44 protein-coding genes, 1 other RNA gene and 1 pseudogene are annotated in these 42,904 nt (G+C 41.1%); 20 read left to right on the top strand and 26 right to left on the bottom strand.

Translation table 11 applies throughout. The features are described 5' to 3' along the window. Positions 1-218: 218 nt before the first annotated feature. The 5 genes from I8748_RS08140 to pstB all read left to right on the top strand — a co-directional run bounded on the left by I8748_RS08140 (position 219) and on the right by pstB (position 5,339). Positions 219-1,361 (top strand): sulfate ABC transporter substrate-binding protein, encoded by a 1,143-nt coding sequence (locus I8748_RS08140; protein WP_198124125.1) that lies wholly within the window; start codon positions 219-221, stop codon positions 1,359-1,361. Positions 1,362-1,502: 141 nt separating this feature from the next. Beyond that, on the top strand, positions 1,503-2,504 hold the full coding sequence (locus I8748_RS08145) for a PstS family phosphate ABC transporter substrate-binding protein (RefSeq protein WP_198124126.1): 1,002 nt from the start codon (positions 1,503-1,505) through the stop codon (positions 2,502-2,504). Positions 2,505-2,553: 49 nt separating this feature from the next. Further along, the gene (pstC, locus tag I8748_RS08150; protein ID WP_198124127.1) at positions 2,554-3,495 is read left to right on the top strand and encodes a phosphate ABC transporter permease subunit PstC; all 942 of its coding nucleotides are present in this window, start codon (positions 2,554-2,556) and stop codon (positions 3,493-3,495) included. Between the two features lie 5 nt (positions 3,496-3,500). Then, complete coding sequence (gene pstA, locus I8748_RS08155) at positions 3,501-4,400, top strand: phosphate ABC transporter permease PstA (RefSeq protein WP_198124128.1); 900 nt, start codon at positions 3,501-3,503, stop codon at positions 4,398-4,400. Positions 4,401-4,508: 108 nt separating this feature from the next. Beyond that, on the top strand, positions 4,509-5,339 hold the full coding sequence (gene pstB / locus I8748_RS08160; protein WP_198124129.1) for a phosphate ABC transporter ATP-binding protein PstB: 831 nt from the start codon (positions 4,509-4,511) through the stop codon (positions 5,337-5,339). Positions 5,340-5,516: 177 nt separating this feature from the next. On the opposite strand, the gene I8748_RS08165 is transcribed toward pstB, so the two are convergent. The 6 genes from I8748_RS08165 to I8748_RS08190 all read right to left on the bottom strand — a co-directional run bounded on the left by I8748_RS08165 (position 5,517) and on the right by I8748_RS08190 (position 10,708). After that, positions 5,517-5,771 (bottom strand): hypothetical protein, encoded by a 255-nt coding sequence (locus I8748_RS08165; RefSeq protein WP_198124130.1) that lies wholly within the window; start codon positions 5,769-5,771, stop codon positions 5,517-5,519. A 3-nt stretch (positions 5,772-5,774) separates the two neighbouring features. Further along, positions 5,775-6,518, bottom strand: a complete 744-nt coding sequence (locus tag I8748_RS08170) for a M50 family metallopeptidase (protein ID WP_198124131.1) — start codon at positions 6,516-6,518, stop codon at positions 5,775-5,777. A gap of 330 nt (positions 6,519-6,848) precedes the next feature. Continuing rightward, positions 6,849-7,748 carry an FHA domain-containing protein gene (locus tag I8748_RS08175; RefSeq protein WP_198124132.1) on the bottom strand — a complete coding sequence of 300 codons (900 nt, stop codon included), beginning with the start codon at positions 7,746-7,748 and terminating at the stop codon, positions 6,849-6,851. Between the two features lie 166 nt (positions 7,749-7,914). Continuing rightward, on the bottom strand, positions 7,915-8,637 hold the full coding sequence (gene pgl / locus I8748_RS08180) for a 6-phosphogluconolactonase (RefSeq protein WP_198124133.1): 723 nt from the start codon (positions 8,635-8,637) through the stop codon (positions 7,915-7,917). Between the two features lie 421 nt (positions 8,638-9,058). Further along, positions 9,059-9,799, bottom strand: coding sequence for a ribonuclease PH (rph, locus tag I8748_RS08185; protein WP_198124134.1), 741 nt, complete (start codon positions 9,797-9,799; stop codon positions 9,059-9,061). 324 nt (positions 9,800-10,123) lie between these two features. Continuing rightward, the gene (locus I8748_RS08190) at positions 10,124-10,708 is read right to left on the bottom strand and encodes a nucleoside monophosphate kinase (protein ID WP_198124135.1); all 585 of its coding nucleotides are present in this window, start codon (positions 10,706-10,708) and stop codon (positions 10,124-10,126) included. A gap of 352 nt (positions 10,709-11,060) precedes the next feature. Between I8748_RS08190 and I8748_RS08195 the strand changes: the two genes are divergently transcribed. Together I8748_RS08195 and dcd are read left to right on the top strand one after the other, a co-directional pair. Continuing rightward, complete coding sequence (locus I8748_RS08195; protein WP_198124136.1) at positions 11,061-11,597, top strand: P-loop NTPase family protein; 537 nt, start codon at positions 11,061-11,063, stop codon at positions 11,595-11,597. Positions 11,598-11,653: 56 nt separating this feature from the next. Then, a complete protein-coding gene (dcd, locus tag I8748_RS08200) occupies positions 11,654-12,253 on the top strand; it encodes a dCTP deaminase (RefSeq protein WP_198124137.1) in 600 nt (199 codons plus the stop codon). A gap of 230 nt (positions 12,254-12,483) precedes the next feature. On the opposite strand, the gene I8748_RS36250 is transcribed toward dcd, so the two are convergent. Both I8748_RS36250 and thyX read right to left on the bottom strand, forming a co-directional pair. Continuing rightward, positions 12,484-12,540, bottom strand: coding sequence for a hypothetical protein (locus tag I8748_RS36250; RefSeq protein ID WP_404800286.1), 57 nt, complete (start codon positions 12,538-12,540; stop codon positions 12,484-12,486). Positions 12,541-12,557: 17 nt separating this feature from the next. Further along, a complete protein-coding gene (gene thyX, locus I8748_RS08210) occupies positions 12,558-13,280 on the bottom strand; it encodes an FAD-dependent thymidylate synthase (protein ID WP_198124138.1) in 723 nt (240 codons plus the stop codon). 180 nt (positions 13,281-13,460) lie between these two features. Between thyX and I8748_RS08215 the strand changes: the two genes are divergently transcribed. Further along, positions 13,461-13,676 carry a chlorophyll a/b-binding protein gene (locus I8748_RS08215; protein ID WP_198124139.1) on the top strand — a complete coding sequence of 72 codons (216 nt, stop codon included), beginning with the start codon at positions 13,461-13,463 and terminating at the stop codon, positions 13,674-13,676. A 139-nt stretch (positions 13,677-13,815) separates the two neighbouring features. Further along, positions 13,816-14,397 (top strand): thioredoxin family protein, encoded by a 582-nt coding sequence (locus I8748_RS08220; RefSeq protein ID WP_198124140.1) that lies wholly within the window; start codon positions 13,816-13,818, stop codon positions 14,395-14,397. Positions 14,398-14,569: 172 nt separating this feature from the next. Here I8748_RS08220 and I8748_RS08225 read toward each other — a convergent pair whose 3' ends face one another. Next, on the bottom strand, positions 14,570-15,082 hold the full coding sequence (locus tag I8748_RS08225; protein ID WP_198124141.1) for a hypothetical protein: 513 nt from the start codon (positions 15,080-15,082) through the stop codon (positions 14,570-14,572). Between the two features lie 607 nt (positions 15,083-15,689). On the opposite strand from I8748_RS08225, the gene aroA reads away from it, so the two are divergent. Further along, positions 15,690-17,042, top strand: a complete 1,353-nt coding sequence (gene aroA, locus I8748_RS08230; protein ID WP_198124142.1) for a 3-phosphoshikimate 1-carboxyvinyltransferase — start codon at positions 15,690-15,692, stop codon at positions 17,040-17,042. A gap of 121 nt (positions 17,043-17,163) precedes the next feature. Here aroA and I8748_RS08235 read toward each other — a convergent pair whose 3' ends face one another. The 4 genes from I8748_RS08235 to I8748_RS08250 all read right to left on the bottom strand — a co-directional run bounded on the left by I8748_RS08235 (position 17,164) and on the right by I8748_RS08250 (position 19,972). Continuing rightward, positions 17,164-18,126: a glutathione S-transferase family protein gene (locus I8748_RS08235; RefSeq protein ID WP_198124143.1), complete on the bottom strand. Its 963-nt coding sequence runs from the start codon at positions 18,124-18,126 to the stop codon at positions 17,164-17,166. A gap of 84 nt (positions 18,127-18,210) precedes the next feature. Next, positions 18,211-18,501, bottom strand: a complete 291-nt coding sequence (gene gatC / locus I8748_RS08240) for an Asp-tRNA(Asn)/Glu-tRNA(Gln) amidotransferase subunit GatC (RefSeq protein ID WP_198124144.1) — start codon at positions 18,499-18,501, stop codon at positions 18,211-18,213. An 89-nt stretch (positions 18,502-18,590) separates the two neighbouring features. Further along, positions 18,591-19,112 (bottom strand): photosystem I assembly protein Ycf3, encoded by a 522-nt coding sequence (locus I8748_RS08245; RefSeq protein ID WP_198124145.1) that lies wholly within the window; start codon positions 19,110-19,112, stop codon positions 18,591-18,593. A 164-nt stretch (positions 19,113-19,276) separates the two neighbouring features. Further along, a complete protein-coding gene (locus I8748_RS08250; RefSeq protein ID WP_198124146.1) occupies positions 19,277-19,972 on the bottom strand; it encodes an SOS response-associated peptidase in 696 nt (231 codons plus the stop codon). 204 nt (positions 19,973-20,176) lie between these two features. Between I8748_RS08250 and I8748_RS08255 the strand changes: the two genes are divergently transcribed. Continuing rightward, the gene (locus I8748_RS08255; RefSeq protein ID WP_198124147.1) at positions 20,177-20,818 is read left to right on the top strand and encodes a glutathione S-transferase family protein; all 642 of its coding nucleotides are present in this window, start codon (positions 20,177-20,179) and stop codon (positions 20,816-20,818) included. A 67-nt stretch (positions 20,819-20,885) separates the two neighbouring features. Here the strand turns inward: I8748_RS08255 and I8748_RS08260 are convergent, their stop codons facing one another. The 4 genes from I8748_RS08260 to I8748_RS08275 all read right to left on the bottom strand — a co-directional run bounded on the left by I8748_RS08260 (position 20,886) and on the right by I8748_RS08275 (position 22,962). Beyond that, on the bottom strand, positions 20,886-21,095 hold the full coding sequence (locus I8748_RS08260; RefSeq protein ID WP_198124148.1) for a DUF167 domain-containing protein: 210 nt from the start codon (positions 21,093-21,095) through the stop codon (positions 20,886-20,888). After that, positions 21,079-21,489, bottom strand: a complete 411-nt coding sequence (locus I8748_RS08265) for a ribosomal maturation YjgA family protein (RefSeq protein WP_198124149.1) — start codon at positions 21,487-21,489, stop codon at positions 21,079-21,081. The genes I8748_RS08260 and I8748_RS08265 overlap by 17 nt, the downstream gene beginning before the upstream one ends. 166 nt (positions 21,490-21,655) lie before the next feature. Further along, positions 21,656-22,204 carry a DUF2231 domain-containing protein gene (locus I8748_RS08270; RefSeq protein ID WP_198124150.1) on the bottom strand — a complete coding sequence of 183 codons (549 nt, stop codon included), beginning with the start codon at positions 22,202-22,204 and terminating at the stop codon, positions 21,656-21,658. A 17-nt stretch (positions 22,205-22,221) separates the two neighbouring features. After that, a complete protein-coding gene (locus tag I8748_RS08275) occupies positions 22,222-22,962 on the bottom strand; it encodes an LmeA family phospholipid-binding protein (protein ID WP_198124151.1) in 741 nt (246 codons plus the stop codon). 256 nt (positions 22,963-23,218) lie between these two features. On the opposite strand from I8748_RS08275, the gene I8748_RS08280 reads away from it, so the two are divergent. Then, positions 23,219-24,280, top strand: coding sequence for a hemerythrin domain-containing protein (locus I8748_RS08280; RefSeq protein WP_198124152.1), 1,062 nt, complete (start codon positions 23,219-23,221; stop codon positions 24,278-24,280). A gap of 181 nt (positions 24,281-24,461) precedes the next feature. On the opposite strand, the gene metK is transcribed toward I8748_RS08280, so the two are convergent. Next, on the bottom strand, positions 24,462-25,646 hold the full coding sequence (metK, locus tag I8748_RS08285) for a methionine adenosyltransferase (RefSeq protein ID WP_198124153.1): 1,185 nt from the start codon (positions 25,644-25,646) through the stop codon (positions 24,462-24,464). Between the two features lie 63 nt (positions 25,647-25,709). Next, positions 25,710-28,775 (bottom strand): cation-translocating P-type ATPase, encoded by a 3,066-nt coding sequence (locus I8748_RS08290; protein ID WP_198124217.1) that lies wholly within the window; start codon positions 28,773-28,775, stop codon positions 25,710-25,712. Positions 28,776-29,210: 435 nt separating this feature from the next. Here I8748_RS08290 and I8748_RS08295 point away from each other — a divergent pair, with 435 nt between their 5' ends. From I8748_RS08295 to I8748_RS08305, 3 genes are all read left to right on the top strand, one after another. Next, positions 29,211-29,672 carry a pyridoxamine 5'-phosphate oxidase family protein gene (locus I8748_RS08295; RefSeq protein WP_198124154.1) on the top strand — a complete coding sequence of 154 codons (462 nt, stop codon included), beginning with the start codon at positions 29,211-29,213 and terminating at the stop codon, positions 29,670-29,672. Between the two features lie 86 nt (positions 29,673-29,758). Continuing rightward, the gene (locus tag I8748_RS08300; protein WP_198124155.1) at positions 29,759-30,889 is read left to right on the top strand and encodes an aldo/keto reductase; all 1,131 of its coding nucleotides are present in this window, start codon (positions 29,759-29,761) and stop codon (positions 30,887-30,889) included. Between the two features lie 185 nt (positions 30,890-31,074). After that, positions 31,075-31,704 (top strand): ribonuclease H-like domain-containing protein, encoded by a 630-nt coding sequence (locus I8748_RS08305; RefSeq protein WP_198124156.1) that lies wholly within the window; start codon positions 31,075-31,077, stop codon positions 31,702-31,704. 453 nt (positions 31,705-32,157) lie between these two features. Here I8748_RS08305 and I8748_RS08310 read toward each other — a convergent pair. Further along, positions 32,158-32,610: pseudogene (locus I8748_RS08310) on the bottom strand (rhodanese-like domain-containing protein); the annotation flags it as partial. A 237-nt stretch (positions 32,611-32,847) separates the two neighbouring features. Continuing rightward, positions 32,848-35,178, bottom strand: a complete 2,331-nt coding sequence (locus I8748_RS08315; RefSeq protein ID WP_198124158.1) for an NACHT domain-containing protein — start codon at positions 35,176-35,178, stop codon at positions 32,848-32,850. 794 nt (positions 35,179-35,972) lie between these two features. Between I8748_RS08315 and I8748_RS08320 the strand changes: the two genes are divergently transcribed. The 4 genes from I8748_RS08320 to pstS all read left to right on the top strand — a co-directional run bounded on the left by I8748_RS08320 (position 35,973) and on the right by pstS (position 40,354). After that, complete coding sequence (locus I8748_RS08320) at positions 35,973-36,689, top strand: response regulator transcription factor (protein ID WP_198124159.1); 717 nt, start codon at positions 35,973-35,975, stop codon at positions 36,687-36,689. Between the two features lie 274 nt (positions 36,690-36,963). Next, positions 36,964-37,704 (top strand): cytochrome c biogenesis protein CcdA, encoded by a 741-nt coding sequence (locus I8748_RS08325; RefSeq protein WP_096560456.1) that lies wholly within the window; start codon positions 36,964-36,966, stop codon positions 37,702-37,704. A 3-nt stretch (positions 37,705-37,707) separates the two neighbouring features. Further along, entirely contained in the window at positions 37,708-39,117 is a 1,410-nt protein-coding gene (locus I8748_RS08330; RefSeq protein WP_198124160.1) for a cytochrome c biogenesis protein, read from the top strand. A gap of 187 nt (positions 39,118-39,304) precedes the next feature. Then, complete coding sequence (gene pstS / locus I8748_RS08335) at positions 39,305-40,354, top strand: phosphate ABC transporter substrate-binding protein PstS (protein ID WP_198124161.1); 1,050 nt, start codon at positions 39,305-39,307, stop codon at positions 40,352-40,354. Positions 40,355-40,442: 88 nt separating this feature from the next. Here the strand turns inward: pstS and queF are convergent, their stop codons facing one another. From queF to I8748_RS08360, 5 genes are all read right to left on the bottom strand, one after another. After that, positions 40,443-40,841 carry a preQ(1) synthase gene (queF, locus tag I8748_RS08340; protein ID WP_198124162.1) on the bottom strand — a complete coding sequence of 133 codons (399 nt, stop codon included), beginning with the start codon at positions 40,839-40,841 and terminating at the stop codon, positions 40,443-40,445. 85 nt (positions 40,842-40,926) lie between these two features. After that, positions 40,927-41,322: a hypothetical protein gene (locus tag I8748_RS08345; RefSeq protein ID WP_096560461.1), complete on the bottom strand. Its 396-nt coding sequence runs from the start codon at positions 41,320-41,322 to the stop codon at positions 40,927-40,929. Between the two features lie 156 nt (positions 41,323-41,478). Continuing rightward, positions 41,479-41,862: a phasin family protein gene (locus tag I8748_RS08350; RefSeq protein ID WP_198124163.1), complete on the bottom strand. Its 384-nt coding sequence runs from the start codon at positions 41,860-41,862 to the stop codon at positions 41,479-41,481. Positions 41,863-41,887: 25 nt separating this feature from the next. Continuing rightward, positions 41,888-41,984, bottom strand: an RNA gene (gene ffs / locus I8748_RS08355) — signal recognition particle sRNA small type. A gap of 35 nt (positions 41,985-42,019) precedes the next feature. Continuing rightward, the gene (locus tag I8748_RS08360; RefSeq protein ID WP_096560463.1) at positions 42,020-42,286 is read right to left on the bottom strand and encodes a YciI family protein; all 267 of its coding nucleotides are present in this window, start codon (positions 42,284-42,286) and stop codon (positions 42,020-42,022) included. Positions 42,287-42,420: 134 nt separating this feature from the next. On the opposite strand from I8748_RS08360, the gene I8748_RS08365 reads away from it, so the two are divergent. Then, positions 42,421-42,904 (top strand): 2'-5' RNA ligase family protein (locus tag I8748_RS08365; RefSeq protein WP_198124164.1); only part of this gene is annotated, 484 nt, incomplete at its 3' end.

A 42,904-nucleotide genomic window follows, 5' to 3' on the forward strand; every position in this document is an offset into this window, starting at 1 on the left:
CCCCAGCTATACTTACGTATTTTAATTATTGGACAAATGCTTCAAACTATCTTCCCTACTTGTGAAAATAGATTTTAGTAATAGTGATATCCATGACAAATCACTCACATAGTAACAAAAATTGAAGCCATATGAGAACTTTTGTTCTATGTGCTATATAATCTTAAACAATTACGGTATTACGCTCAAGATACCGTGGATTTTAGGAGTAAATGCTGATGAGCAAGCCGCAACATGCGACACAGTTAGGAATTTACCTAATTGAGGGAATGCAGATTTATGTCGTGAAAACTTTGCAAACTATGCAGGTTTGGTATCAAAGAATAACTAGAAACTCTATACGAAGCTTTGTGTGTCTGTTTTTAGTAGGTATTTTTTTGAGTATGGCTGTCGCCGCCTGTTCTGGAAGCAGTTCAGCGACAAAAGCTGATGTCAAGCTCAAACTAGTTTCTTTCTCCGTTACTAAAGCAGCACATGACAAAATAATTCCCTTATTTGTGCAAAAGTGGAAGCAAGAACACAACCAAAATGTGACTTTTGAGCAAAGTTATGGAGGTTCTGTAGCTCAAGCGGCTGCTGTCATTGCTGGTAAGCAAGAAGCAGACATAGTACACCTGGCACTTCCTTTTGATGTTAACAAAATTCAGCAAGCAGGGTTAATTAAATCAGGTTGGGAAATCAAATCTCCTAGAAATGGTGTTGTGAGTAGATCCGTAGCTGCTATTGTCACCCGTGAAGGCAATCCTAAAGGTATTAATACTTGGCAAGACTTGGCAAAAGATGGAGTGACATTGATTGCAGCTAACCCGAAAACCTCTGGTATTGCTATTTGGGAATACCTAGCTTTGTGGGGTTCGGTAACTCAAGCAGGCGGTGACGAGACAGCAGCATTAGATTTTGTCACCAAAGTTTATAAAAATGTCCCTGTGTTGGCAAAAGATGCTCGTGAGGCTAGCGATTTATTTTTCCAAAAAGGTCAAGGAGATGTCTTAATTAACTATGAAAATGAAGTATTTTTAGCAGCCCAAAATGGTAAAAAACTACCTTATATCGTACCAAAAATCAATATCTCCATTGATAATCCTGTAACCGTAGTCGATAAAAATGTTGATAAGCACGGTACAAGAAAAGTTGCAGAAGCATTTGTTGATTTTCTTTACTCAACAGAAGCTCAACGAGAATTTGCTAAATTGCAATATCGGCCTGTAAACCCCACCGTTAGCCAAGAAGTATTATCTCAGTATCCCAAAATCGATACTTTATTTACATCTCAAGATTTAGGTGGGTGGGACAATATCCAGAAAAAGTTTTTTGTGAATGGAGCGATCTTTGATCAAGTTCAGGCTGCTAAAAAAGCATGAAGCTTTATATGAATTAGAGAAAGCATAGATAAAACTAACTGCTATCGAATCAGACAATTGCACCGTAAAAGTAATTCATAGCAATTAGCCTGTACTTTAGTTAGATGTCAACTACTATAATTTTTAGTCAATTTTGAGCTTATGAGCTTTCATAGACTATTTAAAGATAAATTATTCCTTGCATTTTTGATGTTTGTCACCTCAGGTGTGACTGGTTGTAGCAGCGCCGAAGAAAAGAAAAGTCAGGTGAGTATTGATGGTGCAGCAGTAGGTTTCCCTATTTCTCTAGCAGTTGCAGAAGAATATGGCAAGCTGAAATCTGATGCTAAAGTTAGTGTTGCTTCAAGTGGTACTGGTGGTGGTTTTAGTAAATTTTGTAATGGCGATATTGATATTGCTGGTGCTTCTCGTACAATTAAAGACGAAGAAATCAAAAAATGTAAAAGCAAGAATGTTGAATTTGTCGAGTTGCCTATTGCTTTAGATGGCATCGCTGTTATTGCTAACCGTAAAAATAACTTTGTCAAATGTCTCACTATTAAGGAATTAGCCACAATTTGGAGCGCTAAATCAGACGGTAAAATCTTGACATGGAATCAAGTTAATCCGAAATTTCCTAAGGAAAAACTCAAGCTGTACGCTCCTGCTTCTGATACTGGGACGTTTGATTACATGACTCAAGCTGTTACTGGCAAAGCCAAGAATGGCCGCACAGACTACACACCTAGCCACAATCAAAACTTACTCGTGCAAGGAGTTTCAGGTGAACCATCAGCTTTAGGTTATGTAGGCATATCTTACTATATTCAAAATCAAGACAAACTCAATTTAGTTGCAGTAGAAGACCCCACAGGCAAATGTGAAAAACCAGTTCCTATAGATAATGTTGTCAAAAATATCTACACACCATTATCTCGCCCCTTATTCATCTATGTCAGTAAAAAATCCTTAGATACCAAGCCAGCAGTTAAAGAATTTGTAGATTTCTATCTAGAAAACTCCTGGAAGTGGGTAGATAGTGTAGGTTATGTAGCATTACCTGATGAAGCTTACGTCAAGGTAAAACAAAAATTGGCTACTGGTGAAACTGGTACTAAATTTAAAAAAGCTAAACCAGGTGAGCCAATCACAAACTTTATTTAAATAAAGTCCTAGTTATTGGAGTTTTATTGTATTCATAACAAAACTGTTTATGCAAAATCCCAATTTTTCAGACGAATCCAATCAAAGATCTAGACAGTTACTAGAAAAAAATGCATTTGAAGATATTTCAGAAAAGATTATTGCAGTCATTTTATTTGCTTGTGCTTTAGTTTCTGTTTTAACTACCTTTGGTATTGTCATAATTATCTTTCAGGAAACATTCGGCTTTTTCCAAGAAGTTTCCTTTGCCCAATTTTTTCTTGATACTAAGTGGACGCCTCTATTTGCAGAGAGACATTTTGGCGTTTGGCCCTTGATGGCTGGCACTTTCTTGACTACAGCGATTGCTATGGCGGTTGCAATTCCTTTGGGTTTATCTTCTGCTATTTATTTAAGTGAATATGCTCAACCTAAAGTAGCAGCAATTTTACGCCCAGCAGTAGAACTTTTAGCAGGAATACCAACAGTAGTCTATGGATATTTTGCACTATTGTTTGTTACGCCATTGCTACGGAATATTGTACCTCTAGAAATATTCAATGCTTTGAGTGCTGGATTGATGATGGGAGTAATGATAACTCCAACAGTTGGTTCCATCAGCTTAGATGCTATTCGAGCAGTTCCACAATCTCTACGAGAGGGTGCTTACGCTTTAGGTATCACTAAACTAGAATCTATTTTTAGAATAGTTCTTCCAGCAGCGCTTTCTGGAATTATAGCCTCAATTATTCTCGGAATTTCTCGTGCTGTGGGTGAAACAATGACTGTTCTCATCGCTGCTGGACAACAGCCAAAATTGACTATTAACTTCGCAGAATCAGTAGAAACCATGACAGCTTACATGGCACAAATTTCTGGTGGAGATAGTCCGCGTGGAAGTCTCAATTTCAAGACTTTATATGCTGTAGGTGCTGTTTTGTTTCTACTTACGCTAGCTTTAAATATTGTGAGTCACTGGATTGCTAATCGTTTTAAGGAAAAGTACGAGTAAGAGACATGACTACAAGTTATCAACCAGAGAGTTCTTGGGATTCGTCAACAGAATTTACTGATAATATTGAGAAGAGGGAGACGTTAGGAAAAGTATTTGAAATAATTTTTTTGTTAGGATTGCTAATTGGTATATTTATTTTAGCATTGCTACTTTTTGATATTTTTCGAGACGGAATAGGCAGATTTTTGACACCTGGCTTTCTGACAGAAACTCCTTCTCGTTTTCCTGATCAAGGTGGTATTCGTCCAGCCATTGTGAGTAGCATTCTTTTAGGAATTGTTGTTATTCTAGTTACTGTACCAATAGGTGTAGGAGCAGCTTTATATCTCGAAGAATATGCACCTAAAACCTGGTGGACAGCAATTGTTGAGATTAATATTAGCAATTTGGCGGGAGTTCCTTCTATTGTCTATGGATTACTAGGTTTAGGAGTTTTCAATTATCTGCTGGGATTTGGCCCCGCTTTAATTTCGGGAGCATTGACTTTATCTTTATTGTCATTACCAGTAATTATTGTGACAGCTAGAGAAGCAATTCGCGCCGTTCCAGATTCCCTAAGACTTGCTTCGTACGGCTTAGGTATGACAAAATGGCGAACTATTAGCAGTCATGTCTTACCTTACGCTATTCCTGGTATTCTAACAGGGGTAATTATTTCTATATCTCGTGCCATTGGTGATGCAGCATCTTTAATTGTTGTAGGTGCTGTGGGTTTTCTCACATTCAACCCTGGTTTATTCCAGAGATTCATGGCGTTACCCATTCAAATTTACAGCTACATCACTCGTCCAGAACCAGGTTTTGCAAATGCAGCAGCAGCGACAATTATTGCATTGTTAGTCTTGATTCTAGTTTTAAATGGCGTAGCAATTTATATTAGGCAACGCTTCTCGATAAATTAGGTAAGGGGAAGGGGAAAGTTGCTTTTTGTAAGGTTTGATTTTTCAGTCTTTAGGAAAGCAAATTCAACTGTATTATTTGGTGTTAATGGTTATCAGGAGTTCAGCGAAATGTCATATAGCAACAGTAGAAGTCAATTAGATAGTGCCACACTTAACCAACAAGATAACTCAGTGTTTAATGTTGAGGGTGTGAAGGTATTCTATAGTGGATTTCTGGCACTTCTTGATGTCTACTTAAAGATTCCAGAAAAACAAATCGTTGCTTTTATTGGCCCCTCAGGATGTGGCAAAAGTACTTTATTGCGTTGCTTCAACCGGATGAATGATTTAATTCCTGGTGCAAAGGTAGAGGGAAGATTAAATTATCGCGATCGCAATATTTATGACCCTAAAATTAATTCTGTTAAATTACGCCGCCAAGTAGGCATGGTTTTTCAAAGACCAAATCCTTTTCCGAAGTCAATATACGAAAATATTGCCTTTGGGCCGCGTTCTAATGGTTATAAAGGTAATATTGATGAATTGGTAGAAGATTCACTAAGACGTGCTGCAATTTGGGATGAAGTCAAAGACAAATTAAAAGCAAAAGGAACTGCTTTATCTGGCGGACAACAGCAACGGCTTTGTATTGCACGGGCGATCGCTATGAAGCCAGATGTACTATTAATGGATGAACCATGCTCTGCTCTTGACCCAATTTCTACGCGTCAAGTAGAAGAACTTTGCTTAGAACTTAAACAGCAGTATACCATTATTATGGTGACTCATAATATGCAGCAAGCTTCTAGAGTTGCAGATTGGACAGCGTTTTTCAACACAGAAATTGACCAGCATGGCAAACGTCGTGGAAAATTAGTTGAGTTCAGTACTACAGAAAAAATGTTTAGTTCTCCGGAAACCAGAGAAGCCGAAGAATATATTAGTGGACGTTTCGGTTAAGCATAATTCCGATTTTATACCAAATCAAATAATCTTTGCGACACATGAATTAACAGTAGGGGCGTACAGCTGTACGCCCCTACAAGTTATTGATTGCATTCTTTTTTAAATTAATATTCGTTGAAATAATTTAGTATCAATACTAAAAAATACAAAGAATGCAATTACTCTTTGTCATTAGTACTCATCATCAGGCAACTTTTCTAATTCATTAGCAATTAGCGTCTGAAAATCCTCATCACAGTGAGTGTGGAGATGAACCACAGCAGCTAGTAGTTCTACTAAAATTTCAGCTTGTTGATTACTAGTTAAACTAGGTAACTGAAGCTGGTTAATTAAGGCTTGTACTTTACCGCATTCTATACCTAGTTCAGCAATCAAAGTACTGAGAGTTGAATTAGTAATGGGAACAGAGCGATCGCTAATCTGCATAAATTATGGCGAGCGATAGGCGACGCGGAGACTTTGGACTAAAATCACTAGAGATGCGATCGCCATCAATCCACCCCAAAACCAGTAAGGTAATAATAAATATCGCTGCATTTGCGCTGTATCAGACAGTCCCAAGCCGCCAGCACTGTAGCTGAATAGATAATTTAGTTGATGGTAAGTACTCACACAAGCTTGTACCCCCAGAAATTGAATCGCAAACCCTTGCACCCATCGCGGTGCTTTGAGAGCAACACCAAGGATAATTAAACCTAGTAGGGGAATAGCCACTAATCCAAACCACGAACGTACCCAAACTAATGTTGAAAGCAGTAAAAAACTGCCTAAAATTTTTAAACTTAAAGAAGCTGCTTTAAAACTACGAGAAGCCAAAATCAAAACTGCACCCGCAATCGGTGGGCCCATCGGCCCAGCGGCTGCAACTAAACCCGGCCCAATTGGCCCTAATGACCTAGAAATACTATAAGTTGCTACACCAGAACCACTGCTAAAAATCTCTAATTTCTGAAACTGTCCTCCTAATAGCAATGCCATTAAGCCGTGACCCATTTCATGAAACCAAGTTGCCAGAATAGTAAACGGATATAAAATGTAATCTCCGGCTGGGACTTGCCACAGTAAAATAGTAGCGATCGCTGCAACCGTCAGCCAAGTTAGCCCCATGCGTTCGACTTCAGGCGGCGCTTCTTTTGTCAGCAAAGGTTCAAAGTCTTTTCCTGGTTTACTCATAGGTAATTCGTAATTCGTAATTCGTAATTCGTAATATCATGTCCGCGCTTATTACTTATTAAACCCACGCTCACCCCACCCCGCCAAAGCTACGCTTTTGCTCCCCTCCCCTTACCAAGGGGAGGGGCTGGGGGTGGGGTGCAATGACTGTGGGAATCATAACTAATTACCCGGACATGATATAGTTCGTAATTCGTAATTTATAACTACTAGTTTCTAATTACGAATTACGAAAGTTAAGAATTAGAGTGAGGAGTTAAGAGTTAGGAGTTGGGAGTGAAGAATTATGATGTCCCTCATCACCCCATCTCCCTATCTCCTCTAGCTCACCTATGCTAACTGAAAGAGAAATGTTACCAAGTCTCCCTTACCTAGGCTAATGCGATCGCCTGGTCGCAAGCGGTGTCGATTTCCTGGTAATAGCGGCAAATTGTTAATATAAGTGCCATTAGAACTGCCCACATCTTCAATATAGTGAGCATCTCCTTCTACACGAATATCTGCATGTATCCGTGAAACAATTTCCGAATTAGGAAAACCTGAAACGTCTATATCCGGGGGAATGCGATCGTTGGGTTTACCGATATGAATTACAGACAAAGTTTGCGGTAATTCAATCTCGCGATCGCTTTGGACGTGGAATAACCGTGCAGTTACCTGTTGCAATTGCGTTCTGGCAACTGCGGGGGCTGGTGGTGGTGCAGGTTGTGGTGCAGGTTGCGGTGCTGGTGGTTCAGGAGGTGCCACTGCTTGCGGCGGCTCTGGAGGTGGCGCTGGTTGTGGGGGTGGAGTAGAAATTTCCTGCTCAGCAACTACAGGTGCAGCAGCTACAGTTGGTGAGGGTGCTACAGGTTGCGGTGCTACAGGTTGCGGTGTTACTGGTTGCGGTGCTGCTTCAGGAGTTACAGCCACCGCCGTCGGTGGTAAGGGTGAAGGAGCAGAATTCATTCCCAAAGGATTTGGTTGTAACAGTTCCAAAAGTGGGTCAGGGGTCACTAATGGCGGTACTTCCAGTGGGATATCAGGAGCAACAGTTGCCACAGCAGTAGCCGCAGCAGGTGCAGCAGTTGAGTGTAGATTAAAACCACATTGACCGCAGAAAGCTGCATCTGCCTGCACAGTTGCCCCACAATTGGGACAGTTACTAGTCGCTGGTAACGGCGTATAACAAGCTTCACACTGGACAGCCCCATTGGGATTGGGGTGATTGCAATTAGGGCAGACGATCATCGATTTAAGCCTTTGTTCAAGATCATCGTAAAATGGTACTGGCAAGCAGAGAGAACTATACAGACCCTTCCGCGGATTTCCGCAGGGTGCGGTGGCTCCCATCGAACAGAATTGCCAAAATGGCGACTCTAGCTTTCGATTTTAACAATTACTTTCGATGAGAAACTTAATGTTGGAGTTCCGAACCTGCCGCCGCATCCAATAGCCACCAAAGTTCTTCTTGGGGTTGAATTAAGCGAGATGGGTAAGTTGAGTCATCTGCTACGGGTGCGAAGACTTGAGCCAAAGCTCCCCGTTTGTTAGCACCAGCAACTAGAAAAATAACGCTGCGAGCAGAGTTGATCAATGGGTAAGTGAAGGTTATGCGGGGGTTCCCGTCTTTATTACCCACAGTAATCAGCCGATCGCGCACTTTCAAGGCTTCAGTATGGGGAAACAGTGATGCAGTATGTGCATCATCACCCATTCCTAGCAATACTACATCCAAAGAAGGAAACTCTCCAGGTGCAGAGTTAAAAAATTCTTGCAGATGCTGTTCATATTTGGCAGCTGATGCCGCTGGATCACCTGACAAAGTAGGTACAGCATGAACATTAGCTGCTGGGATATCAACGTGATTTAGCCACGCCTGACGCGCCATCCGTTCATTGCTATCGGGATGATCTGGTGGGACATAACGTTCATCACCCCAGAATACATGAATTTTATCCCAAGGCAGTTTTTGAGTAGCGATCGCTTCGTACAACGGCTTCGGAGTGCTGCCGCCAGCTAAAGCAATGGTAAATCGCCCCTGCTGCTCAATCGCAGTTTCCAACTTGGACAGGATCAATTCTAGCGATCGCGCAACCAGCGCTGACTGATCCGGTAGAACTTCAACCGTTTTATTCATGACTTCATTATCATTGCTGACTTCCAGCAATACAATACCTAAATTATGGCAACCTCCCTTTTTAACTTTTGAAACTTTTAACATCACCAGATGAGGTTAGTTGTTAGTTGTCAGTTGTCAGTGGTCAGTGGTTAGTTGTTTGGAATGTGTATCATGTACTTTTCAAATCTTGGCAAATATTTACAAAAATAACTAATTACTTGATTTTTAACTGGGTAATAAGTAACAATTTGTCGCAATGATACTTTTTTAACCACAAAATTGATTTCCTAAGTGCAATTGCAGAGAAAATATTCCTGTGCTGTGGTTCCCAAACTTGAGGTGACTTGCGTTGCCGAGTAGGGAATAGCAAAAATGACAGCACAGACAGTTCAAGAAAATAACAACTGACAACTGACCACTGACCACTGACTACTGACTCCTAACCTACAAACAATTCTTCCCAATTAGCGATCGCTTCTCGTTGGGCAATTAATAAATGCTGAATACCTTTTTCTGCAAAATCTAGTAGCTGGTTTAACTGAGTACGGCTAAAGCTGCCTTCTTCACCTGTGCCTTGGATTTCAATGATCCCCAAGTGGTGATTCATCACCACGTTTAAATCTACTGTTGCAGCCACATCTTCAACATAATTCAAGTCCAAATATGGCTCTCCCTGTAATAAACCTACGGAAACTGCTGCTATTTGTCCACACAGGGGCGATCGCTCTAGTACTCCCCGCTGCAACAATTGCGAAATCGCATTAGCCAAAGCTACAAACCCACCTGTAATTGCTGCGGTTCTTGTACCAGCGTCAGCTTGCAATACATCAGCATCTACAGTCAGGGTACGTTCTCCCAAAGCCTCGAAATCGATTGCCGCCCGTAAACTGCGTCCAATTAAACGCTGAATTTCTTGCGTCCGTCCTGATAACTTCAGCAATTCTCTTTCTTGCCGTTGTTGAGTAGCAGAAGGTAGCATTCGGTACTCAGCAGTCAACCAACCTTTACCTGTTCCTGTTAAAAATTTAGGCACTCCTTCAGTAACGCTGACAGTACAAAGTACTTGAGTCTCGCCACATTTTGTCAGAACAGAACCAGGAGCAAAGCGAGTAAAGCCTGTGTGAAAGCTTACGGGACGAAGTTCGTAGGGTTGCCGCTCGTCGGGACGCTGCCAAACCATTGGAGTAGCCTCAAAATTTTCATAGAGTATGAATACTGCCTTAAGATTACCTTAGTGTTGCAACTCTTCTAAGTGCTGTACTGTCGTGTCAGCATCCAACTTCAGGATCAACGATGAAGTATGAAATTTCAATGTAGGCCACTACTAAAGGATTTACTGTGAGTATACAGCAACCCCTCAAAACCAATGTTAAGAGAACTAAACACTCTTCTACATCAAATCCGAGTAGGTCGGCAAAAATCAAGTTAACTAGTTAGGGTAGTCAATAGTCAATAGTCAATAGTCAATAGTTATTCCCCCCTGCTCCCCTGCTCCCCATCCCCATCACTCGACAGACAGCAGAGTCAAAATCTTGTGTTCCACCATCTCAGGCTTCTGGTCTCCGTTAATGGTCAGCAGGCGGCGGCGACGGTCGTAGTATTCTAAGATGGGAATAGTGCGATCGTAAAAAATTTCTACCCGATGATGGACGATTTCGGGTTGGTCATCTGGAAGCGATCGCCCCAAAGACCGACTAACCATCACTGCTTCTGGTACTTGTAAATAAATCGCCCAGTCTAACTTCTGCCCCAATTCCTCCAACAAAAAATCCAATTCCTCCGCTTGAAAAGCAGTACGGGGATAACCCTCTAATATCCAACCACAATCAACATCAGTATTTTTCAGCCGCAATCGAATCAAATCGATTATCATTTCATCGGGGACTAACTCCCGTTTGATTAAGTATGGCTGTGCATGGCAGCCTAGAGTCCTAAGTTGAGCGTAGACGCTGCCAAGCGGCTTGTCGTCAGACATCGCCTGCTGCAACATCTCGCCTGTGGAAATCTGAGGAATATCAAAGTATCTACAAAGCCTCTGTGCTTGAGTGCTTTTCCCCGATCCAGAACCTCCCAGAATCACCAATCTCACAACAGCTCACTCCTCAATTGGTAAAAATAATCACATTCTAAATATGTTTTGCCCAAAGTAACCAGACATTTAACAACTTGATATCGACTATTGATTTGAGTTTTCCACCCCCAGATTTATAAATTTTTTGGAATCGCCAATTACGTAGTTTTATTGTTATGACTAGTTTCATGCAAAAAACGAAAATGTCAATATCCATAACTCTTGACTTGTGGACAAATGTAGTGTTTGACTAAGAATGCAAATTTCTAGATAAACTGAATTTGTCCAAAATAGAATGAGTGCATAAGTACATTTGTATCTACTTAGCACAAAAATTCTTATGTATTTGTAACTTTTTTAACTTTTTTCTATGGTTGCCCAGTTAGAAACCCCAAGTGTAAATTCGGTGCTTAGCCTGCCACACCCAGTTGAAGGACTAATACAAGTTTTCACTAGCGCACACCGTAACTTTTTTACGTTAGTTATGGCGCAAGCACTGAGAATTGCTGGTCAAGGCACTCCAGTATTAATAGTGCAATTTCTCAAAGGCGGCATTAACCAAGGACAAGACCGACCGATTCAGCTAGGGCAAAATTTAGATTGGATTCGCTGTGATTTGCCTCGCTGCATCGATACACCACACCTAGACGATGCAGAAAACGAAGCTTTACAAAAGTTATGGCAGCATACACAACAGATAGTGTGTGAGGGTAAGTATTCTTTGGTTGTTTTAGATGAGTTAAGTTTGGCGATTAACTTTGGTTTAATTCCCGAAGCTGAAGTTTTAGCATTTCTAGCAAAACGCCCTCCCCAAGTTGATATCATTCTCACAGGGCCAGAGATGCCGAAATCTCTTTTAGACGTGGCAGACCAAATTACAGAGATTCGTCGCAGTCATCGCCCCTAAACAAAATACTCAGTTCACGCTATTCTAGTAATTCTGTTTAAATTACCTGTGAACTTGTGATTAAGAACGATATCTGGATCACTGAAATGGCTCAAAAAGGTATGATTTCACCCTTTGAGCCAAGTTTAATCCGAAAAATCCAAAAAGATGCTTCTGTAGGCGTTCAACCTGTAATTAGCTATGGACTGTCTTCCTATGGCTACGATATTAGGCTTTCATCGGCTGAGTTCCGTATTTTCCGCCACATTCCTGGAACTGTAGTTGATCCTAAAAACTTTAATCCTCATAATTTAGAACCAACGCCACTCCACACAGATACTAATGGTAGTTACTTTATCCTGCCTGCTCATTCCTATGGTCTAGGTGTCGCACTAGAAAGACTAGAGGTTCCAAATAATATTACAGTAATTTGTATAGGTAAAAGTACTTATGCGCGTTGTGGTATAATAGCCAACTTAACGCCCGCTGAGGCTGCATGGCGGGGTCATTTAACTCTAGAATTTTCTAATTCTTCGAGCGCAGACTGTCGCATATATGCTAACGAAGGCGTGGTGCAACTGCTATTTTTAGAAGGCGAACCATGCGCTATCAGTTACGAAGCGCGTCAGGGTAAATATCAAGATCAGTTAGAGATTGTGACACTGGCTCGCATATAGTTTAAAGTTGTAAATCCAAAAAAAGCTTTATATTTCAACTTTGGTTAATCCAATAGTGGTTAAAGTACTACTCCTTTTCCGTTGTTAGATTACCTATCCAAATTTCTTTCTCCTGCTGTCTAAACGTAATCTTCAGGTGGAAAAGGAGTAATCTTGCTTTGAAAAAAGGATGCTTTTTATACTTTGTATGATCGCTCTAAATCAAACCTCAAAATCAAAGTGCGATCGCTTTATCCCACTGCAAATTCTGTAAATTGGCGCATGTAAGGAGGTTGATATGCCAGCACAATATCTTGCTTAGCTATTAAGGTGCTAACCTTGCCTTACCTAAACGCTGCTTTTCATACCATTGTGCGATCGCAGGTGCCCAATCTGCAAAATGAGGCCACATCAGTTCACACAACTTTTGAATTTCCAATTGAGCATCTTTCTTATTTCTCAAGTCGCAAAAATGCAGGAAAGACCTTAAATTAAAACTAACTACAAAATGCTGACGATAATCAAAAGGTACTTTACCTCTGGCATGTTCTTCAGACATTCCCGCTGCAAAATCTGCTTGATAGTGCTTAGCTGCTTCTAAGCACCACTGTAAATCTGACGCTCGTTGCTCTGGTGAATAGTAATATTTTTTGCCTTGTCTATCAGTGTAATATCCCACAGGACGCAGGTAGAAAACCTCTTCAATGTCTTTCTTACCTTCTACTACATCAATAAATTGGTTTCCTGTATACCTAAAAGATTGTACATCAAAGGATACACCAACACGATGAGTACGAGCCTGCTGCATGACACTGTGGGGAAAATAGCCACAGTTAAAAATAATCTGGGGATGTTCTAGAGGGCCATAATGACCTCTTTCTCCCGCTAGGAGGCGCTTAACAATAATTTCACCACATTGTGACTCCGAGGGCCAAGAGTCGCGCTCATCAAACACGAAAGACTCGGTATAGTCTTGGTGCATCGCGGCGTAAATCACCTGCTGGGGGTTTGGTGTTTTGGCAATAACCTCTACTCGGAATCGATGCATTGGCTTAACAGAAGTTGATGTGTAAGTGAGAATGTCTCAAAAAAACAAGCTCCACTTGTTCTTTTGACGTGGTTGTGAACCCGATTCACCATGATATCTCTTTAGGCAGATTAAGATGCTTTACAAAAATTAATAATTTTGTTACGATTTGTTACATATAAAATAACAGGGAAAAATTTTATGCGTACAAACAATGCGATCGTTGACGACCAAGGTTTGATGAACAACTTTGCGATCGAGCCAAAAGTTTATGTGGATGAGCAAGGTAACCGCACTGGCTTCACCCCCTATGCAGAACTGCTCAACGGTCGTTTAGCAATGATTGGTTTTATCTCTTTGATAGTATTAGAAGTACTTACAGGACACGGCGTCCTTGGTGTTTTAAGAAGCCTGTAAAAGCTGATTTTTGTCGCTTCACTCTGAAACAATGTAGAGACGGGAAATTTCCCGTCTCTAAGTTTATGGGGAGTTTCATGCTATTTTGGCAGTAACTGATAGCAAGAGCCGTTTTCAGGGTAAAGGTATCGGATAAATTATGGCTTTAACTAATTCAACAATGTTGCCATTAGGCACTAAAGCACCAGATTTTCATCTACCGGAAGTGGTATCTGGAAAGACAACTTCACTTGCCACCTTTGCAGATAAAAAAGCGCTGTTGGTAATGTTTATTTGTCGGCATTGCCCATTTGTAAAGCATGTCCAAAAAGAATTAGCACAGTTAGGAAAAGATTATTTCACAAGCGATTTGGGGATTGTTGCCATCAGTGCTAATGATGCCAAGAATTACCCAGATGATGCGCCAGACTCGTTAAAGGCATTTGTCACAGAACAAGGCTTTACTTTTACCTTGTGTTACGACGAAACTCAGGAGACAGCAAAAGCTTACACAGCAGCTTGCACACCTGATTTTTTTGTATTTGATCAAGAACGAAAACTTGTCTATCGCGGACAATTAGATGATAGCCGCCCTAGTAATGGCAAACCTGTAACAGGTGCAGATTTACGTGCTGCTATTGACGCAGTATTGGCGGGTAAACCCGTAACAGATGAACAAAAGCCTAGTGTTGGTTGTAATATTAAATGGAAATCTGGGAACGCACCCAGTTATTTTGGTTAATATTACACAACACCCCATGATTCCACCAAAGCTGATAGAAATTCCTCGTACCTTTATCTGAGGGACTAATTACAGCGCCTGTTCCCTATTCCCGATTCCCTTTTACTTATATAAATATCCTCCCTTACGCGATCGCAGATAGCTGTAAAGGAGGATATAAACTACTTGATTATTAGTGCTTAATTTCCAAATTGAGGATGTAGCGTCCGAGTTGGACTTTTTCTGCCCACAATTCGTATTCTAAACGTAGATGCTCAGGTAATGAGTGTCCGTTGAGGGCCAAGTTAGTCGTAAAATTGCGTAAGCGGATAGGGTCGTTAGGTTGCAAAGACTCAGTTGGCAACCAATAGCGACTAACGCCATAAACGCCTTGTTCCCAGAAGTGACGGTAACTTACTTGACCGTTACCTTGCATAGTCATGATGACTCGGTAAGGGGAAATCTCCAGCCACAAGACTCTAGGACTGCTGGGGGCGTAAGCGCTGCTGGTTTTTGGGGGAAGGGCATCCTCTGAACTAAGGGAGTTTGCTAGTTCACAGGTAATTAGAGGCGGTGCAGTCAACAATAAATGAAACCGATCGCTGTCTTTTTGATACAGTGTCCCGGACGTTTCAACAACAGACCAAAATGGCAGATCAGTCGAAATAAGTGATAAGCACACGGGCTTGCGGTGATAAGTCAGCATGGGAGCGATAAGGGCTAAAAGCTATTGAACAAAATCAAATCAATACCAGTATCTCTAGCAGGTCATGGTCAGAAACTAAATAGTAAAACATGCTTAATATTAACTGAAGATGCTTATTTGGTAAGCTAACTAGATAAAAATGAAAACAAGTGAAATATTAATTTAAAGAGCAAAAACAATACTTTTTATACGGAGAGGTCAGTTTTCAGTTAAGCTGGTGAATACTTAAATCTTTGTAAATAGTGAAGATCAAAGCGTCGAGAGAGCGACAGTTATTGCAGAAGCACAAGACATTATTACAGTAGTTTTCGTTGGGATAAAGTACAAAAGCTACAGGTTTTGAGGCAGGAGGCAGGAGGCAGGAGTTCAAAACTTTTCATATCTGATGAATCAGTTCTGCGTTTTTTACCTCATTTAAAACCAAACTCCTGTAAGTATATTCTGAAAGAATAACTGAACATCAGAACTATTTTTAGTAGATTTGATTAAATTTCATACAATCAAAAGCGATACCATACTAAAGAGGAAGTCCTCGGTGGCTGCATAATTCACTAATGAACTTCTGATATATTCAAAAACCAGTGTATTTAAAAGTTAGTGTATCCTAATGTCGGCTTCTGTTATAACCGTAGAAACTCAAGAAGACCTATCTCACAAGTTGATTATCCAACAAACCTCTGTTGGACTATCCTTAAAAGGCAGCATCCGAGTACCAGGAGATAAATCTATCTCCCACCGTGCTTTGATGTTGGGTGCTTTAGCCCAAGGTGAAACCGAAATCGCAGGTCTGCTCTTAGGAGAAGATCCCCGCAGCACTGCCAGCTGTTTTCAAGCTTTAGGTGCGGAAATTTCGGAACTAAATACAGAATTAGTGCGGGTTAAAGGTATTGGTCTGGGAAATTTGCTTGAACCAGTTGATGTATTGAATGCTGGCAACTCTGGCACAACACTGCGACTGATGTTGGGACTTTTAGCATCTCATCCAGGGCGCTTTTTCACGGTAACAGGCGATGGTTCTTTGCGATCGCGTCCCATGTCCCGTGTTGTTAAACCTTTGCAACAAATGGGGGCGCAAATTTGGGGACGCCAAAATAATTCCCTAGCACCACTGGCAATTACTGGACAAGCCCTCAAACCCACTCATTATCACTCGCCCATCGCCTCCGCTCAAGTGAAATCTTGTATATTACTTGCGGGTTTGTTAACCGAAGGCAAAACCACTGTCACCGAACCCGCGCTTTCGCGCGACCACAGCGAACGGATGCTAAGAGCATTTGGTGCAGACCTGACCACAGACCCGGAAACTAATAGTGTAACAATTATTGGCCCTGCTCAACTTTACGGACAAAAAGTAGTTGTACCAGGAGATATCAGTTCAGCTGCCTTTTGGTTAGTAGCTGGGGCAATTGTACCTGGTTCTAATTTACTAATTGAAAATGTCGGTGTTAATCCCAGTCGCACGGGAATATTAGAAGCTTTATCTTTGATGGGAGCAGATGTGGAACTGGAAAATCAGCGAGAAGTTGCTGGTGAACCGGTCGCCGATTTACGAGTGCGTCACAGTCGTTTAAAAAGTTGCACCATTGCTGGGGATATTATACCGAGATTAATTGATGAAATTCCCATTTTGGCAGTCGCAGCGGTTTTTGCCGAAGGAACAACAGTGATTAGGGATGCAGAGGAATTAAGGGTTAAAGAAAGCGATCGCATTGCGGTAATGGCCCAGCAACTCAATAAAATGGGAGCCAAGGTAACTGAATTACCTGATGGTATGGAAATTACTGGCGGTACCCCCTTAGTGGGCACCGATGTAGATAGCCATACAGATCATCGCATTGCCATGAGTTTAGCGATCGCAGCTCTAGTCGCCTCTGGAATCACCTCGATTCATCGTGCAGAAGCAGCAGCCATTTCCTACCCCAACTTCACTGCTACCCTACAACAAGTTTGCCAATTTTAAGAGGATAGGGGGATGGGGAGCAGGGGAGAATAACTAATGACAAGTGACAAATTTCATCACCTGCTTCCTAAATTTTAGACCTGAATCCTTACAATACTCTGAATATTAATTTAAATGCGATTTAAATGCGATCGCGGTTATGAGGTGCATCAAAATCAATTACAGGCCCTTTTGGTACAATCCGCGTTGGATTAACCTGCGGATGGCTCCTGTAATAATGTCGTTTGATGTGGTCAAGATTGCAAGTTTCTTTCACTCCCGGAAATTGGTAAAGTTCTTTGAGATAATTCCAGAGATTAGGATAATCTACAATCCGGCGGAGATTGCATTTGAAATGGACATAATAAACTGCATCGAAACGAAACAGGGTAGTGAACATACACCAGTCCGCCTCAGTAATCTCATTCCCACAAAGATAGCGTTGTTTTTCTAATACTTTTTCCCAATAGTCAAGAGCAGCAAATAATTCTGTGACTGCTTCGTCATAAGCCGATTGAGAAGTTGCAAACCCTGCACGATACACACCATTATTGATGGGTTGATAAATCGCATCAATCGTCTGATCAACTATTTCTTGTAAATGCTCAGGATAAAAGTTAATATTTTGTTTAGCGAAAGCATCGAATTGTGTATCAAACATCTTGATGATTTCGCGGGATTCGTTATTGACAATTGTCTGTTTTTGAGAATCCCATAAAACTGGCACTGTCACCCGTCCACTATAATGTGGATCAGCCTTCAGATAAAGTTGCCAGAGGTACTGAGTACCATTCACAGTATCGGGAATAGACCCTGGTTCATCGGTAAATTCCCAACTATTTTGATCAATCTCCGCAGCAACCACTGATAAACCAATGGCATTTTCTAGTCCTTTTAACTGGCGGATAATTGCGGTACGACACGCCCAAGGACAAGCCCAAGAAATATATAAATGATAGCGCCCAGGTTCAGCTTTAAACCCACTAGAACCATCGGCTGTAATTTGATGGCGAAAAGTTGTTGATGGACGAATAAATTTACCTTGTGAATCTTCTTGATCTCGTCTTGAGATCCACTGACCATCTTTGAGGATTCCTAAACCCATATTTATCTCCTGAGTCAACAGTCACCAGTCAAAAGTCAACAGTCAAAAACTTGAGACTAATGACTAATGACTAATGACTAGTATCTATTCAGCATTCAAGATTTTTGGTACTTTGAAAAATTCACCTTCTTGTTCAGGCGCACTGTTAAGGATGGCTTCGCGTTCAGGATAGGGTTGCAACTCATCCTCTCGCGTCACATTACTCACATCAATAGCCCTTGCTGTTGGAGGCACATCGCTGACATCCAGTTCACTCAGCTGCTGAACATAATCCAAAATACTTCCTAGTTGAGTGGTAAATTGCTCCTCCTCTTCTGGTGTTAATTCTAAACGGGCGAGAAGGGCTACTTTGCGAACTTGTTCACGATCAATCATAATTTGTGAGTTATCAGTTATGAGTTATGAGTGAGTAGTTAAGAGCAAAGAGTGATAATTCCTAACTCCTAACTCCTAACTCCTAACTTTTAGAAGAATACGTCAATTTGCATACGCCCAGTAGTTTTTAACCAGTTTTGGGCTTCAATGTAGTTGTTGGGAGCCATGCGAATCGCTCTAATCCAATAATCGGCTGCTTTGTCAAACAGTGCTTCCCCTGCGTCGTTGTCCCCAGCTTCTTTAGCTTTTTCGCCTTGGTAGTGGTAAATTACAGCGATGTTGTTTAAGGCTTGGGGTAGACGTGGGTTCAACTCGATCGCCTGGTGATAAAATTCTAAAGCCTTTTCGTGGTCACCATTGCTAGCGTAGATTAGCCCCATATTGTAGAGAATATAGCCGCGATCGTTGGGGTCTTCTTCTAGCGTTAGGGCTTCTTCGTAGTATTCTAGTGCTTCGGCATATTCTCCTTCTGCCTGGGCTGACATTCCATCTCGGTAATAAACAAATGCTTCTTTCGCTTTTCTGTTTGCTGGCAGGATTTTCAGGATGAGATCCGCCATCACTGTAAAAGATTTATCAACAAAGTTATCGTTTTTTTGTGTTCTTGGCATATTTGTCTGTTTTGGGAATTGGGAATTGGGAATTGGGAATTGGGAATTGGGAATTGGGAATTGGGAATTGGGAATTGTTATTAGTTATTTCTCCTCATCCTCCCTGCTCCCTTGCTCCCCTGCTCCCCATCTCCCCTGCTCCCCTGGTACACTCAATAGTTAATTTAACTGATTTGAAGGGAATTCTTCTCGCTGAGGGGTATGATACATTCTGGACTGTTGTGTTGAGAGTTATTCACCAAGGTACTAACTGGATAGGCTCTCATTACTTCGGCTGCATAGGGTAATAATAGCTGCTGTAAGGCTTCAGGCGTTTGCACTTGGGTATCTAACCACAAATTGTAATCTTGCGGAGCAATAATTACTGGCATACGATCATGAATCGGTTGCAGTAATTCATTGGCTGCTGTTGTCAAAATTGTACAAGAGACTATTTCCTCTTGGGCAGGCGATCGCCATTTTGACCACAATCCCGCAAAACCAAAGGGTTGTCCATCTTGGAGACGAAAATAAAATGGCTGCTTCTTACCCTGCTGTCGTTGCCACTCATAAAAACCATCAGCTAGCACCAAACAGCGTTGGTGCTTGAAGGCTGAACGAAAAGCAGGTTTTTCCGCAACAGTTTCTGCCCTAGCGTTGATTAACTTTGCCCCCATTCCAGGATCTTTCGCCCAGGAAGGAATTAACCCCCAACGTAAATATTGAAATTCACGCTGATCACTGTGGGGGTTATGTAGCACGGTTGCTACCATTTGCGTAGGTGCAATGTTATATTGAGGCACTAAATCTGCAACTAGCTGTACACCAAAAACTTGGGCTAACACTGTTGCTGGTTGGTTTAAAGTAAATCTTCCACACATAATTTTATTTTCGACTAATGAATAAAATAAAACCTTTGATACCAGGATTAAATAACACTTTCTTTTTTATTTTCTCAGATAATTAATCATGTTTTGCAAAAAGGTACAACAAATATAAAAACAATCCTGTTTGGCAACATTTTTTTTGTAAAATATTGTATTTTAGGTCATCATCTACTAATACATTCATCAACATTTTTCTACATGGAAACATTAAAACTGTACGATTTTTTACCCTCTGGCAATGGTTATAAGATACGTCTTTTATTGACACAAATGGGTATGCCCTTTGAAAGGATAGAGATTAACATCTTGAAAGGTGAGACTCGAACACCAGAATTTTTAAGTAAAAATCCCAATGGTAAGATACCAGTTTTGGAAATTGAGCCAGGAAAATACTTGGCAGAATCAAATGCCATATTGGTGTATTTGAGTGAAGGCACAGAATTTCTACCATATGATCGCTTTTTAAGAGCGCAAGTACTACAATGGTTATTTTTTGAACAATACAGCCATGAACCTTATATTGCTACATCCAGGTTTTGGATTTCAATTTTAGGTAAAGCTGAAGAATATCGTGTAGCTATAGAGCAAAAACGTGAACCAGGTTACGCAGCACTAAAAGTGATGGAAAACCATTTGAGCAAACACACCTTTTTTGTGGGTGAGCGTTACACTATTGCTGATATTGCTTTATTTGCGTATACTCATGTTGCTGATGAAGGCGGATTTGATTTGACAAAATTTCCTGCAATCCAAGCTTGGATAGAACGAGTTAAAGCTCAGCCTAGCTATATAAGCATCACCCAAGAAAAATTCATGAATTATTGTTACAATCTCGGATGAAAATTCCTCTACCTCGTTCCCGACTTACTCAACAATTACGCAAAAGTTACTAGATAATTGTATCAATTTAAATCAGCTTTAGCCGAGAGGATAAACCTGATTTAATTTTGATATGCGATTTCGGCACATCATATTTTTCAGCTAGTATTTTAATTAACTCTTCATTTGCTTTACCATCTAGCGGTGGAGATTTTAAATGTACAGTCAGGCTGCCATCAGTTTGTTCTTCAATTTTTTGCTGTTTTGAATTAGGTTTCACTTTAACTTTTTTTTGCATAACCTATTTTCTGTAACTGTCGCAGCCACAACCAACCTAAAATACAACCCAACACATAATGAGGAAAATCCCACCAACTAAAGGTAGAACCAAGCAACCACTTACCTATCAATGTAGCCCGTATCTCTTCTAATAGTGGTGGATGCCAAAGTTGCAAAAACTCGATTATACAGGTAATAATCAAAACCCATACAGTAATTAGCTGGACAGCTTTTCGAGTTCTGAAAAACCAAAATGCCAACAGACACCAAAATATTTCATAAAATATAGACGACCCGTAGTTATTAAACCACTGATGGGCAGGCCCGGGGTAGTACTTAAATAAAAAGCCCATCACTACCACAATCAGCAGAGACAGGATGATTAATATTGCTTGGTTACGGTTTTGTAGCATTTCTCAAGGCTAAAGACTAAGCAAGATTTTAGCCTTGAAAAAGGGAATTGGCACGGGGAATTGGTAATTGGGAATTGGGAATTGGATTCTACTATTAGTCATCACATCTCACCCACTACCCATTACCCATCACCCCATCACCCCATCTCCCCTGCTCCCCTGCCTACTACGGGTATCTTCTGCTACCAGCGCCTACCACACCAATTTTGTGGCGATAGGAAAGTTCGGCACCAAACCAGCCAGAAATACTAGTTAGCGTACCAACAATTAGCGATAGTAATAGTCCCCAGGGTAATATGCGTGACTCAGCGTCGCCTAACCGCAAAAGATAGTTAAAGAGTGTCAAGACTAGGATAGAAACATTCAGAATCAGATGCGCCCAGCCAGCACTGCGCTTGCGGACTCGTTCAATTTTCAAAAAGTCACTCAAGCCGATCGCAGCTGCTATCAAACCTCCAAGCAATCCCAGTCCGATTAACCATAGCGAAGCCCTGGCCCAGAAGAAATCACGAGTTAACCAGTAGCCAAAGTCGCTACCCAAAGCAGCGGCTAAAAAGGCTATGGGAAAAATCACACTCAAGGGGTGTAAGGGATGTCCAGCGATCGCTACTGTACTGGGTACACCAGGATCACGATACTCTCTGTCGTCACTTTCAATAACCGGTGGGATATTGGGAAAAGGTGTGGAAGTTGTCTGTGTATCTGTAGTTTCCATAATTCACTATCCTATTTTTAACTTGAGGGAATTTGGTCAACGTCAGCTTCAGCTTGCAGCGTTAGTTTACCTGCTTCTACTATTAGTTGCTTAACTCGCAGACTTATTCCTTCTAAATCGAAGTTACTCAAATCTAAAATTTCGCTGGTTTCTTCTATCAAAGCTTTTGTCAATTCTGGTGATATTTCTTCTTTTTTGTCATACTCAACATTTTCTAGAGAAACAGTTTGACCGTTAGCACTTACACGGGGTGTTGCACAAAAACCAACTTGTTTGATTTCATTACTTTCAATTAACCGAATCTCAGCATTCAGTGCTACTTTTCCTTCTCCAGGTAGAGAGAAATCTATATGTTGGGGTGATATTGTCTTTGGTTGTCCATTGATATTTATTTTCTGGCTTTGCAGTTTTGAGCGGATATATTCAGAGTTGAAAGCACGATTAATATCAGCTTCAGTTAACACTACCCGCGCTTTACCAGTAGCAGGTCTAGTAAGTTCGATTTTGCCAAAAGCCACACTCAAAGGATTAATAGCAACGCTGTGAATTTGCATTTCCATTTCCTCCATACGGAGGTCTTTTTGCATCACTAAACCATCGCCCTCAATTGTGACTGAATCTACTTGTCCCTGAACAACTTTCAGCGGGTCTGTTTTGACATCTATATCTAAATTTTCTACTTCATCTAACTGGCTAGATAAACCTATTTCTACAGCTTTATTCAGTGCTTGCTCTCCTATTCCAGGATTTTCTGCCATTATTTACGAATCTCCTGTTTAAGTATCCTTGAGTCAATTTAGAGAAATAGAATCAAAATTTTATCTATCTGGCGATGGAGTAACTTTTGAAAAGTTATCTGTCAAAAAGAATAATTGCAAAAATGATGATAAAAATTGTCGCTTTTCTATCCATAGTAGAAAAGTAATCGCTCAAAAGAAGGAGGAAAAATTCATAAACTCTATGTCAACCTGAAATTAGTAAAGATTAAGACCACTTTTCCGAGGAGAACTCAAGATGGTATCTACTTTAGATGATACAAAGCGTCAAGCTATTGGTACAAAATTAGCAGATATTAAATTACTCCAAGAGTTGGTAATTCAAATTGAGCAACAACTTTTGAGAGAATCCAACGATAGCGAAATCTCCGATCGCTTGCGGAAGTTCCTCGATGATGACAAGAAAAATCTGGGTATTATAGAAACTGTAATTGTTCAGTATGGCAACCCCGCCGAACCAAAACAAACAGTTAAAGAAGAAGCTGACAAGATTCGCCAATTGATGCAGGGTTCTGAATTATCTTTCTTTGAAAAAGTATCTAAGCACGAATTGCTTAAGCATCAACAAGTAATGAGCGGCTTGTTAGTTCATAAGGCTGCACAAAAAGTTGGTGCTGACGTACTGGCTGCAATTGGCCCTATCAATACTGTTAACTTTGAAAACCGCGCTCACCAAGAGCAACTCAAAGGTATTCTCGAAATCTTGGGTGTTCGTGAACTCACCGGACAAGAAGCAGATCAAGGTATTTGGGGACGAGTTCAAGATGCGATCGCAGCATTTAGTGGTGTGGTAGGTAGCGCTGTTACCCAAGGTACTGATAAACAAGACGCTAACATCCAAGATATCATCCGCTTGGATCACCAAAAGGTGAATGTCCTGTTTACTGAAATAGCTGCAAGCAATGACCCACAAAAGCTTCAAGAGTACTTCGGTCAACTCTACAAGGATCTGACTGCTCACGCTGAAGCTGAGGAAGAAGTTGTTTATCCTAGAGCGCGTGCTTTCTACGGTCAAGAAGACACTCAAGAACTCTTCGACGAACAAGCTCAAATGAAGCAGTTGTTGGCAGAAATCAAGAGGATTGACCCCTCTACATCTACATCTCAGTTCAAGGATAGAGTTAAGAATCTAGCAGACATCGTGATGGATCACGTCCGTCAAGAAGAAAGCACATTGTTTGCTGCTATTCGCAATAACTTGAGCAGTGACCAAAGTGAACAATGGGCTACCGAATTCAAGGCGGCTAAAGCCAAAATCCAACAGAGATTAGCTAAAGAAAGCCAAGGTGCTGCACGGTAGGTTTAGACCACGAGTGAACATCAAAAATAGCTAAGTATTTGTAGGGCGATCGCTAAGTTAAAATAATGAGCGATCGCCCTTTTCATCTAATTTTTGGCGGTGCGTTGCGCTGCACGACAACGCACCCTACATATAATCCTCCCAGTCCCTAATCACCAGTCCCTAGTACCCAGTCCCCAGTTTAAAAAACACTAATTTTATCTATTTGTTCCCAAGGAAGTTCTATATCTACCCTACCCACATGACCATAAGCAGCTAATTTTCTATAGAAACTACCCTTATTCAATGAAGGTAAATGCCTTAAATTAAACTGTTTAATAATACCTGCAATGCGAAAATCAAAATGCTTTTCTAGTAAAGTTGTGATTTCTTCATCAGAAATTTTGCCTGTACCAAAAGTTTCTACTTGCACACTCACAGGTCTAGCTAGTCCTATAGAATAACTTAGTTGGACTTCACATTCATCAGCAAGCTTGGCAGCAACTACATTTTTAGCTGCATAACGAGCAGCATAAGCTCCCACTCTGTCTATCCTAATGGGGTCTTTTCCGCTTAACGCTGAACCACTATGTTTGGAATATTCACCATAAGTATCTATGGCGTTTTTTCTACCTGTTACTCCAGAATGAGCCGCAGGCCCGCCTTTAATAAACGGCCCATCAGGATTAATAAATATTCTTGTCCGCTCATCCGGTTTAATGTCTTCATCTACAAACACAGGATAAATTACAGCTTCTCTAATATCATCTTGTAATTGCTGCAAATCTGGTTTTGAAGCTTTATTTTGACTGGCAATTACTGTTATACTATGAATTCTATAAGGTCGGCGATTTTTATATTCAACTCCTACTTGAGTCTTGCCATCAGGGGTAAGATATGTCAGTATTTTTTGCCGTCTCACCTCACTAATTTGCCTCGCCAGTTTATGGGCTAGCCATATTGGTAGCGGCATGAGAGTATATGTTTGATTGCAGGCGAAGCCAAAGACTGTTGCTTGATTGTTAACAGTAACTTTTTCTATTTCTTCGTCAGACAGATTTGTTTCATTAAATAAATGATATTGCTCAGGGGGTAATTCTCTTAAGCTGGTCAAAATACTACAAGTCTTACCATTAAATTCTTTCTGTTCGTAACCAACCTGATCAATTACCTGTCTAGCTATGGTAGTAAAATCTACATTAGCGTTAGGTTCAAATCTAGCAGCTAGGAAAACTATGCCTGTGGATACAGCACATTCTGTAATTACTCTAGAGAAGGGATCTTGCTGCAAAAAACGATCTACGATCGCATCACTGATCTGATCGCAAAGTTTATCAGGATGTCCCTCTGTGACTGATTCTGATGTAAACATGAAGTCTTTTTTCATATTTGAACCACCTAGACACTAAGACACAAAACAATAAGATGTACTTTGATTTCTCAAGATTTATTAGATTTGCTGTGGAGAAGAATTTTGAATTTTTTTTGTGCTTTCATTTACTAATAAAGGCAGTAAAGCACTACTACCAATTACAGCAGTATCCAATAGATTAATTGGTGCAATTTTTAAAATACTCCTTAATTGTGGGACAGCTATAGCTAAGAGTTGTATGGCAAAAGAACCTGTAACGGCAGCATTTAAGTAAGGATTATTTGGGAGTTTTTCTTTACTGAATATGCTATGTTGTTCGGAACGGCTGCTGATAGTATGCAGTAGTTGGGCTGATGTCAAACTCATAAAAGCAATGGTGCTGGCTTGAGGGCCAATACCATATCTGGACATGGCATAACCATAGGCTGCTAAAGTGCTAACTGATATTGTTGCTGACTCAAAAGTAATTCTGCCAAAGTCGGAATTCTTAATAATTGGTTCGTTGGGGTTGCGGGGTGGCTGACTTAAGACATCGGGTTCTGGTGCTTCCATCGCTAGGGAAAGACCGGGGAAAATGTCAGTTACTAAATTCAACCATAAAAGTTGAATGGCGTTTAAGGGTTCGCCTATACCGACGGCGGTGGCGGTGGTCATGACCATGATTTCACTCAGGTTTGTAGCTAGCAAAAAATGCACGGATTTTCTGATGTTGTTGTAGATTGTTCTTCCTCGACTAACGGCAATCATCATGGTTTCGAGTCTGTCATCTTCGAGAATGATATCTGCAACTTCTCGCGCTACATCGGTGCCGCCTTTACCCATTGCTACACCGACTTGTGCAGCTTTCAGGGCTGGTGCATCATTAATGCCATCGCCGGTCATGGCGACAACTTTGCCGGCTGCTTGCAAAGCTTGGACGATTTGCAGTTTATTGCTAGGACTGATGCGGGCAAAAACATCTACTTTATCGCTGAGTGCTGTTAATGCTTCGGGAGTGAGATTGTTGAGGTTAGTAGAATCGAGAATTTCTAGTTGTGGATCTCGGTTTAATTCTAATTCTTTAGCGATCGCGTATGCTGTTGGACTTTGATCACCGGTAATCATCACTGTATCAATGCCAGCTTGATGAAAGTCCCTTATTAATGCTTTGGCACCTTTTCTGATTGGGTCTGCCATTCCCACCAGACCCAACCAGATTAAGTCTGATTCGTGATTGTTGCCGTTGCGAGTCTCATCAATATATCCATATGCTACTCCCAAAACTCGCAGTGCCTTTCCGGCCATGCGATCGTTTTCAATTTCAATCGTCTGTCTGTCTTCTTCTGTTAAAGGCACAACTTGCCCATTTTTCATCCACTCTTGGCATATCTGAATCACTTCGGCGGGATTACCTTTGACTGCAACAAACTTTTGGTGATTGTAAGTCTCATGAATTGTACTCATGAGGTTACGGTTTTCTGACCGCAGATTAGTTTGCAGTAGGGGATACTTTTGCCTGAGTTCTATGACATCCACCCCAGCACTAATTGCCATGTAGATTAGGGCATTTTCTGTTGCTGAACCTATGACTTGATATTCATGCTTAGTTGTGTTCAGTGAGGGAGATGAGGGGGATGAGGGGGATGTTACTTGTTTATTTCTCAGCAACTGAGTATCGCCATTGTTTTGTTTGCTGACTTCACTTTCATTACAAAGAACTGATACATGAATTAGCTTTAATAGTTCATCACTGGTATAGGGATTAATTTTTTCTTCCCCTGCAATTAATTCGCCGTCTGAAACTTTAATTTGTCTGGTGTTAGTCTGTATCTCTACTACAGACATTTTATTTTCTGTAATTGTCCCGGTTTTATCTAAACAAATCGACTGTACCGAACCTAAAGCTTCTACTGCACTCAGACTCCGAACGAGGACATTATTCTTCCTCATATCTAGGATGCCTAAAGCCAAAGTTGTTGTTGCAATTGTGGGTAGTCCTTCTGGCACTGCTGCTACTGCTAGAGATATGGATGATTTCAGCATTTGCACTAAACCATATCCCCGTAGTAGTCCTAAACCAAAGACAACACCACAAATCCCCATACCAATTAAAACTAATTGACTGCCGACTTGATCTAGTTGTCTTTCTAAAGGAGTTTCTGTAGATTTTGCCTCACCTACTAGTTGTTGAATTTTGCCCATTTCTGTAAATTTGCCTGTGGCTACAACCACAGCTAATCCTTGACCGCCAGTCACTAAAGTCCCCTTGTAAATCATGTTCAGGCGATCGCCCAAGGGCACATCTTCATCAGTCACAGATGTAGTATTTTTAGTAACGGGGATACTCTCACCAGTCAAGGCAGACTCATCCACACTCAGCTGTTCACACTGGATAAGTCTGGCATCTGCTGCCACATAGCTGCCAGGTTTGAGAACTAAAATCTCTCCCAAGACGACATTTTCTGTAGGAATTTCTATTAATTTGCTTTCTCTAATTACCCAAGTTGATGTTTGTTCTCGGCTTTTTAAAGACTCAATGATTCTTTCTGATTGGGTTTCTGTGGTGTAACCAATGGCTGCATTCAGACCAACAACACCCATAATTACTATGGCATCGACCACTCCGCCAGTGAAAATAGAAATTCCCGCAGCCACCCCTAGTAAAGCAACTGGTAGAGATTTGAATTGGTCAATTAAGATGCTTAAATTGTTACGCGTAGCTGTTTCAGATAAAACATTCGGCCCATATTTATGCAGATTTGCTACGGCAGATTCATGTGTTAATCCTGATGTTGAAGTATTGAATGTGTCTAGAATCTTATCTGCTGGCATTAAATGCCAATTTTCTTGTCTTTGTTCTTTGGCATGGGCAAGAGATTGTCTAGTTTTTGGTACTTTCTCGATTTTCTCTATCTGAGTTGGTTGAGATTTTTTTTGATAATCTAATACGGCTTGATGAATTAAAGTGGCAATTTTATTAATGCTATTTTCTTGCTTAAAAGTAACCAGAACATTACTGGTTAAGGGATTTGCTGAAATATAAGTGATTTCTGGATTATGGGAGAGCGATCGCTCTAAGTAGTTTTTCAAAGATGGCGAACGATAAAGCTCATTTATTTTGTATCTTGCTCTTCCTTTGACTTTGGTATGTATTGCTTTAATCACAGCAATTTTGGCTCCTGATAATGCACCCAAATAACTGTCAGTTAAAATTCTTTTCCTCAAGTTACTGATCTACAACAGTAATTAAGTCTTTCACTGGTGACATCAGCCCTAAGTTACAGAGGTATTTAAAATTGTTTTTTCTCTGAATTATTCATTTTATCTCAAACAAATAGTTAAAACTTTAAATGTAATTTTTTTTAATTTTTTCCTTGTCCCCAATATATACATATATTCAAACACATACAGTAAATATCGCTCTTAGCGAATATCTCTATAGGTAGAAGTAAAAATTACAAATTATAGCGGAATTACTCCTATAGGTTCACGAAAATTAAATTAAAAAACGTTAATAGTATAAAAGAGTGAAACAGCCATTCAAATTAGCTGTAATCAATAACTCTCACTCAATAAAAAAGCATAGATAAGTTTAAGTAAATGACAACTACTACAGATCAAAACCAGCAGATTCAGAAACTGCGTGAACTAATAGCAGACATTGACGCAGGGATGTTGACCACAGTAGATGATGATGGCAGCTTGCATAGTTGTCCCATGTTAAAGAATAGCGATATAGATTCTGATGGTGTACTGTGGTTCTTCATTTATGGCAGTTCCCATAAAGCAACTGAGATTTCACACAATCAGCAAGTGAATGTCAGCTTCGTGTCACCTGATAGGCAGCGATATATTTCTGTATCAGGTACAGCACAAATAGTAAAAGACCGCAACAAAATGCAAGAGAAATGGCAGCCAGAATTGCAAACCTGGTTTCCTCAAGGTATAGACGAACCTGATATTGCTTTGCTCAAAGTCAATATCAACAAGGCTGATTATTGGGATAGTCACTCAAGCTATAAGCCACAAACAATTAATTTATCGAGCAAAACTAGGGTGTAGGAGGAAGAAAAAATTGTATTCTCATACACCCTGCCCTAAATCTTGGTGAATTAGGAAATTTCAGTATTGTTAGGTACAACAAGCCAATGGCAGATAAAAACGACGAAACTGTCCAAAAGCATCTACCTCAAGAGGTAAAACGTCGGCAGTTCTTACAGGGGCTAGGCTTTATTGGTGCAGGCGCAGGGGCAATTTTTAGCGATCGCATCCTCAATGGCAATTCCCAAGCCGAAGCCGCACAAGTAGAAGAATTATCTGCAACTCCCATAAATAGCCAAAGCACAAGCCCAAGCACAGGTGAAATTCCCCGCCGTCCATTGGGAAAAACAGGGGTATCAGTGTCAGCCATTGGGCTGGGTGGTGCGACTTTGGGGCAAGCAAAGAACAAACAAGAAGCGATTCGCATCGCCCACGAAGCCATTGATCACGGCATCACCTTCATGGATAACGCTTGGGAGTACAACCAGCACCGCAGTGAAGAGTGGATGGGAGAGGCATTACAAGGGCGACGGGATAAAGTCTTTTTAATGACCAAAGTTTGCACCCACGGACGCGATCGCAAAGTGGCAATGCAACAACTTGAAGAATCCCTACGCCGCCTCAAAACTGACCACCTTGATTTGTGGCAAATCCACGAAGTTGTTTACTACAACGACCCAGAAATGATATTCCGTACCAACGGGGCAATTGAAGCTTTAGATCAAGCCAAGAAAGAGGGTAAAGTCAGGTTTGTAGGCTTTACGGGGCATAAAGACCCAGCCATTCATCTGAAGATGCTTTCTTACAATTACCCGTTTGATACAGTGCAACTACCGCTAAATTGTTTTGATGCCACCTTTAAAAGCTTTGAACAACAGGTTTTACCAGAACTCAACAAACGGGGAATTGCCGCCATCGGGATGAAAAGTCTCAGTGGAAATGGTGATGCCATCAAAAAAGGCATACTGACACCACAAGAAGCTATACGCTATGTCATGAGTTTACCAATTGCTACCTTGGTTAGCGGCATTGATTCCTTAGCTGTGCTGCGACAGAACTTAGCCATTGCCCGTGGTTTTCAGCCAATGCAGGCACAAGAAATACAAGCACTGCGCGATCGCTGTGCCCAATATGCTGCTGATGGGCGTTTTGAACTATTCAAATCCTCCAAAGCATTTGACGCAGACGAAGGCAGAATCCAGCATGGCTTCCCACCTCAAAATCAAGTTGCAAGTTAGGGATTGGGCATAGGGGAGCCATTGCGGTCTTGGGGTTTCCCCAAGTAGAGCAAATGGCGGCATAGGGCATTGGGAATTGGTTATTTTGTTCATCTTTGATGTCTGATCAAAGAGTACAATGGATGCCTTACTCATATCTTCCACCAAACCCTCTGTCCCTCTTGCCTCCTATTGTTGAGTGATTCATGACATTACAAGATTTTCAGGTTGACGATCGCGATATCAGTGATGCAGCTTTGTCTGATTATTTAGAATCTGAAGCGATCGCTGTTGATACCGAAACGATGGGATTGTTACCCCAACGCGATCGCTTGTGTCTTGTGCAGCTATGCAACCCACAGGGCAATGTCACAGCTATTCGCATTGCTAAAGGACAAAAAACTGCCCCAAACCTCCAAAAACTGCTAGAAGCGCCAAATGTCGTTAAAATATTTCACTTTGCTCGTTTCGACATTGCGACTTTACGCTACAACCTGGGAATTAAGGTTCAGCCAATTTTTTGTACCAAGATTGCTAGTAAGTTAGCCCGTACTTACACCAATCGCCACGGACTTAAGGATGTGGTGCAAGAATTAGAACAAGTAGAACTAGATAAAAGCGCTCAAAGTTCTGATTGGGGGAACGCTGTTAATTTAAGTGAAGCCCAACTGAGTTACGCTGCCAATGATGTACGCTATTTACTCAGTGTGCAGCAGAAATTAACACAAATGCTTAAACGAGAAGATCGTTGGGAACTTGCTCAAGAATGCTTTCAAGTTCTACCAACGATAGTTTCCTTAGACCTTTTGCAATTCAAAGACTTATTTGAACACTAAGGGTAGGTCTTAGTTGTTAGTTGTTAGTTGTCAGTAGTCAGTTGTCATTTGTTAGTTGCTACTGACCACTGACCACTGACTACTGATATCAAGTTCGCTTAATTACTTATAAAAAGCGAAGAACCCCACCCCGCCTTTGACTTGGGTCAAAGTTTCCCCTCCCCGTGAACGGGGAGGGGTTAGGGGTGGGGTGCAATGACAGTGGGAATTATAACTATTTATCCGAACTTGATATGACCACTGACTACTGACCACTGACCACTGACCACTGACTAATGACTATTGCTCATTAGAATCACGAGTCGCTTCTTTTAACTGGTCAGCTGCCTTTTGTACATTTTCTTGCACATTATCTTTAAGGTTTTCTAAACCTTCTTTTGCTTTAGATACCACATTAGGCTTATCTTCACCTGCACGATTTCTAGATTGAACAGTGTTTGGATCGGGGCCAGGGACTGTCTTTTGCTGATTTTCTAAATGGTCTTTGACGCGAGATACAACATTATAATCATCAGCACCGGGAGGAGTTCTAGATTCAACAATTCCTTCTGTTGGGCCTCCAATTGCCTTCCATGCAGCTAAACCACCTTTGAGTTCAGATACATGCACAAATCCAGCAGAACGCAGTGCTTGTACAGCTTGGGCTGTTTGTTCTTCACTTGCACCGTAAACATAAATATCACGGCTTTTATCTATTGATGATGAAGCTCGATCTACTAGGCCATCTGTTGGCATTGGCATTGATCCCATGATGTGACCTTCGTTGTAGCTGTTGCGATCGCGTACATCTAGTATTGTAAAAGCCGGTTCGCCCCATTCCAAACGAGATTTCAGCACATGAACGTCAGATTGAGAATCTATTTGTGGCTGTTCTGGAATTATATTGCCTAGTAAATTGTTATTCATAGCTATCACTTGCTGATTTACATTAATAGCAATTTAGCTAACTTTATAAATTAATTTTCTCTTTCCTTGGTATGAATAATTTGAAAGTCACTCTTATGGTAGATTAGCTTAATATCACATTTGCTAGTGGTTAATCAATTCATCAAAAAATATATTTCTCTCCCTCTATTTGAATAGATTTTTCATAAATTTATGATTTGAAAAAATACTTAGTTAAGGAGGTTAAGTGAAGTTTTTTTATTTCTCTAGGTAGATCAGCGATGCCAATAACATTGTTTCCTCAATCTCCTGCCGTACCAAGGGAGTTACACTTGGAGAATTATTGAGACAATCTACCAGTAATTTATTGGCATCATAATATTGTTGAAGCAACTGTATTTGCTGTTTGTTGAACTGCCAATCATGACCAATATTGCGATATTTAATGAATCTAGCTCTTAATTGCTCAACCCAGACTTTACCGTTAGTCTGCCACCAGAGTCGCAATTTCTTGTGATGGCTTTCTGTAGAAGGTAATTGTTTTTTGAGTTTTTGCATCTCTTGCTTAAATTCTGGTTCTAATACAAGGTCAAGAGCCTCATCAAAGGCAATGCTCAGGGCATGGGCATGGTCTATAATCAGGGCATCATTAACCGTATGCTCAACGGCAAAGTTAAGCTCAACAGCACAGGTAAGAGTACTAGTAAGAAATTCGTCAAGGGCAAGGTCAGGGTTAAAGGCTATGTTACCGACAAGGGCAGACTCAAGCTCATAGCTAGGAGTATGAATAACACGAGCGCAAACAAAGTAAAAAGCACGAATAGCTACTGCTTTGTAGTTAGTAGAGACTGAAAGAGATTTATCATATAACCAAATCAAAAAATCTTGTATCTTCTCATCATGAGCCACTAGTATATCAATCTTATATTTCATTAAACCTAACATTTCATGAGCATTTGTTAGCATACTAACGGTTAACAAAAATATATTGTGCCAATGTGCTTTATTTATGTGATTAACTAAAGTTTTCCAAGCTTCTTTTTGGGAATTATCAACGATATTTTTAGCAGCTAAATACTCGTGCAAGGTGAGATGAGAGAAAGAGTAAATTAAGCGCGATCGCTCTACCAATAAACCATTTTGCGCCTCAATTGCTTTCAGCACTGTTTCACTATCTGGCTGCAACTGCAAGGCATCTGGATTCAGATGCGGTAATGTACCCAGATAGTTAGTAATCAATTGCTGAATTTGTTCTTGTGTAAAAAAATAATTTCCTTGTTCAAAAGTGATGGCAGCAAGTTGAGAAAGTAGGTTCTTTTTATGATCTACAGTTAAATGACATCCAACCTGATTCCGTATAATACCTCTAACTTCATCCCATCTGAATAGCAAAATATTTAATACTTGTTCATATAACTTAGGTAGGTTAGATGGAAATTCAGCTTTCACTTGAAAGACTAAAAAAATTAGATGTAGCAAAATTGGTGTGGTCGTCAATTCTCGGATTTGCTGATTTTTTGGCAGATTCAGTTGATGAATAAATAAATTACCTGTGGCTTCTCCATCTTCTCTCGACTGATGAGCAACTGCAACAAACCAGTTTTTGACAAAAGCTTCAACTTGTTCATAGTCAAAATCTGCAACCTCAACTTCAGTAAATCCCTGAAATCTGTATTTGTAAGCAGCAATCCGACAACTAATAACAAACTGATTTTTGTAATAATATTGGGTAAATCTGCGTATTTCTCTTGTAACTCTATCTGCCTTTTCTGATGGTATTTCATCTAATCCATCAAGTAAAATTAAGGCTTTACCTTCAGTCAGTATAGTTGCAGTTGATTGTTCTTCAACGCCACAACTGATAAATTCTTGGGTGATGTGTTTAAATAAACTAAATTCATTTTTATCTTGGGCATCTTCAGCAAATTCTTTCAGCCTGATAAAAATTGCTATATGCTGTGGCTGAAATTCACCTTGATTGCACGCGATCGCTAAATACTGTAAAAATATGGTTTTACCCGATCCTGGCTTACCTAGTACCATGAGCTTCGAGTAACGCGATACAGCTTCTAAGCCTGGTAATTTTCTCTGATGGTTTCCTGCTGCAAATCGTTGCAAGTTGGACTGAGGATTAAAATTCTGCAACAAATCGGGAATCTCTAGCCATTGCTGACAGCTTATTTGCTCTAAAACGTTGACATTGGTGTAAATATCAACTAACGAAATTGCCTGAGCAATATCCAACATTTGCACAGTGCTACATTGGTCTTGGATTTTGTCTAGCCGCTTTTGGCGGATTTCTCGCACTAGTGCATTAAGGTCAAAACTGTTAGGCTGTACTTTAGTTGTTGCCTCGGTTGCTAAATCTTCAGGTAAGCCAGCAACCTTTTGCCAGGATAACCCTAGCTGTTGGCAAATTTGCACAAAACAACTGCGGGATACTGGTTCCCCGGCAAAAAACTTAGAAACTGGTTGGCGTGTGATACCTAAAGCTGCGGCTAATTTGTATTGGCTTAAGGTTTTGTCAGTTAAAGCTGTTTTTGCTGCCCTGATGCCTTCTGGTGATGCTCTCAATCCTTGGCTTGTCATACCTCAGCTTAAATCGTTAAATATCATGCTATTAAAACAGTAATTTTACGTAAATATCTGAAGGCATACTCTTATCTCCCGAAGCAGGCTTCCTTGTCGGGTTAGTTAAAATGAGCTATGGTTCAAGAGCTAAAATTGAGATGTTTTGTGCGCTTGTTTATCAGCTAGTAGCTTTCAGTCTATTTGTGCCTAAAGGACTTTTAAACCAAGAGCAGGTTAGGAAGAATCTGATACTCCTGTTCAATCCAGAAATTAAATAATTTATTTTTTATAGTTCCCTAAAGTTAAATTTTTCTTAACTACGAAGACTAAAAATTATACCATTAAATGCACAAATCATACCAAAGTTATACAAAACTTATACATATGGTATGCATCATAATAGCTGAATTTTTCATAAATTTCATAGAAAATTAAGTAAAGCTAAGTACTACAGTGGCAATGTCTGGCGACAAGCTGCTTTAAGTCTACCTACTCAACTGAAGGTAGGCAGGAATAAAAATCTCCAAAAAGCACATCCAGCTATGGACTCCTTGAGAGCAGCTTCTCTGTAGCCTTACCACAAAGAGGTTTCCAACACTAGTGACTCTCCAAGACTCTTCAAGTGACGTTCTTTCTCCTGACGGAGATGCTACGTGAACGTTGCTAAAGTTGCGAAGTTCTGGAGTTACGGTGCTGGCTACTGATGTTGGCGATCGCAATCAAGCGTTGCCGCAGACTAAGTTAGAGTAGGCTAGGAGGATGAGTCGCTACACTGACAGTGCATCGCCAGATAAACAAAAGGCTAGAAGGTTATGGTCATGGTTCCCGATACAAATTCCAAAATTCTTGTTGTCGATGACGACTTTGGTGTCCGCAATCTCATACACCGCTTTTTAGGTCGAAAATATCAAATAGAGTCCGCAGCAGATGGAAAAACAGCTTTGTCTTTGTTTGACCATTTCAACCCCGCTTTAGTAATTCTGGATTGGAATTTGCCAGACACCAGTGGCTATCAGCTTTGCCAGGAAATGCAGAGTCGTACTAATGTCTTAGTGATGATCCTCTCTGGACGGACTGCCGAAGCCGATAAAATTAGTATCCTGGCTGCTGGTGCTGATGATTTCATGACAAAGCCGTTTAGCTTAGCAGAAGTTGAAGTCAGGGTAGAAGCGCTTTTAAGACGCATACGCACTATTAACCCTTCTCCGACACAGCGGTTGATTTTCAAGCAGCTAGCAATTAACCCAGATGGTCGGGAGGTAACACTTAACGATAAGCCTCTCAGCTTAACAGCCTTGGAATTCAATATTTTACATTTTTTGGCAAGTCATCCAGGTCAAGCTTGGAGTCGTCCACAGCTAATCCAAAAAATTTGGGGTTGTGACTATGTGGGAGATGGTCGGGTGGTTGACGTACATATCGGTCAGCTTCGCAAAAAGATGGAAGTTGATACTACTGTGCCTGAGTTTATTAAAACCGTTCGAGGTTATGGTTACAAGTTTGAACTACCTGAATCGACCACAATTTAAACTGGGAAAGGGGAAGGAGAAAAGGGGAAGGGGAAGGAAATAAGGGGAAGGGGAAGGCAAGGAAAAAGGCGTTTAAACTTTCAACACAACAATTTTTTTTATAAAAACATCAATTTCATGTGACTTAGATAGTGGTGAGTTAGGAGTTAGTTGTCAGTTGTTATTTTCCCCATCCCCCATCTTCCCTTCCCCTTCCCCTTCTCCCTCCTTCCCCTTCTAAGAAAAATTAAGCTAAAATTCAAGCAGAGTAAGCATTCCCGCTGATAAATACCTCATGCTTGAAAACCTGCAAACCCGAATTTATGAATTAGAACAGTTTGCCAATACTCTTGTTTCTAACCAACTGTCGCATCTCAGTTTGCTTAGCATTGGCATCATTTTTATGGCTGGTTTACTCACCAGCCTCACGCCCTGTATGCTTTCCATGCTACCGATTACTATTGGCTATATCGGTGGTTATGAAGCAAAAAGCCGCCTACAAGCAGCTGCACAATCAACTTGGTTTGCTTTGGGATTGGCAACTACACTAGCAGGGCTTGGTATCATAGCAGCTTTTGTAGGAAAAGTCTATGGTCAAGTGGGAATTGGTTTACCGATTATCGTCAGCATCATCGCCATTCTCATGGGGCTGAACTTACTAGAAGCATTGCCCTTGCAATTTCCATCTCTAGGCGAAACAAATTGGATTTCGCCAGATTTACCGATGGGAGTGCGTTCCTATGCAATTGGGCTGACTTTCGGTTTAGTGGCATCTCCTTGTAGCACGCCTGTTTTAGCCAGCTTGCTAGGTTGGGTTGCCAATACACAAGACTTAATTTTAGGCGCTGTTTTGCTACTTTCATATACAGCCGGGTATGTAGCACCATTAATTTTGGCAGGTACTTTTACTGCTGCAATTAAAAAATTGCTGGAGTTACGTCGCTGGTCTGGTTGGATTAACCCAGTTAGCGGGGCGCTGTTGGTAGGATTTGGTGTATTTTCCTTAGTTTCGCGGATTCCTTTTGGAAGTTTTTAATCAATGACAACAGAAAATTCAGCGTCCACAGAATCAAGTTGGTGGTCGATACCTGGGCGATTCTTGCGGCGAGAGTTTTTGCCAGTACTGACAGATTTACGATTAGCGATCGCCTTACTACTATTAATTGCTGTTTTCAGCATCAGTGGTACTGTAATTGAGCAAGGTCAGTCACCCGCATTCTATCAAGCTAATTACCCAGAACACCCCGCTTTGTTTGGTTTTTTAACTTGGAAGGTAATCCAGGTAGTTGGTTTAGACCATGTATATCGTACCTGGTGGTTTCTGGCATTACTGATTTTATTTGGTACAAGCCTAACTGCTTGTACCTTCACCCGCCAGTTACCAGCCTTAAAAGCTGCGCGTCGCTGGAAATATTACGAAGAACCACGGCAATTTCAAAAATTAGCTTTGAGCGCAGAACTAGAAACTGGTTCTGTGAATTCTTTAAAAGAAATATTACAGAAGCGTCGCTATAAAGTTTTTCAAGAAAAAGACGGCATTCTCTACGCCCGTAAAGGAATAATAGGACGCATCGGCCCAATCATAGTTCATGTGGGCATCGTCACTATTTTGTTGGGGGGAATCTTGGGGGCGATGACCGGATTTGTTGCTCAGGAAATGGTTGCTAGCGGCGATACATTTCAAGTGAAAAATATTATAGATGCTGGCCCTTGGGCAAATCCCCAAGTTCTGAAAGATTGGTCTGTACGAGTGAATCGTTTTTGGATTGACTATACACCATCAGGGGGAATTGACCAGTTTTACTCAGACATGTCCGTCTTAAATAATCAAGGAGAAGAAGTAGACCATAAGAAGATTTTTGTCAACCAACCCTTACGTTATCGGGGCGTAACTTTCTATCAAACTGATTGGGGTATCTCAGCTGTTCGGATTCGATTCAACAACAGTCCCATTTTTCAACTACCGATGGCAGCATTAAATACCAACGGCAGAGGACGTATTTGGGGCACTTGGATTCCCACGAAACCGGATTTGAGTGAGGGTGTTTCCTTAATAGCCAAAGACTTGCAAGGCATGGTATTAATTTACGATGCGGAAGGCAAGCTAGTTGATACTGTGCGGACTGGTATGTCTACTCAAGTCAATGGCGTGACGCTGAAAGTTCTCGATGTCATTGGCAGCACTGGGTTACAAATTAAATCTGACCCAGGTATACCGATGGTTTACTCAGGCTTTGCCGTGCTGATGCTGGGTACGGTGATGAGTTACTTCTCCCACTCACAAATTTGGGCATTACAAAAAAGCGATCGCTTGTATGTTGGCGCCAAAACTAATCGTGCCCAGGTTGTTTTTGAACGCGAAGTTATAGACATTCTAGAGCGGCTGAGTTCACAACCAGAAGGTGAGCAACCTAAAACTACACAATCCATAACATCCAATCCAAATTAGTTAAAAGTTAGGAGTTAGGAGTTAGGAGTTAGGAGTTAGGGTCAGTAGAGACGATTCGCCGAATCGTCTCTACATTATTTATCTCCCCCTGCACCCCTGCTCCTCTGCAACGCCAGTCGCGCGGCTGTCGGGAAACCCGCCCAACGCGCTGGCTCCCCCTGCTCCCTTGCACCCCTGCCTTCTACATATGTCTGCTCAACTTCGCTCTAAGCGCCAAACTTACCTTCTACCCCTCGTCGCTCTGTCGTTGAGTGTTGCTGCTTGCACTGCCGATAATAGAAACACCATACATGTTTCTTTAGTTGGTGCTGGGGCAAGTTTTCCCGCACCTTTATATCAGCGCTGGGTTTTAGATTACAATCAGCAAAATCCTAATGTGGAAATTAACTATCAATCCATAGGAAGCAGCGCAGGAGTAAAACATTTCATCAACGGTACTGTAGACTTTGCAGCCAGTGACGTGGCAATTACAAAAGAACAAGCAGCCCAGATTAATCGGGGGGTAATTGCTTTGCCCATAACAGCCGGTTCTATAGTGCTGGGTTACAACCTCAATCTGCCAACTAATTTAAAGCTGCCACGCCAAGTTTATATAGATATCTTTTTAGGAAAAATTACCAATTGGAATCATTCTCAGATAGCTCTAGCAAATCCTGGAGTAAAGTTGCCCGCTCTCCCAATTGTGGTAGTACACCGAACTGATGGTAGTGGCACTACCAGCGTGTTGACACAACACCTCAGTGCCATCAGTCCGGAATGGAAGAGCAAGGTCGGGGCTGGGAAAGCTGTAGCATGGCCAGTAGGAATTGGTGCAAAAGGCAACGAAGGTGTTACCGCCCAGATTCAACAGATTCCAGGAGCTATTGGTTACGTAGAGTACGTTTACGCTACACGCAATCAATTACCTCTAGCTGCTTTGGAAAATAAATCTGGTAACTACATCATGCCGACACCAGAATCGGCAGCTAAAACTTTAGAAGCAGTCAAATTACCTGCTGATAACTTGATTGCTTTTATCACCGATCCTATGGGTAATCAGTCTTATCCCATTGTCACTTACACCTGGCTTCTAACTTATCACCAATATCAAGATCCAGTTAAAGCCCAAGCACTAAAAAACTTTATTGACTGGGCTTTGACTGAGGGTCAAAAATCCAGTTTGGAACTCGGATATCTTCCTTTGTCTAAAAAAGTTGTGGTTCAAGTGCAGTCGGCGGCAAATAAAATTGCAGAATAAAAAATACTAATTGGTAATTGGGAATTGGTAATTGGGAATTGGTAATTGGTAATTGGGAATTGGTAATTGGTAATTAATACATAGATTGCTATTGCTTTTGATGTCGCACCTCGATAACGGTATGCACATTACCACGGGGAGTAAAATCTGCTTTCACCGTGACTTCTAAAGGATCACAAGCAGCGACAAAATCATCCAGAATTTGATTTGCGGATTCTTCGTGGGAAATGTAGCGATCGCGATAACTGTTAATGTAAAGCTTAAGCGCCTTCAATTCCACTACCCGCTCATCAGGAACGTAGGTAATATAAATCGTGGCAAAATCAGGATAGCCAGAAAACGGACATTTACAAGTAAATTCTGGCAAAGTAATGTTGATATCGTATCGCCTGCCTACACGCGGGTTAGGAAATGTAATTAATTCTCCTTCCGCAATGTCGCGTTCGCCATACTTCATTTCTTGGGTTGGTAATTCGTCAGTTGTCATTTGTCAGTTGTCATTTGTCAGTTGTCAGTGGTCAGTTGTTATCCCCCCTGCACCCTTGCTCCCCTGCTGCCCTGCACCGAAAGCTCTACACCTGCTCCCAGTCAGGACAATTTTCATCATCCCACCCATGAGGATGCATGGCACATACTAACAAGTTACCACCATACACTTGACCGTGGTAATTACTACAACCTATGCAGGCAGGATTTTTTTCTGGTGTGGCATCAACTGAATAAGGAAAACCTGGATCTACATCTGCCACAATGTCTTCCAGTTCCCCATAAACTTCAAAAAATGGTTCAGCAAAATCCTGGATGTACTGGTCAACTTCAGTGGCAATGGTAGTTTGTACTTGTTCAGTAAATTCTTCAGTTAGTTCACAGAAGGCCTCTACCATTTCACTCATTCCCAAGAAAAAGCGCTCTACTTCATCAGCCACTGTTTCTACAATTTCCATTAAATCTTTTTGCCATTGTTCCATAAACTTAACGCCCTTACTGGCTACAAACAGGACGCTTGTTGCTACCTGGCTTGAAGCACTAGAGTACACCCTAGGCAATGTTTATTATAAAGTCTGTGTGCATCCGTCGATGCCAAAATGCTGATTGCTGCTGATAGTCAAGATAAAAAGTTGCTTTTACTTATCCTTTTGCAATCTTTTTAACTCTTCTTGTAGTTCTAGCACTTGTTCGCGCAATTGATCCACATTTTCAGTTGAAGATTGTTTCACCGTTGGCTCTTCATCTTCCTCTAAGATTTCGATGCGACGAGGTTCAGAAGGAGGTGTTTTTTCGGGAGTTCCATCAGATGCTGGCGGCTGTTGCGCCTGCCTCATCATATCTTCGACAAAGCGCCGGGCTTCTTCTGTGGTCATTTCGCCCTTTGCCACCATTTCGTCTGCCAGTTTTTGGACTTGCGATCGCAGTTCTGCTAATTTGCCTCCTGCTTTCTCACCCGCGTAAGAAGCCAAACCAACACCGAGGTAAAAAGCTTTTTGAACAATATCTCCAAAACCAGGCATTGCTGCTGAACGCTCCTAAAAATAGGGCGACCCGGAGACTACGCCTACTACAAGCATCCCGTATTGCTGCTACCTTCCGGTTCTGACAAGGTTTAGGCGTTGCAGTCGCATAGATCCAGGTCTATAAATAGTATAACATCAAATTTCCCTAACTGTGTCATCCGGCTACAATTTTCCATTCGTAGAGTTGATAATTAACGCAGCCGTTTTTTACAAGTGGGTCAAGAGCCACAATTGCTTCTGCTTCTTCCATTGAGGCGGCTTCAAACAGCAACATACCTCCGCCAAACTGTGCCCAATAGCCAGTTTTGGCTTTGTGTCCTTTAGCAATCAACTCTTCGACATAGGCTTTGTGAGCAGGTACGTATTGGTCAAAGATGGATTTATCAACTTTGCCTTCTTCAATCTTTACAAACCAAGGCATTTTTTGCGACCTCAAATGAAAATGGGAATGGGGCATTGGGCATTGGGCATGGGGCATTGGGAATTGAGGCAAATATTTCCCCCTCATCCCCCTCATCTCCCCTGCACCCCTGCACTCCTGTACTTTTAAATCAAATGAACCTTTATTTCATCGCTCTGCTACCGCCGCCAGAAATTCAAGATTACGCCAACCAAATCAAGCAGTATTTTGCTGATAAGTATGCTAGTCGCCACGCACAAAAATCCCCCCCACATATTACTTTGCAACCGCCCTTTAAATGGATAGATAATAATGTGCCAGTTTTAGAAGCATCTTTAAGAGAGTTTGCTAGTGAACAACAGCCAGTACCTATTACACTCAGAGGGTTTGCTGCCTTTCGCCCCCGTGTCATATATATAGATGTGGTGAAAAGTCAAGAACTTTTGAGCTTGCAAGCAAATTTAATGGCGCGTATGGAAGCTAACTTAGGAATTGTTGACAAGGTTGGCAAAAAGCGGGCTTTTACACCTCATATGACGGTTGCATTTCGGGATTTAACAAAGCAGAACTTTAAAGCTGCTTGGCTAGAGTTTGAAAATCGTCAGTTGTATTTTGAGTTTACAGCTAACAAGTTAACGC

The sequence above is a fragment of the Amazonocrinis nigriterrae CENA67 genome (assembly GCF_016056305.1).
GTDB classification, from domain to species: domain Bacteria; phylum Cyanobacteriota; class Cyanobacteriia; order Cyanobacteriales; family Nostocaceae; genus Amazonocrinis; species Amazonocrinis nigriterrae.

Coding starts and splice junctions, on each gene's coding strand:
- I8748_RS08140 (WP_198124125.1), top strand. CDS start 219: ATGAGCAAGCCGCAACATGCGACACAGTTAGGAATTTACCTAATTGAG.
- I8748_RS08145 (WP_198124126.1), top strand. CDS start 1,503: ATGAGCTTTCATAGACTATTTAAAGATAAATTATTCCTTGCATTTTTG.
- pstC (WP_198124127.1), top strand. CDS start 2,554: ATGCAAAATCCCAATTTTTCAGACGAATCCAATCAAAGATCTAGACAG.
- pstA (WP_198124128.1), top strand. CDS start 3,501: ATGACTACAAGTTATCAACCAGAGAGTTCTTGGGATTCGTCAACAGAA.
- pstB (WP_198124129.1), top strand. CDS start 4,509: ATGTCATATAGCAACAGTAGAAGTCAATTAGATAGTGCCACACTTAAC.
- I8748_RS08165 (WP_198124130.1), bottom strand. CDS start 5,771: ATGCAGATTAGCGATCGCTCTGTTCCCATTACTAATTCAACTCTCAGT.
- I8748_RS08170 (WP_198124131.1), bottom strand. CDS start 6,518: ATGAGTAAACCAGGAAAAGACTTTGAACCTTTGCTGACAAAAGAAGCG.
- I8748_RS08175 (WP_198124132.1), bottom strand. CDS start 7,748: ATGATCGTCTGCCCTAATTGCAATCACCCCAATCCCAATGGGGCTGTC.
- pgl (WP_198124133.1), bottom strand. CDS start 8,637: ATGAATAAAACGGTTGAAGTTCTACCGGATCAGTCAGCGCTGGTTGCG.
- rph (WP_198124134.1), bottom strand. CDS start 9,799: ATGGTTTGGCAGCGTCCCGACGAGCGGCAACCCTACGAACTTCGTCCC.
- I8748_RS08195 (WP_198124136.1), top strand. CDS start 11,061: ATGGTTGCCCAGTTAGAAACCCCAAGTGTAAATTCGGTGCTTAGCCTG.
- thyX (WP_198124138.1), bottom strand. CDS start 13,280: ATGCATCGATTCCGAGTAGAGGTTATTGCCAAAACACCAAACCCCCAG.
- I8748_RS08215 (WP_198124139.1), top strand. CDS start 13,461: ATGCGTACAAACAATGCGATCGTTGACGACCAAGGTTTGATGAACAAC.
- I8748_RS08220 (WP_198124140.1), top strand. CDS start 13,816: ATGGCTTTAACTAATTCAACAATGTTGCCATTAGGCACTAAAGCACCA.
- I8748_RS08225 (WP_198124141.1), bottom strand. CDS start 15,082: ATGCTGACTTATCACCGCAAGCCCGTGTGCTTATCACTTATTTCGACT.
- aroA (WP_198124142.1), top strand. CDS start 15,690: ATGTCGGCTTCTGTTATAACCGTAGAAACTCAAGAAGACCTATCTCAC.
- I8748_RS08235 (WP_198124143.1), bottom strand. CDS start 18,126: ATGGGTTTAGGAATCCTCAAAGATGGTCAGTGGATCTCAAGACGAGAT.
- gatC (WP_198124144.1), bottom strand. CDS start 18,501: ATGATTGATCGTGAACAAGTTCGCAAAGTAGCCCTTCTCGCCCGTTTA.
- I8748_RS08245 (WP_198124145.1), bottom strand. CDS start 19,112: ATGCCAAGAACACAAAAAAACGATAACTTTGTTGATAAATCTTTTACA.
- I8748_RS08250 (WP_198124146.1), bottom strand. CDS start 19,972: ATGTGTGGAAGATTTACTTTAAACCAACCAGCAACAGTGTTAGCCCAA.
- I8748_RS08255 (WP_198124147.1), top strand. CDS start 20,177: ATGGAAACATTAAAACTGTACGATTTTTTACCCTCTGGCAATGGTTAT.
- I8748_RS08260 (WP_198124148.1), bottom strand. CDS start 21,095: ATGCAAAAAAAAGTTAAAGTGAAACCTAATTCAAAACAGCAAAAAATT.
- I8748_RS08265 (WP_198124149.1), bottom strand. CDS start 21,489: ATGCTACAAAACCGTAACCAAGCAATATTAATCATCCTGTCTCTGCTG.
- I8748_RS08270 (WP_198124150.1), bottom strand. CDS start 22,204: ATGGAAACTACAGATACACAGACAACTTCCACACCTTTTCCCAATATC.
- I8748_RS08275 (WP_198124151.1), bottom strand. CDS start 22,962: ATGGCAGAAAATCCTGGAATAGGAGAGCAAGCACTGAATAAAGCTGTA.
- I8748_RS08280 (WP_198124152.1), top strand. CDS start 23,219: ATGGTATCTACTTTAGATGATACAAAGCGTCAAGCTATTGGTACAAAA.
- metK (WP_198124153.1), bottom strand. CDS start 25,646: ATGAAAAAAGACTTCATGTTTACATCAGAATCAGTCACAGAGGGACAT.
- I8748_RS08295 (WP_198124154.1), top strand. CDS start 29,211: ATGACAACTACTACAGATCAAAACCAGCAGATTCAGAAACTGCGTGAA.
- I8748_RS08300 (WP_198124155.1), top strand. CDS start 29,759: ATGGCAGATAAAAACGACGAAACTGTCCAAAAGCATCTACCTCAAGAG.
- I8748_RS08305 (WP_198124156.1), top strand. CDS start 31,075: ATGACATTACAAGATTTTCAGGTTGACGATCGCGATATCAGTGATGCA.
- I8748_RS08315 (WP_198124158.1), bottom strand. CDS start 35,178: ATGACAAGCCAAGGATTGAGAGCATCACCAGAAGGCATCAGGGCAGCA.
- I8748_RS08320 (WP_198124159.1), top strand. CDS start 35,973: ATGGTCATGGTTCCCGATACAAATTCCAAAATTCTTGTTGTCGATGAC.
- I8748_RS08325 (WP_096560456.1), top strand. CDS start 36,964: ATGCTTGAAAACCTGCAAACCCGAATTTATGAATTAGAACAGTTTGCC.
- I8748_RS08330 (WP_198124160.1), top strand. CDS start 37,708: ATGACAACAGAAAATTCAGCGTCCACAGAATCAAGTTGGTGGTCGATA.
- pstS (WP_198124161.1), top strand. CDS start 39,305: ATGTCTGCTCAACTTCGCTCTAAGCGCCAAACTTACCTTCTACCCCTC.
- queF (WP_198124162.1), bottom strand. CDS start 40,841: ATGACAACTGACGAATTACCAACCCAAGAAATGAAGTATGGCGAACGC.
- I8748_RS08345 (WP_096560461.1), bottom strand. CDS start 41,322: ATGGAACAATGGCAAAAAGATTTAATGGAAATTGTAGAAACAGTGGCT.
- I8748_RS08350 (WP_198124163.1), bottom strand. CDS start 41,862: ATGCCTGGTTTTGGAGATATTGTTCAAAAAGCTTTTTACCTCGGTGTT.
- I8748_RS08360 (WP_096560463.1), bottom strand. CDS start 42,286: ATGCCTTGGTTTGTAAAGATTGAAGAAGGCAAAGTTGATAAATCCATC.